Genomic DNA, 57,671 nt, shown 5'->3' with positions numbered 1-57,671 from the left:
TGCGTCCGGAAGCGGATAGGTTGGCAGCTTCGGTGCATCCGGATCGATCACGCGGTCCGAGATTTCACCCGCGATCAGTAGCGCGACCTGAGCAATGGTGCCCGTACTGGGGAATCGGTAGTCGGACAGCCGCCCCGAGCTGTCGATGAGCGCCACCCCCTCGGAGCGACGCTCGGCGGTCAGGCCGGTGAGAAGTTCGACTTCGCCGACCGTGCGAGAGGCGGCAAGTGCGGCTTTTCCGTCCGAATCCAGGTCGTCCAGATAGACCACCGGCTGTTCCACCAGTGCTCGTCGTACCGCGCGCAGCGTTTCCTTCGGGTCGACGGGTCGCTCGGGATCGGGACGCTCCGGATCGGCTTCGTCGGAGTCGATCGGGGCATCCGGGCCTGCCAGCAACCCTCGAACGGACCGTAGATGTTGTACGGCGCGGGGCGGCCGGAACATCGCCACGATGACGGGGCGGTCGATGTCGTAGAGCGCTTCGCCAGCGGACGGATTGTGGGCCCAGCCGGTCGCATCACCGTCTGCCAACGCGATCGCGCCGCGGGTCGCCAGCCAGCCGATCGCATCGACGAAGGCGTCTCGGTCGCTCGCACGATCGGTGGTGAGCTCGACTCCGTCGACCTGGCTTGCTTCTACCGCAACGTGATCGGCGAGTTCGGAGAGGGTGATCTGGTTGCCGGCTCGACCGAGGGCCGCCAAAGCCAGCGACAGGTACGCGTATCTACGACGGTCGAAGATTCGATCGGTTGACGTCCGTGCGGGTTGGCTGTCGTCGAGTCGGTCGATCACCGGGAACAGTCGTGCAGTGGTCTCGGTGACCTCGAGTCGATACCCGAACAACTCGAGCAGATCCTCGCGCAGCTCGGTGGCCCATCTGCGCAGCAGTGGCAGAGCGATTCGATCGGGGTATGTCGCGGTGACCAGGTGATTCGACAGGGCCACCCGCGCAGCGCGCTGGTAGGAATCCAAGGCGAGCGACGAGATTTCGCGAGCTCTCATCGGCGAGCTACCTCGCTGACGTCGAGCGAGAGGCGATCGAGATGCAGTCGCCCTCGGGTGGTCTGCACGATGGTCGAGCGGTCGCTGTCGCTGAGGGTCAGTCGCACGCCACTGTCCGATCCGGACGAGTCGGAGGTGCGTCCGCTCACCCGGACCCGCGCGGTCAGTGCGGCGTTCAACAGGCTCAAGAGCACCTCGGTTTCCTGCTCGTCGAGCACTCGGTCGTGGATTCCGGCCGAGGCCAGCGACTGCGCCGCGGCACTGCGTGAACGCTGCGCCTCCAGCTGCTGTTCTCGCAGTCGTCTGATGCCACCGTCGTTGCGCTGTACTCGGCCCGGTACACCGGGAGTCGGAGTGCGGCCGGTCTCGGCCAAGGTCCGCGATATCTCGACCGGAGCTGCCTCCCACCACGATCGCGATGTCGAGATGATGTCCGCGTCGGGGTGGACCATGGACAGATGTCGTGGTTTACCGAGGCCGAACACGGCGTGGAACAGGGCGTGGGCACTGTCTTCGGTGGGTGCAGCAGCGAACCATCCGGCGAGATGGCGCAGTTGGCTTTCGCGACTGACACCGCCCTTGCGGGTTTCGGTGACCCGACGCAGCAGCGACAGCACGGCGGCGATTGCGCTCATCGTGCCTTCGCGGAGGCGGTCGGACTCACTGAGTTCGGACTCGGCCGAGACGAACCAGTGCGAGAGCCCCGCCCAGCGGTCGGTCCAGTCGGCGCGACGTTCGGCCACGGTGAGAAACACTCGTTCGTCGCTGACGGCGGCGCGCTCGATCAGATCCTCGATGCCGGTGGCCTCGACGAGTGCGATCGCGTCGGCGAGTTTCGGTGCATAGCGTGTGAGGTCGGAGCTGAACTCGCGCATGTGTGAGAGCAGTGCATCCTTGTGGACCAGGAAGGACTCGGGTGTGATCTCGGTGGTGCGCACCAGATCGCCGAGCACCAGGTAGAAGTGTGCCGCGCGGCTCGCCATCTCGGACAACGTCGAGTCGAGCCGACTGAGCTTTCGATAGATGCGATCGCCGTCGCCCTGACGGTTGGCCTCGGCGAGCTCGTGCATGTCGGCGAGCAGCTCGGGCAGCACCAGCCGCGACAGCGAGGCGTCGTCCAGGCGTGCGCCGAGCACATCCTCGACGGCGCGATACGCCTTGTATCCGGCTTGCCCGAATTGGTACACGAAGTGGCGATTGCGGTACTCGGCGAGAGTCGCGGCTCGGGTGCCGTCGTAGCTGCGTTCGAGCAGGCCCCAGGCGTGTAGCTGGTCGAGCAGAGGGGCGATGTCGAGTGCCGTCATACCCTCGTGCCGAACGGGGCCGCGGGCGAGGAGTTCGGCCACGTCGCCCGAATGCAGCAGGACCACGTAGTTGGCGCGAGCAGTGTCGAAAGCACGCAGAACCGAAAGGTATTCGGAGCGCTTCTCGGCGACGGCGAAGGAGAAGAGACCGAGCCGATCTTCCTCCACGAAGGCGTTCGCGACTCCCAGCCGCGTGTCCTCACCTGAATCGCTCACTGGAACAGGGTAGGGGGTCAGGAGAGGAGCTTGCGGAACGACCCGGGGGAACAGGAGAGGAGCCTGCGGAACGACCCGGGGGAACAGTAGAGGAGCTTGCGGAACGACCCGGCCTCGGCTGCGTCGGTCGTTCATCCCCGTCTACAACTGCACGGTCACTTTCCCGTCCTCCAGGCTCGCGGGGTATGTGCGCACCGGGGCGATGCCGCTGGGGCAGCTGCCGTCGTCGAGCGAGAAGGTGTACTGGTGCAGCGGGCAGACCACGATGGCCCCGTCGATCTGACCGTCGGCAAGGGGCCCGCCCTTGTGTGGACAGACGGCGTCCATCGCGCGTACCGAACCATCGCTGAGCAGAAATACGGCGATCTGTTTGCCGTCCACCACGTATGCCCGTCCTTCGCCGGGTGTGAGGTCCTCGACCGCCCCGACCTGCACGCTCATCGGACCGGAACCTGAGGGAGCGGAACCAGCGGTAGCGACGGGCTGAACTGGGCGGGTGACTTCGGTGCCGCGCGGTCCTGCCACGGATCCACATATCCCTCCACTGCGGTCTGCATCCGCTCGTCGAGTCCTGCCACGATGCCGTCGCGGTCCTCGACAAGGACGCTCTGCAGTTCTTCCAGACCGATGCGCGGGACCCAGGCGTACGTGCGCTCCAACCATTGGGCGTTCTCTCGGTAGTGCTGAATGAACCTGCCCGCCAAGGTCAGGACCTCCTCGGCCCCTGTCACGGTGGCCAGTAGATCGCCCTTGCGGATATGTGCTCCTGCCGCACCTCCGACGTAGATCTCCCATGCGCCGTCGCCCACCGAGACGACGCCGAGGTCTTTGCACAGTGCCTCCGAGCAGTTGCGTGGGCAGCCGGCGACCGCAAGTTTCAACTTCGCCGGACTTTCCAAGCCTTGAAAACGCTCTTCGAGGGCGATGCCAAGGGCCGTCGAGTCGCCGAGGCCGAAGCGACAGAAGTCGCTACCCACGCAGGTCTTCACCGTGCGCATGCTCTTGCCGTAGGCGAAGCCCGACGGCATGTCCAGATCTCCCCATACCTTCGGCAGGTCCTCCTTCTGGATGCCGAGAAGGTCGATGCGTTGGCCGCCGGTGACCTTGACCAGCGGTACGTGGTATCTGTCCGCGACGTCGGCGATCTTGCGTAGCTGATCGGGGGTGGTCACGCCGCCCTTCATCTGCGGCACCACCGAGAACGTGCCGTCGCGTTGAATGTTGGCGTGGACTCGGTCGTTGATGAACAGTGCGCCGCGCTCGTCCACCCATTTCGGGCCCCATACCGTCCGCAACAACGAGGCCAACGGCATCTTGGCGGCGGCATCCTCCGCTCCGCCGGGTGCCAGCGCCGCGAAGATGGCGGACACCGCCCGAAGATTCTGCGCTCGAATCGCGCCGATCAGTTCCTGTTTGGTCATCGGGATACACGGCACGTACCAGTCCGCTGTGGGATCGGCCTCGACGGCACCGCCTGCTGTGCAGGCGATGATGTCCTCGACCAGGCCCTTGCACGATCCGCATCCTTTGCCCGCCCGAGTTCTCGCGGTCACGTCGCCGAGGTTCTTCGCGCCCGCGTGGACGCAGGCCACGATCGCAGCTTTGGTGATGCCGTTGCAGTTGCAGACCTGTGCATCGTCTGCCAGTTCGGCGGCTCCTGTTGCTGCAGAGGGTGTTCCCATGTCGAAGAGCATGCTGATGCGTTCGTCGGGCAGGGGTACTTTCTCGTCGAACGCCTGGCTCAGGAAGTTGGCTTTGGAGATGTCGCCGAGCAGTGTGGCCCCGACGAGCTTGTTGCCTCGGACGATCACCGACTTGTATGTGCCACTGCGCGGTTCGTAGAACTGGACGAACTCGTCGTCGTCACGCTCGGGTGCGGTGATTCCCATCGAGGCGACGTCGACACCGGCCACCTTGAGCTTGGTGGTCAGGCGTGAACCGTGATACGCCGCAGCCGGATTCGTTCCGGTGAGAACATCTGCCAGCACCGTGGCCTGCTCCCACAACGGTGCAACGAGCCCGTAGACCTCACCGCGATGCTGGCAGCATTCACCGACGGCATAGATCGAACCCTCTTCCTCGCAACGTAATTGATCGTCGACGACGATTCCTCGCTCTATCACCAGTCCGCCGCCGCGAGCGAAGTCGACATTGGGACGAATGCCCGCGGTGACCACGATCATGTCTGCGGCGAGGGAGGTGCCGTCGTTGAACCCCACACCGGTGACGGCACCGTCTGCGGAGCGCAGCACCGAGGTGGTCCTCTTGGAGGTGTGCACTCCCACTCCGAGTGACTCGATCTTGTTTCGCAGTACGCGTCCACCACGCTCGTCGAGTTGCTGATTCATCAGGTGGCCGGGGGAGTGCACCACGCTGACCTCGAGACCTTGGGTGCGCAGGCCGTAGGCGGCTTCGAGTCCGAGCAGGCCGCCGCCGATGACGACAGCGGTGACGTCGTCACGTGACTGCGCCATCTGGAGCATTCCGTTGGTATCTGCGATGGTGCGGAACCCGAACACGCCGCGGGCGAGCTTGCCGTCGGGCTCGCGGAGGCCGTCCATGTTGGGAAAGAACGTGTTGCTACCGGTTGCGATGATCAGGACGTCGTAATCGACGGACCTGCCGCTCTCGCACGCGACGGTCTTGGCGAACCGGTCGAGCGAGATCGCGCGGTCACCCACGTGCAGGGTGATGCCGTTCTCGGTGTACCAACTCATAGGATTGAGGATCAGATCCTCGTCGTCGACGGCGGCCTCACCGGACAGCACGTGCGAGAGCATGATCCGGTTGTAGTTGCCGTACGGCTCGTCACCGATCATCGTGATGTCGAACAGGGTGCTGCCGCCGCGGTCGAGGATCTGCTCGACAGTGCGGGCACCTGCCATCCCGTTGCCGATGACCAGCAGTCGCTGCTTACCTGCGGTCATCAGATCAGCACCAGACCGAAATCGATGACGACGTCTCCGCTTGTGCCGCACGGGGCAGCGACGACGAGTTCGAGAACGGTATCCGGATCCACGTCCTCGACCACCCGCAACGGAATGTTGACTCCGCTCTTGGCTCCGATGGGGAAGATGCGCATCGGGCTACCGTCGCGCAGCAGGGTCACCACCACCAGCTCACCGCTCGAATTTCCGCCGCGAAAGTACAACGGCTGCGCCGTGGCACCCTCGGGGACGACGAAGATCGCGCTGGGGTCGATCGATTCGGGCTTGTCCAGGCCGTTGCCGGTGAAGGAGAAGACGCCCTGCAGAAAATGCGGTGTGCTGGCCATACCGACGAGGTTCCGGTGTCGGGGTGACGTCACCGCTGCCGTGACGTTACGTCGGCATCAGGAAGATCTCACCGGGCTCTGCCCGCCCCGGTGCGTTCGCGTCACAGTCCGAAGTTCCCTGGTCCGCGTCGCCTGAGGTACTTCTCGAACTCGGCCGCAATGGCGTCACCGTCGATCTTGGCGATCGCATCGGACATGTCTACCTCGGCATCGCCACGCTCTTCGAGACTGCGGACGTATTCGCTGATCTCCTCGTCTTCTTTCGTCATCTCGGTCACCGCCTCTTCCCATTCCTCGGCCTGGGTGGGCAGCTCGCCGAGCGGTACTTCGATGTCGAGCACGTCCTCGACTCGCTGGAGGAGGGCGACTGTGGCCTTGGGGTTCGGCGGCTGCGAGACGTAGTGGGGAACGGCCGCCCAGAAGGACACCGCGGGCACCCCTGCCTTGACGCACTCGTCCTGGAGAACGCCGGTGATTCCGGTCGGACCCTCGTAGCGTGTCTGCTCGAGGTTGAACTGCTCCGCCGATTCGGTGCTGTAGGCGGTGCCGGTGACCGGGACCGGCCTGGTGTGCGGGGTGTCGGCCAGTAGTGCCCCCAGAATCACGACGGTCTCGACGCCGAGCTGTTCGACGAATTCGAGCAGATCGTCGCAGAAACTGCGCCACCGCATGTTCGGCTCGATGCCGCGCAACAGCACCACGTCGCGTTCGCTTCCGGGTGGTGAACACACCGAGAGCCGGGTGGACGGCCACTCGATCTCGCGGGTGACACCGTCGACCTGGCGGACGGTCGGACGATTGACCTGGTAGTCGTAGTAGTCCTCGGAATCGAGTTCGGCCAGCGGACTGGCGTCCCAGATCAACTCGAGGTGCTCGATAGCACCGCTCGCTGCATCACCTGCGTCGTTCCAGCCCTCGAAGGCAGCGACCAGGATCGGTGAGCGCAATTCCGGAACGACGCCTTCGGCATCGTCGACGTCCGATTCGGGAAAATCTGTGGCGTTGGCCACAGCGTCCTGCACGGCCTCGATCAATGCAGCGTCGAGAGGCGCATCCGGGCCGGCGTCGCCTGAAATGTCGGTATTTTCGGTACCGTCGTCGTCACGGGACTGGCCATCGAGGTTTCGGGGACTCACCACGACAGCCTACGACCCGAGCTCGCTCCGGTGCCCACTACTCTGTAGTGATGCCCGATCAACACAAGCCCAGTCTGCTCGATGCGATTTCACGTCGCGTTGTCATCGGCGACGGAGCGATGGGCACGATGCTCCAGGACGCGAACCTCACCCTCGACGACTTCATCGGTCTCGAAGGGTGCAACGAGATCCTCAACGACACCCGCCCCGACGTGCTGCGCGAGATCCACCGCGAGTACTTCGCGGCCGGAGCGGATGCCGTGGAAACCAACACGTTCGGTTGCAATCTGCCCAACCTGGCCGACTACGACATCGAGGACCGAATCCGCGAACTCGCGGAGAAGGGCACTCGGCTCGCTCGTGAGACCGCGGACGAGATGGGCCCGGGCCGCGACGGGATGGATCGCTACGTCCTCGGCTCGATGGGGCCGGGAACGAAACTGCCCACTCTCGGGCATGCGCCGTTCGCCCGGCTGCGGGATGCGTACACCGAAGCCGCCCTCGGCATGATCGACGGCGGTGCCGATGCGATTCTGGTAGAGACCTGCCAGGACCTGCTTCAGGTCAAAGCCGCGATCATCGGCAGCCAGCACGCGATGGACAAGCTCGGCGTCCGCATCCCGATCATCACCCATGTGACGGTCGAGACGACCGGCGCGATGCTCGTCGGCAGCGAGATCGGTGCGGCACTGACCGCACTCGAACCGCTCGGCATCGACATGATCGGCCTCAACTGCGCCACCGGACCGGCCGAGATGAGCGAGCACCTGCGCCACCTGTCCAAGCATTCGCGTCTTCCGGTATCGGTGATGCCCAATGCCGGTCTACCGACCTTGGGTGCCAACGGGGCCGAGTACCCGTTGACCGCACCAGAACTCGCCGCTGCCCTGAGCGGTTTCGTCGGCGAGTACGGTCTGTCTTTGGTCGGCGGCTGCTGCGGCACCACGCCCGAGCACATTCGCCAGGTTGCCGACATGGTCCACGGGGCAACCAAACTCGAACGGACGCCTGCACCGGAGCCGGGTGTCTCCTCGCTCTACACCGCCGTTCCGTTCGAGCAGGATGCCAGCATCCTCATGATCGGCGAACGCACCAACTCCAACGGATCCAAGGCGTTTCGCGATGCGATGCTTGCCGAGGACTACGAGAAGTGCCTCGACATCGCGAAGGATCAGACGCGCGACGGCGCACACATGCTCGATCTCAACGTCGACTACGTCGGCCGCGACGGGGCCGCAGACATGTCGGCGTTGGCCAGCCGGTTGGCGACGGCGTCGACCCTGCCGATCATGCTCGATTCCACCGAACCGGCCGTTCTCCAAGCCGGTCTCGAGCACCTCGGTGGACGCAGTGCGGTCAACTCGGTCAACTACGAGGACGGCGATGGGCCCGATTCGCGGTTCCAGAAGATCATGCGATTGGTCAAGGAGCACGGTGCCGCTGTGGTCGCGCTGACCATCGACGAGGAGGGACAGGCCCGAACAGCCGAGTGGAAGGTGCGTGTCGCCGATCGCTTGATCACCGACATCACCGAGAACTGGGGCCTGCGCCACGAGGACATCATCGTCGACACCCTCACCTTCCCGATCTCGACCGGTCAGGAGGAGGTTCGTCGCGACGGCATCGAGACCATCGAAGCGATCCGTCAACTCAAGCAGATGTACCCGAAAGTGCACACCACTCTCGGCTTGTCGAACATCTCGTTCGGTCTCAATCCTGCTGCGCGTCAGGTGCTGAACTCGGTCTTCCTCCACGAGTGCACCCAAGCGGGCCTCGATACCGCCATCGTGCATGCCTCGAAGATTCTGCCGATGAACAAGATTCCAGACGAGCAGCGGGAAGCGGCACTCGATCTGGTGTACGACCGTCGTGCCGAGGGCTACGACCCCCTTCAGAAGCTCATGCAGCTGTTCGAGGGTGTTTCTGCGGCATCGGCGCGGGAGTCGCGAGCCGAGGAATTGGCCCGGCTGCCGCTGTTCGAGCGGCTCGAGCGGCGCATCGTCGACGGTGAACGTAACGGCCTCGACGCCGATCTGGACTCCGCCATGGCCGAGAAGCCACCGCTGGAAATCATCAACGAGACGTTGCTCTCGGGCATGAAGACCGTCGGTGAGCTGTTCGGATCCGGCCAGATGCAGCTTCCGTTCGTCCTCGCGTCCGCGGAGGTCATGAAGGCTGCTGTGGCGTATCTCGAGCCGCACATGGAAGCCACCGACGACGACGGCAAGGGCCGCATAGTGCTCGGCACCGTCAAGGGCGATGTGCACGACATCGGTAAGAATCTCGTCGACATCATTCTCAGCAACAACGGATACGAGGTCGTCAATCTCGGTATCAAACAACCGATTTCGACCATTCTCGAAGCCGCGTTGGACAAGCGTGCCGATGTCATCGGCATGTCCGGTCTGCTGGTGAAGTCGACCGTGGTGATGAAGGACAACCTGATCGAACTCAACTCCAAGGGAGTCGCGGAGCAGTTCCCGGTTCTGTTGGGCGGTGCGGCGCTGACGCGGTCGTATGTCGAGAACGATCTGCAGGACGTCTACGAAGGTGACGTGCACTATGCGAGGGACGCGTTCGAGGGTCTGAGACTGATGGACACCATCATGACCACCAAGCGTGGCGGTGGACCGGCGCCCGACAGTCCCGAGGCGCTGGAAGCGAAGGCCAAGGCCGCCGAGCGCAAGGAACGACACGAACGCTCCAAGCGGATCGCCGAGAAGCGCAAGGCCGCCGAAGCGCCTGTCGTCGTTCCCGAGCGATCCGATGTCGCTGCCGACATCGACATTCCGGTACCGCCGTTCTGGGGTACTCGGATCGTCAAGGGGGTGTCGCTGTCCGAGTACTCCGGGTTGCTGGACGAGCGTGCACTGTTCCTGGGGCAGTGGGGCCTGCGCGGTGTCCGTAAGGGCGAGGGCGCAACGTACGAAGAGCTGGTGGAGTCGGAAGGCAAACCACGCCTGCGGTATTGGCTGGATCGATTGAGCACCGACGGCATCCTCGCGCATGCGGCGTTGGTGTACGGGTACTTCCCGGCGGTGTCCGAGGGTGACGAGGTGATCGTGCTCACCGAACCCGAACCCGATGCCCCCGAACGGTTCCGCTTCACCTTCCCCCGGCAGCACCGCGACCGGTTCCTGTGTATCGCAGACTTCGTTCGGTCGCGTTCGGCCGCGCGCGAATCTGGCAAGGTCGATGTCCTGCCGATGAATCTGGTGACGATGGGCCAGCCCATTGCGGACTTCGCCAACGAGCTCTTCGCTGCCGACGCCTACCGCGACTACCTCGAGGTCCACGGAATCGGAGTTCAGCTCACCGAGGCATTGGCCGAGTACTGGCATCGCCGGGTACGCGAGGAACTGAAACTGTCCGATGGAAATTCGGTCGCTTCCGAGGATCCCACCGAGGCCGAGGGCTTCTTCAAGCTCGAATATCGCGGTGCGCGTTACTCGTTCGGCTACGGAGCGTGCCCCGATCTCGAGGATCGGATCAAGCTGGCAGCGCTTCTCGAACCCGAGAGAATCGGGGTCAAGCTGTCCGAGGAGCTTCAGCTGCATCCCGAGCAGTCGACCGATGCATTCGTACTTCATCACCCGGAGGCCAAGTACTTCAATGTCTAGTGCACTTCACCTGCAAGCCGTCCTGTGGGACATGGACGGAACACTGCTCGATTCCGAGAAGATCTGGGACGTGGCGATCGGTGAATACTCCCGGAGCCTGGGAACGGAACTCAGCTCGCAGGTGCGTGAGAGCACTCTCGGAAACTCGATGTACGACGCTCTGCGCAAGGTATTGGCCAACGCATCGGTCGACATCACCGACGACAGCTTGAGCCAGGGGCGCGAATGGTTGACAGCGCGCGTCGGTGACTTGTTCGCCGAGGGCATTCCCTGGCGCCCGGGGGCCAAGGATGCTCTCGCGCTGGTCCGCGAGATGGGACTGTCGACGGGCCTGGTCACCAACACCGAGCGCGAACTCGTCGAGCGTGCGCTGGACACATTGGGCCGTGAGTACTTCGACATCACGGTCACCGGTGACGAGGTGGAGGCAGGCAAGCCGAATCCTGCGCCGTATCTGCGCGGAGCCGCCCTGCTCTCGGTGGACGTCGCCTCGTGCCTCGCAGTCGAGGATTCGCCGACCGGCTCGCTGTCGGCGCACTCTGCCGGATGTCCGGTGCTGGTCGTCCCCTCCGAGGTCGAGGTACCGGCCGCCCCCGGGTACACGATTCGTGACGGTCTCGTCGGACTGACTGCGGACGACGTTCGGCAGGCGTGGGCGGGCTGAATCGGATCCCCAGCCCGACCGAATGCGTGCTCCCGAGTGATGACGTGAAAGAATGTCCAGCCGTGAAGACTTTCGATTCCCTGTTCGCCGAACTCACCGATCGGGCGAAGACTCGCCCGGAGGGTTCGGGCACTGTCGCGGCGTTGGACGCCGGCGTTCATTTTCAGGGCAAGAAGGTTCTCGAAGAAGCCGGCGAGGTCTGGATCGCGGCTGAGCACGAGAGCGACGAGGCACTTTCCGAGGAGATCTCACAGCTGCTGTATTGGGTCCAGGTGATGATGGTGGGCCGGGGCATCGAGCTCGAGGACGTCTACCGACATCTGTGAGTTCTGCCCGTACCTCTCCCATGAACTCACCGAAGAAGGAAACCTCCGTGCTACGTGTAGCCGTACCCAACAAGGGCGCTCTGTCCGAGTCCGCCGCCGAAATTCTCAGCGAGGCCGGCTACCGGCGTCGGAGTGACTCGAAAGATCTCACTGTTCTCGATCCGGCGAACGGTGTCGAGTTCTTCTTCCTCCGTCCCAAGGACATCGCGATCTACGTCGGGTCCGGCCAGTTGGATCTCGGTATCACCGGCCGCGATCTTGCACTCGATTCGGGCGCCGCGGTCGAGGAGCGCCTGGCGCTGGGATTCGGCCGCTCGACATTCCGTTATGCGGCCCCGGCAGGCAAGCAGTGGTCGACCGAGGATCTGGCCGGCCTGCGCATCGCAACGTCCTATCCCAACCTGGTACGCAAGGACCTGGCCGAGCGCGGTCTGGAAGCCACTGTCATTCGTCTCGACGGTGCCGTCGAGATCTCCATTCAGCTCGGCGTCGCCGACGCGATTGCCGACGTCGTCGAGTCGGGCCGCTCCCTTCGCCAGAACAATCTCGTGGCGTTCGGTGAGTCTCTGTGCGACTCGGAGGGCGTTCTGATCGAGCGTGCGGGCACGCCCGGCGCGGACTCTGCCCGCAAGCAACTCATCGCCCGCGTCCAGGGCGTCGTCTTCGCCCAGCAGTATCTGATGCTCGATTACGACTGCCCCAAGTCGATCCTCGACGAGGCCGTCAAGATCACCCCGGGAATCGAGTCACCGACCCTGGCACCGATGGTCGACGACAATTGGGTTGCCGTGCGCGCCATGGTTTCTCGCAAGGTCCACAACAATGTCATGGATCAGCTCGCCGAGCTGGGGGCAAAGGCCATTCTGGCTTCGGACATCAGGTCCTGCCGCGCCTTCTAGCGCGCGTTGTCGAACACTCTTCGGCGGTGTGGGGGTGAGGGCGGCAGACCTGCAGAGCACCCCGCGGGTGGGGCGAGCGGTCAGTAGCGCCAATGTGAGGTGGTCAAGGCTCACCCGCCCACGCAGCCCGGAGCTGGACTCAGCGTCGCCGAACCAGCACGGTCTGCGCGATGCGGCCGACTGGGCCCAGTTCGTCGCTGAGGGTTCCGGCGCACATGGCGATACCGTCGGGTCCGGTGGAGGTTTCCGCCGCGACCCCAACCCATTCTCCCTGTGGCACACGGAACACGTGCACCGTGATATCGGTGTTCAGGAATGTCCACTCGTCGATCGGAAGCTTTGCGCCGATTCCGTTGGCGATATCGGCAATCGAGAACAATCGTTCCAACGGAGACATCGATTCGCCTTGCACCAGAACAGGCTTGGGGCGTGCCCAGATCTCACCCGGGCCCTCGGCTCCGATATGGGTGAGGATCTTGAACTCGACCGCATCGAGGTAGCCAGAGGACCAGGTGCCACCGAAGGCGTAGTCTGCTCCGGCCTCGACCGGCCGCATCACCGAGTCGCCGACGTGTTCGACATCGCCTGTCGGTGTGGTGCGCATCCGCCACGCGCTGCCACGAGCCACCGCCCTGGCAGTGCCCGAGGAACTTTCTGCCCACAACTCCGCCACGACGAGTTCGACGTTGCCTCCCGGCCGTTCCGTCCATGCCCGAACCTCGATGTCCGCGACCGGAACCGGGCCGAGAATGTCGACAGCGACTCGGCTGATGCGGGTGTCCCGTCGAGCATCGACGCGCTCGAGTGCGCGGACGAGCAGAGCAGACGGCGGAGCGCCGTGCTGCATCGTCGGTGCCCACAGGCTGACGGTGTGCTCGGTGGCCGTGACTTTCTCGAAGCCGTCCTTGCTGACACCGGCGGGAACGAAGAAGGCATCCGGGATCGTCACAGCTCGGGCTCCAGCTCTTGCGGTGCTGACTCGGGCCATCCGGGGTAGGGCGGGGGAGTACCACCGAACTCGGGACACAGAGATTGGTGGTCACACCACTTGCACAGTGCACCCCGCTTTGCTCGGAAGTCGCCGGTCTCGCCTGCCGCCAGAATCGCTTTCCAGATGGCGGACAGCATGCGCTCGTACCTGCGTAGTTCACCCTCGTCGGGGGCGTAGGTCAGTTCTTGCTTGTCGGCCAGATACATCAGCTTCAGTTGCGCCGGAACGACTCCGCGCATGCGCATGATCATCAGCGCGTAGAACTTCATCTGGAACAGGGCCTTGGATTCGGTGAATTCGCGCGGCGCCCGACCGGTCTTGTAATCCACGACGCGAATCATCCCGTTGGGAGCGACATCGATCCGATCGATGAACCCGCGCAGCGGCGTCCCGTCCTCCAGATCGACCTCGACCCGCTGTTCACAGGACTCCGGGTCGAAATGGGTCGGGTCCTCCAGTTCGTAGTACCCCTCGACCAATGCACGAGCCCGATCCAGGAAGGCCGCTCGCGAGTCCTCCGGTATCAGTGACGCGATCTGCGGCGACTGGGCCGACACGCGCTCCCACGCCGGATCCACCAACTCGCGCGCGGTGGTCGGTACTCGATCCTGCGCCGGCAATGCGTAGAGCGCCTCCAGGGCTGCGTGCACCACGGTGCCCTTGACCTGAGCTTCGGTGGAGACCTCGGGAATGCGGTCGACCGCACGGAAGCGATAGAGAAGCGGGCACTGTTTGAAATCGCCTGCGCGGGAGGGGGACAAGGCAGGCGAGCTGCGAGAGCTCGACTGCCCCGCAGTGTCGCCGAGATCGAGTAGTGGCAAGTCGATGGGCGTCGACACGGAAATACTCACGACAGCGAGACTATGCCGCCGGTCCGACATCTTGGGGTAGGGCCGTAGTCTGGCACGTCGAGTCGTCCTCGACGCCGGCCCACTCGGGCCAGTTCGTCGAACCGAGCAACGAAAGCAGGTTCCGCTGTGTCCACCGGTGATTCCGAGTCCGCGTCGACCGAGGCCTCAGAGGTCGACGCACTCGTCGATGCCCCGGTTCCGAGTGCGGACGACGTCGTCACCGCCACGGTCGACGAGATCGAACTCGATCAGAGCCGGACGCCGGACCCGAGCTCGGTTGCTCCGGTGCCTGCCGGGCCTGCCCGCAGTGGACCCTTCCGTGTCGGCGATCGGGTGCAGCTCACCGACGGAAAGGGGCGCCACTACACGGTGGTGCTCGAGGCGGGCAAGGAATTCCACACCCATCGCGGCGGCATCACCCACGACAAACTGCTCGGTGCCGACGAGGGCAGTGTGGTCACGTCCGTAAACGGAACTCCGTATCTCGCGCTTCGGCCGTTGCTGACCGATTACGTCCTGTCGATGCCGCGCGGCGCCCAAGTGATCTATCCCAAGGACGCGGCGCAGATAGTGCACGAGGGCGACATATTTCCCGGAGCGCGGGTGCTCGAGGCCGGTGCCGGGTCGGGTGCATTGACCTGCTCGCTGCTCCGCGCAGTGGGGACCACCGGAACGGTCATCTCGTACGAGATTCGACAGGACCATGCCGATTACGCGGTCAAGAACGTCGAGACGTTCTTCGGCGAGCGACCGGCCAACTGGCACCTGACGGTGGCGGACGTCGATCGGTTCGCCGACGATCGGCCGGGGGAGCAGGTGGATCGGGTCGTCCTGGACATGCTGGCTCCGTGGGACGCACTGCCTGCGGTGGCGAAAGCCCTGGTACCCGGCGGAGTATTGCTGGTCTACGTCGCGACGGTGACACAGCTGTCCAAAGTCGTCGAAGCCCTGCGCGCGCAGGAATGTTGGACCGAACCGCGCTCGTGGGAGTCGATGGTGCGGGGTTGGCACGTCGTCGGACTGGCGGTTCGGCCCGAGCATCGCATGCAGGGACACACCGCGTTCCTCGTCAGCGTTCGTCGACTTGCCGAGGGCACCGTCACACCCAAGCCCCAGCGGCGTTCCGGAAAAGGCTGATCGATCTCGAATTGTGACTTCGTGATCGGTGTCATCTCTCGATCACCACGTCTGTGTGCGCCTCGCACCATCGCGCGGCTCATCTCAGCCTCGAACTCGCATCGTCACTGGTGAGGCGGCCGATCGGGCAGTATCGGTGACGCGGTCGAGGGCCGGTGGCCGGATCGGCCACCCGTGCCACGCCGCGCCCGCACCACAGCCTGAACGTTCCCGATCGTGGTGTCGGTCCGCACATTCGGGCCGGTGCCGGTAGCGTTGATAGATCGTCACTGGGAGGAGTCGCTCATGAGCTCAACAGACAATCCGGATGTGGCCGCGGCCCGAGCCGAACTGGACGCCGTGCGAGCCGAGGCCGCTGCACTACGCCGGCAGCTGGGGGAGTCCCCAGAACAAGTACGCGAGCTCGAAGGCCGTGTCGATTCGCTCTCGCTGCGCAACAGCAAGTTGATGGACACTCTCAAAGAGGCACGGCAGCAACTCATCGCACTTCGCGAGGAAGTCGATCGACTCGGCCAACCACCGAGCGGTTACGGCGTTCTGCTCAGTGTGTTCGATGACGGAACCGTCGACGTGTTCACCTCCGGTCGAAAGATGCGGCTCACGTGCTCGCCGAACATCGAGGCCGACTCGCTGGCACCGGGGCAGACCGTGCGCTTGAACGAGGCGCTGACCATCGTCGAAGCCTGCACTTTCGATCAGGTGGGTGAGATCAGCACTTTGCGTGAGCTGCTCGGTGACGGGTCGCGAGCTCTCGTCGTCGGACATGCCGACGAAGAGCGCGTCGTGTGGCTGGCCAAGCCGCTGATCGACATGGTCAACGACGACGGACCGGTCGACCCGGACGAGCCCTCTCGCAAACTTCGTCCCGGCGACTCCCTGCTGGTCGACACCAAAGCCGGCTACGCCTTCGAGCGCGTGCCGAAGGCCGAGGTGGAAGATCTCGTTCTCGAAGAGGTCCCGGACGTCGGCTACGAGGACATCGGTGGTCTCGGTCGCCAGATCGAGCAGATTCGCGACGCCGTCGAGCTTCCGTTCCTGCACAAGGACCTGTTCCGCGAATACTCGCTGCGTCCGCCCAAGGGAGTTCTGCTCTACGGGCCTCCCGGCTGCGGTAAGACCTTGATCGCGAAGGCCGTGGCCAACTCGTTGGCCAAGAAGATCGCAGAGGCTCGTGGTCAGGATGCCAAGGAGGCGAAGTCCTTCTTCCTCAACATCAAGGGTCCCGAACTGCTGAACAAGTTCGTCGGAGAGACCGAACGTCACATCCGCATGATCTTCCAGCGCGCCAGGGAGAAGGCGTCCGAGGGCACCCCGGTGATCGTGTTCTTCGACGAGATGGACTCGATCTTCCGTACTCGCGGGTCGGGTGTCTCCTCCGACGTCGAGACGACTGTCGTTCCGCAGTTGCTGGCCGAGATCGATGGTGTCGAAGGGCTGGAGAACGTCATCGTCATCGGTGCGTCCAATCGTGAAGACATGATCGATCCCGCGATCCTGCGACCCGGACGCTTGGACGTCAAGATCAAGATCGAACGTCCCGACGCCGAGTCGGCGCAGGACATCTTCTCGAAGTACCTCACCGATTCGCTTCCGGTCAACGCAGACGATGTCGCCGAGTTCGGTGGCGACCGCGCAGCATGCATCCACGCGATGATCGACCGCGTGGTCGAGCGGATGTATGCCGAAAGCGACGACAACCGCTTCCTCGAGGTCACCTACGCCAACGGTGACAAAGAAGTTCTGTACTTCAAGGACTTCAATTCCGGTGCCATGATCCAGAATATCGTGGACCGCGCGAAGAAGTACGCCATCAAGTCGGTGCTCGAGACCGGCAACTCAGGTCTGCGAATCCAGCACCTGTTCGACTCCATCGTCGACGAGTTCGCCGAGAACGAAGATCTACCGAACACGACCAATCCGGACGACTGGGCTCGAATCTCCGGCAAGAAGGGCGAGCGGATCGTGTACATCCGCACGCTGGTCACCGGCAAGAACGCGAGCGCGAGCCGGGCCATCGACACCGAGGCCAACACCGGTCAGTACCTGTAGGTCCAGCACAGACCAGTCTCGGGGCGCGTCCGTACAGGGCGCGCCCTGATCTGTCTGTGCCCTCCGTCTAGGCTCGAACGCATGCAGCGCATCATCGGTATCGAGGTCGAGTACGGCATCTCTTCGCCTACCGAACCAACCGCCAACCCGATCCTGACGTCGACCCAGGCCGTGCTGGCCTACGCAGCCGCAGCAGGAGTACCTCGCGCCAAGCGCACGCGCTGGGACTACGAGGTCGAGTCGCCCCTGCGCGACGCCCGTGGCTTCGACCTCGGACGATTCAGCGGCCCGGCACCGGTCATCGATGCCGACGAGATCGGCGCGGCCAACATGATTCTGACCAACGGAGCCCGCCTGTACGTCGATCATGCACACCCCGAATACTCCGCTCCCGAGGTTCGCGATCCCCTGGACGCGGTGATCTGGGACAAGGCAGGCGAACGCGTGATGGAGGCCGCCGCCCGCCACGCGTCGAGCGTGCCCGGTGCTCCGCGTTTGCAGCTGTACAAGAACAATGTCGATGGAAAAGGCGCGTCGTACGGTACGCACGAGAACTACCTGATGTCGCGCGAGACTCCGTTCTCGTCGGTCGTCGCGGGTCTGTCCCCGTTCTTCGTGTCGAGGCAGGTCATCACCGGGTCGGGTCGCGTCGGAATCGGCCAGTCCGGCGACGATGCCGGATTCCAGCTGTCTCAGCGCGCGGACTACATCGAGGTGGAGGTCGGGCTCGAGACCACACTCAAGCGCGGCATCATCAACACCAGAGACGAGCCGCATGCGGATGCGGACAAGTACCGACGATTGCACTGCATCATCGGTGATGCGAACCTCGCCGAGATGTCGACCTACCTCAAGGTCGGTACCACCGCGCTCGTCCTGGACCTCATCGAAGCGGGCGTCGATCTGTCCGATCTGCAATTGGCCAGGCCGGTGACGGCGGTGCACCAGATCAGCCACGATCCCACCCTGCGCAAAGCCGTGGCGCTCGCGGACGGACGCGAGCTGACCGGTCTTGCGCTGCAGCGCATCTACCACCAACGTGCAGCCAAATTCGTCGCGGCCGAGGGGAGCGACGATGCTCGTGCCCTCGACATTCTCGACAAGTGGGCCATGGTGCTCGACCTCCTCGAGCGTGACCCGATGGAATGTGCCCACCTGCTCGACTGGCCGGCCAAACTACGTCTGCTCGAGGGATTCCGCCAACGCGAAGGGCTGGGCTGGTCGGCTCCGCGTCTACATCTGGTGGATCTGCAGTACTCGGATGTTCGGCTGGACAAGGGCCTCTACAACAGACTCGTCGCACGCGGGTCGATGGATCGGTTGGTCACCGAACAGCAGGTACTCGATGCCGTCGGCACTCCACCGCCGGATACCAGGGCGTATTTTCGAGGTGAGTGCCTGCGCAAATTCGGTGCTGACATCGCTGCGGCCAGCTGGGATTCGGTCATCTTCGACCTCGGCGGCGATTCACTGGTCCGCATCCCGACGCTCGAGCCGCTGCGCGGCACCAAGGCGCACGTCGGTGCACTGCTCGAATCTGTCGACAGTGCCGCCGAGCTCGTCGATCAGCTCACCAACTGACCAGTCCGGGCGATCGCCCGAGTATTCGGTGGTGTCTCGACGTCCGGGCGACCCGGTCTGTCGGTAGGGTAAAGGTCCGTGCACTTTCGGCGGAACGTTCGGTTGCACATCCACGATGGTGCATCTCGGATGGATCGATGAGCGTGCAGTAGAACTGTTTTCTCGAAACACGGAGGAGGTCGGCGACTATGGCACAGGAGCAGACACGGCGCTCTGGCGGCGGCGACGACGATGAGGTCCCAGGCGACACCGGATCCGGTGGTCAGGAACGCCGCGAGAAGCTGGCCGAGGAGACCGACGATCTTCTGGACGAGATCGACGACGTCCTCGAGGAGAATGCAGAGGACTTCGTTCGCGCCTACGTTCAGAAGGGCGGCCAGTGACGGTGGATCGTTCGGACCCCAGGTCGGCCGGCGACGCGGTGGCGATCCCACTCGGATCGAGCAGTTCGTCGTTCTCGGACTACCTTCGGCAGCACGCCCCCCATCTGTTACCCGAGAGCGGTCTGGCCGCCGACCTGGCGTCGCACACTGCGAGCGGCAACTCCGACAAGTCCGGTATCGCTCCGCACGGCACGACGATCGTCGCCCTGACCTACGCGGGCGGGGTCCTGATCGCGGGTGATCGCCGGGCCACACAGGGCAATCTGATCGCCAACCGCGACATGCAGAAGGTCTACGTCACCGACGAGTACTCGGCGGCGGGCATCGCCGGAACCGCAGGTATCGCAATCGAGCTGGTACGACTGTTCGCTGTCGAACTGGAGCACTACGAGAAGATCGAGGGTGTTCCCCTCACGTTCAACGGCAAGGCCAACAAGCTGTCGTCGATGGTGCGGAGCAATCTCGGTGCCGCAATGCAGGGTCTCGCCGCTGTCCCTCTGCTCGTCGGATTCGACATCGACATCTCGGACCCGGATCGTGCCGGTCGCATCGTGTCCTACGACGTGGTGGGCGGGCGATACGAGGAGCGGTCGGGTTACCACGCCGTGGGGTCGGGATCACTGTTCGCCAAGTCTGCTCTCAAGAAGCTCTACCGGCCCGCGATGACCGAGGAAGAGGCGATTCGCGCAGCAGTCGAATCGCTCTATGACGCCGCGGACGACGACTCGGCCACCGGCGGACCGGACGTCACCAGAGGCATTTACCCGACGGCGGTCACGATCACCAGCATCGGTGCGCACGACGTCGCGCACGACCGCGTGTCGTCAGCAGCACGGACCGTTCTCGCGGAGCGGGCGGAAAGTTCCGCAGACGCGGGAGGTGCCGAGCATCGGACCCGCTCCGGCCAGGACGTGAACGAAGGGGATAGCGCACCATGACGATGCCGTACTACGCATCTGCCGAACAGATCATGCGGGATCGTTCGGAGTTGGCGCGCAAGGGAATCGGTCGCGGCCGAAGCGTCATCGTATTGACGTACGCAGATGGTGTGCTGTTCGTGGCCGAGAACCGCTCCACGGCGTTGCACAAGGTCAGCGAACTCTACGACCGGATCGGTTTCGCGGCCGTGGGCAAGTACAACGAGTTCGAGAATCTGCGGAAGGCGGGCATTCAGCACGCAGACATCAAGGGGTACACCTACGACCGGCGTGACGTGACCGGTCGTTCGCTCGCGAAGACGTATGCGCAGGCTCTCGGCACTATCTTCACCGAGCAGCTCAAGCCGTACGAGGTCGAAATCTGTGTCGCGGAGGTCTCGCATCAGGACGAGCCGATCGCGACTCAGCTCTACCGCATCACCTACGACGGGTCGATCGTCGACGAGCAGGATTTCGTCGTCATGGGTGGAACGACCGAGCCGATCGTGGCCGCGTTGAAAGACACCTACCGGCCCGGGCTGGATCTGGCCGACGCTGTACGCGTGGCGGTCGATGCCCTCTCTGCAGGTCCGGCAACACCACCTGCCGCGGGCGGCGAGCCGGAGAAGAAGGTTCTCGAAGTATCGGCGCTCGAAGTGGCCGTGTTGGATCAGGGTCGGCCCCGCCGTGCGTTCCGACGTATTGCCGGATCGGCCTTGGAGGAGATGTTGCCTGCTCCGGCGGTGGAGCCAGGGCCCGGTCTTTCGGACGGCAACTCCGCAGACGGCGCGTCCGAGCCCCGAACGGCTCAGTAGGTTCCCCGACTTGTGAGATGGCCTCGCGCTCTACCGCTTCCGGTACAGCGCGAGGCCGTTTTTGTCGCTGGTGAACTCGAATCGATTTCCCTCGCCTACTACTTCGCCGTCTGCCGCCAGTGCAACCGGAGCGCCCTCGACGGCCACCGTCAGCTCCTGCGCCACTCGCCGGACATACGCCGGCGATGAGCCGAGCGTGCCGGTGACGGTTGCCCACAGCAGTCTGGTTCTCGACGCCTTCGGTTCCGAGGGGAGGAACCTGACGTCGAGGGTGCCGGTGTGAATACTGCTGCGCGACATCGGAACCTGATCGGCCGGCGCATACTTTCCATTGCCGACGAACAGCATCCAGACCGAGTGCCCGGCACCATCGAGCCTGATGTTCAGTGGTTCCGCGGCCGCCAACACCCTCGCCATCGCGATGGCTGCGGCGGGCCACTTTCCGATGCGGTGCTCGAGTTTCTGGCGCAACCTCACCGAATCGGGATATCCACCGAACGTTGCGGTGTTGACGAAAGACACCCTGGCGCCATCGACGGACACTGCGGCGATGTCGACCAGTTCGGCAGTGCCCTGTTCGACGGCTGCAGCAGTGTCTGCGACGGCGGTCAGTCCGGTGTCGCGGGCGAAGTGATTGAGGGTGCCACCGGGGAACGCGGCGAGCGGTAGGCCGTTGCGCACCGCCGACGCAGCGACGCCAACCACCGTTCCGTCGCCGCCGCACACGCCGAGGGCTCGCGGGGACGTGGTGAGGATTCTCCGATCGAGTTGCTCCTCGAAATCCTGTTCCGGGTCCGGGACGAACAGTTCGGCGTCCGGTAGCGCTTCCCGAATCGCCTCCGGCACCGCGTCGGAGTCGTCGCCCGATCCCGGGTTGACGAGCACGAGCAGACCTCGCCCTCGCTCGAGAGGCTCCACCTCGAGCGGCGATCCGAGATCTGCGGGCACCTCCGAGCGCACAGCCCACCATCGCCGAGACGACACGGCGATGGCCGAACCGAGAGCTGCGCCGGCGATGACGTCGGTGGGCCAGTGCACTCCGACATGGACGCGTGAGTAGCAGACCGCGGCCGCGACCGGGGCCAGCAGGGTCGCGGCAATCGGTGACTCGATTGCCACCGCGGTGACGAACGCCGCCGCCGATGCCGAATGTCCGGATGGAAAAGACGAGGACACCGGCGGTGCCAGCAGGCGGCGAAGTACCGGAACCAGCTCGGTGTCGGGGCGAGATCGTGGGAACAGTGGCTTGAGCAGACCGTTTGCTGTCGCGCTCGCCCCGGCCAGCGCAACCAGTCCTCGCACGCCGCCGCGGCGGGCAGAACCGCCCGCGGCGACCAACAGAGCTGCAGCACCGAGCCACAATCGACCGTGATCGGCCGCAGTGCTCAGCGCACGCAGCCCGGCGTCCGCCCGGCTGGACCGCAGCTCCGCACTCCTGGTCACCAGGGACAGGTCCCACGCTCGAACGGCAGCCGAAACGGTGGTGTGCGCGGGCGTCATGACAACCACCCTAGGCACGGACGACATCCGCGCGCTCCGACACATCGATTCCGAGGTTGCGTTGTAGTGTCGAAGTGTGCAGCGACGAATTATGGGCATCGAGACAGAGTTCGGTGTCACGTGTACTTTCCACGGACACCGACGGCTCAGTCCGGACGAAGTGGCGCGGTATCTGTTCCGCCGGGTGGTTTCGTGGGGACGCAGCTCGAATGTGTTCCTTCGCAACGGGGCTCGCTTGTACCTCGATGTGGGTTCGCATCCCGAGTACGCGACCGCCGAGTGTGACAGTCTGCTGCAGTTGGTCACCCATGACAGGGCAGGCGAACGAGTCCTGGAAGACCTGTTGATCGACGCCGAGCAACGGCTCGCCGAAGAGGGTATCGGCGGCGATATCTACCTGTTCAAGAACAACACGGACTCGGCAGGCAACTCCTACGGCTGCCACGAGAATTTCCTGGTACAGCGAGCCGGGGAGTTCTCCAGAATCTCGGACGTTCTGCTGCCGTTCCTGGTCACACGGCAGCTGATCTGCGGGGCGGGGAAGGTGCTTCAGACCCCGAAGGCAGCGACATTCTGCCTGTCTCAGCGCGCCGAGCACATCTGGGAGGGCGTCTCCTCGGCCACCACGCGGTCGCGACCCATCATCAACACTCGCGACGAACCGCATGCCGATGCCGAGAAGTACCGCAGATTGCACGTCATCGTGGGCGATTCGAACATGGCCGAGACGTCGACGATGCTCAAGGTCGGCACGGCCGCGCTCGTTCTGGAGATGATCGAGGCCGGCGTCTCGTTCCGAGATTTCGCGCTGGACAATCCGATTCGGGCTATCCGTGAGGTCAGTCACGATCTGACCGGTCGACGCCCGGTGCGACTGGCCGGGGGCCGTCAGGCCAGCGCCCTCGATATCCAACGCGAGTACCACGCCCGGGCCGTCGAGCACCTCAGAACGCGCGAGCCGAACACCCAGGTGGAACAGGTGGTCGACCTCTGGGGTCGTACGCTCGATGCGATCGAGGCGCAGGATTTCGCGAAGGTGGACACCGAGATCGATTGGGTCATCAAACGCAAGCTGTTCCAGCGATACCAGGATCGGTACTCGATGGAGCTCTCCGATCCCAAGATTGCCCAGCTGGACCTGGCGTATCACGACATCAAGCGTGGTCGCGGCGTGTTCGATCTGCTGCAACGCAAGGGATTGGCCAAGCGCGTCACCGAGGACGACCAGATCGACGAAGCAGTCGATCTACCGCCGCAGACCACCCGAGCGAAACTTCGAGGCGAGTTCATCACGGCTGCGCAAGAAGCCGGTCGCGACTTCACCGTGGACTGGGTGCACCTCAAGCTCAACGACCAAGCGCAGCGCACCGTGCTGTGCAAGGATCCCTTCCGCTCGGTCGACGAGCGAGTGGAAAGACTGATCGCGTCGATGTAGCTCGTATGTTCGGGTCGCTACCGCTCCGGCCGTCGATGAGCTACTAGGCTCGACGGTCGTGGCCACCACCAAAGTCGAACGCCTGATGAACCTGGTCATCTGTCTGCTCTCGACGCGTCAGTTCCTGACCGCGGAATGGATCAGGGAGAGCGTTGCCGGGTACGACGACTCCACCAGCCACGAAGCGTTCAGCAGGATGTTCGAGCGGGACAAGAACGAACTGCGCGATCTCGGTGTCCCGTTGGAAACCGGTGCGGCCACCAGATTCGGTGGCGTCGAGGGCTATCGCATCAATCGCGACGCGTACGAGCTTCCCGATATCGACCTCACCAGCGAAGAATCGGCAGCGGTTGCTGTGGCTGTGAAACTGTGGGAGTCGCCCGAGCTCACGTCAGCGGCGCAGAGTGCATTGCTCAAACTGCGGGCGGCCGGTATCCAGGTCGACCAGAACGAGTCCGCAGCGGCGGTCACCGCGGTTCCGGCCAGGACCCGGGGCTCCGAGCCCGCACTGGGCGCTCTGCTCGCTGCCATCGATGCAGGAAAGTCGGTGCGGTTCGAGCATCGACCGTCGTTGACGGAGCCGTACACCACCAGAACCGTCCAGCCGTGGGGCGTCGTGACATTTCGCGGACGCTGGTACCTGGTGGGACACGATGTCGATCGCGACGACACCCGAACCTTTCGCCTCTCCCGCATCGGCGACGACGTCAAGTCCTTCGGTGCACCCCAGAGCGTCCGCAAACCCGACGGTGTCGATCTGCAAGACATCGTTCGCCGGGTAGCGGGGACGTCCTCGGTCTCCGGTACGGCACGAGTGTGGCTGCACGACGGCAGAGCGCTCGAGTTGCGGAGGATGGGAACGGTCGTGGGCACGAAGAACGTGGGCGATCGCACCGGAACAGTCGTGGAGGTGCCCGTGCGCTCCTGGGATTGGATCTCACGTCTGATCGCTGGTCACGGCGCGGATGCGGTGGTGCTCGAACCCGCAGAATTGCGGGCCGACGTGATCTCGACGTTGCGGACTGCCGCGGACTCGGGGAGGCAGCGATGAGCGCGCGATTGTCGACTCGGCTGGCACGGCTGCTGAACATGGTGCCGTTCTTCATGGCCAATCCGGGGCTGAGTGCCGAAGAGGCCGCACACGAACTGGGTGTGTCGACCGAGACTCTGATGGCCGATCTGAACCAACTGTGGATGTGTGGGTTGCCCGGCTACGGACCCGGTGACCTCATCGATCTCTCCTTCTCGGAGGAAAGTATCGATGTGACGTTCTCGGCCGGTATCGACCGTCCACTGCGCCTGACCTCGACCGAGGCCACGGCCTTGCTGGTTGCGCTGCGATCACTGACATCGATGCCCGGAATGGTCGATCCGTCCGCCACCCAGCGCGCGATTGCGAAGATCGAGACCGCGGCAGGATCGGCAGCGGCCAATGTCCCGCTCTCGTCCGATCACGAGAGCTCGGGCACCGAGGAGGGGCCGGTCTCGAGCACTGTGCGCTCTGCTCTGCGCAACCGGCATGCACTGGAGCTGACGTATTATTCGGCCTCGCGGGACGTCGTCACCGAGAGGACCGTCGATCCGATCAGGACCGTGGTCGTCGACGACCACAGTTATCTGCAGGCATGGTGCCGTGGAGCCGAGGGCGTTCGACTGTTTCGGTTCGACCGCATCGACTCGGCGGCAGAACTCGACGAGCCCGCTGCGGCGCCGGAATCGGTCCAGGACGAGGATGCCTTCGAGATCTTCAACGACGATCCTTCGTTGTCGCAGGCACGCCTGAAGGTGTCGCCCTCGTTCACCTGGATTCTCGACTACTACCCGATGACGCAGGTCGCCGCCGACGCCGACGGGTCGATAGAAGTGACGATGAGGTTCGCGACCCTGCAGTGGATGACCCGTCTGACGCTGGGTTTCGGGGGCGGCGTAGCGGTACTGTCACCTGAATCCTTGGTGAACTCCGTGCGCGAGCGTGCCCGTTCGGCGCTCGCTGCGTACGCCGAGCTCGACGCCACCAGCACAGACCGCACCGTGTCGAGATGAACTACAGGCAAACCGGTGTGCGCCTCGTCCCTGGCCGTCACTCGTTGTCGGGTACGCTCGATTCATCTGATCTCAGGAGGTTCACATGGGATTCACCAGTCCCTGGCACTGGGCGATCGTTGCAGTGGTCGTCATCATTTTGTTCGGTTCCAAGAAGCTGCCCGACGCTGCTCGTGGGCTCGGCCGCTCGCTTCGTATCTTCAAGAGTGAGGTGAAAGAGATGCAGAACGACGGCAAATCCGACACCGACACCACGGCGGCACAGCACCCCGCAGCCCCCGCTCAGCTGCCGTCGCCTGCTCCCGTTGCGCCGACCAACGTCGACGCGCAGCAGCACGACGCGAAGTCTGCCTGAGCGCAGTCCGCTCAGCACACCTTCGGTGCCAGTTGGGCACCGAAGGTTCACTGCTGTCGGTGACGGCAACGCGCAGTTGTCCGACCTGAGAAGGCTGACCGTAGAACACCATGCGAATTCCGTTCGATCCGCGGCGTAGTAGGCGCCGAGTCAATCCCGACGGCACGATGTCGTTGGTCGACCATTTGTACGAGCTACGAACTCGGCTCCTGTGGTCCCTCGTGGCTGTCGCTGTCACCACCGCGTTCGGGTTCTTCTGGTACTCGCACACGATCTTCGGTGTCGAAAGTCTCGGCGACCTTCTTCGAGGCCCTTACTGCACGCTCGATCCCAGCCTCCGCGCCGACTTGAGCAACGACGATCAGTGTCGGCTGCTGGCGACCGGTCCGTTCGATCAATTCCTGCTCCGATTCAAGGTTGCGTTCACCGCCGGCGTCGTGTTGGCCTGCCCCATCTGGCTGTATCAGATCTGGGCGTTCATCACCCCGGGTCTGTACGCCAACGAACGTCGCTACGCCGTCTCGTTCGTCACCGCTGCCGCAGCGCTGTTCGTCACCGGTGCGGTCCTGGCCTACTTCGTGGTGGCCAAGGGACTGCATTTCCTGCTGTCGATCGGCGACAACGTTCAGATCACCGCCCTGAGCGGCGATCAGTATTTCGGATTCTTGATCAACCTCCTCATCATCTTCGGTGTCAGCTTCGAGATTCCGCTTCTCGTGGTGGCTCTGAACGTCGTCGGCGTGCTCACGTACGAACGACTGAGGGCGTGGCGCCGCGGGCTCATCTTCGGTCTGTTCGTCTTCGCTGCCATCGCGACTCCGGGACAGGACCCGTTCTCGATGTTGGCGTTGGCGTTGGCGTTGACGGTCCTCTTCGAAATGGCAGTGCAGATTGCGCGGATTCACGACAAGCGTAAGTTGCGCAAGAGAAGAGATGAATGGGGTGATGTGTCAGATGACGAAGCAACGCCACTCGAAGGCGCAGGTTCGATCGAGTCCCCACACGCTGTCGATCCGACACCGCCGCGCACCGGGTTCGGTTCGGCTACCCGCACCCACGCAGAGTACGACGACACGATCTGACCTCTGCCGAAGCGCTGGAGCCGGCGTATGACAGAGACGACCGTGGACGTGCAACCGAGCACGAGCCCCTCCGAGTTGCAGAAATTTTCTGCCGAGCTCGGATTCCCCCTCGACAGATTTCAGGTCGATGCGTGTACGGCACTCGAGAACGGCCACGGCGTTCTGGTCTGTGCCCCCACCGGCGCGGGCAAGACGGTGATCGGCGAGTTTGCCGTGCACTTGGCCCTCGCTGCGGGACGCAAGTGTTTCTACACCACTCCGATCAAAGCGCTGAGCAACCAGAAGTTCGCGGAGCTGACCGCCCGGTACGGCCGAGACACCGTCGGTTTGCTCACCGGAGATTCGTCCGTCAACCCCGACGCCCCCATCGTCATCATGACGACGGAAGTGCTGCGCAACATGCTGTACGCATCCTCCGACGCCTTGCGTGGGCTGTCCCACGTCGTCATGGACGAGGTGCACTATCTGGCCGACCGCTTCCGCGGCGCGGTGTGGGAAGAGGTCATCCTGCATCTGTCCGACGATGTTCGTCTGGTCAGTCTCTCGGCCACCGTGAGCAACGCCGAGGAATTCGGGGCCTGGATGAGCACCGTGCGCGGTGACACCTCTGTCGTGGTGGACGAGAACCGTCCGGTGCCCCTGTCTCAGCACATCATGGTGGGCCGACGGTTGTTCGATCTGTTCGATACGAGAGCGCAGTCACGCGACGGTGACCAGAAGGTCGTGGTCGATCGCGAGCTCGTCCGCCATGTCAAACAACGCCAGTCTCTCGACTCGATGGACCGTTGGCACGCGCCACACAGCCGAGGTCGAGGTGGTCGAGCAGGCGGCGGAGGTCGTGGTGGTGGTCACGGCAGCGGGGCCAACAACCGCCCGCTGGCCCGGCCCGACGTGATCGCAAAGCTCGACGAGGAAGGTCTGCTTCCCGCGATCACCTTCATCTTCAGCCGGGCCGGGTGCGACGGGGCCCTGAGCCAATGCATGCGGTCGCGCCTGGTGTTGACCACGCCGGAGCAGGCCGAAGAGATTCGGTACATCGTGGAAAAGCACACCTCCGAGCTCCCGCGGGAGGACCTGGAGGTGCTCGGCTTCTGGGAGTGGCGTGATGCACTCGAACGGGGGTTCGCAGCCCATCACGCCGGTATGTTGCCGGTCTTCCGGCATACCGTGGAGGAGTTGTTCGTCAAGGGTCTGGTCAGAGCGGTGTTCGCCACCGAGACCCTGGCCTTGGGCATCAACATGCCCGCCCGAACCGTGGTGCTCGAAAAGCTCGTCAAGTTCAACGGCGAAACGCACGCCGAGTTGACGCCGGGGGAGTACACCCAGCTGACCGGCCGAGCCGGACGACGCGGCATCGATGTCGAAGGGCACGCCGTCGTGCTGTGGCAGCCGGGCACCGAGCCGACCGAGGTCGCCGGGCTCGCGTCGACCAGAACCTTCCCGCTGCGCAGTTCGTTCGCACCGGCGTACAACATGTCGATCAATCTGATCGAACAGTTCGGCGCGGCCGACTCTCGACTGCTGCTCGAACGGTCCTTTGCTCAGTTCCAGGCCGATCGCTCGGTGGTCGGCATGGTCCGGGGAATCGAAAAGAACGTTCAGACTCTGGACACACTCGGTGCGCGACTCGGAGGCCCCGAGGGCGAGTACTTCGAATACGCGCGGCTGCGGGAGCGGCTGAAAGAACGCGAGAAGACCCTCGCGCGTCAGAACAGATCGGATCGACGAGACAAGGCCGTCGATTCACTCCGGGCCTTGCGTCGCGGCGACGTCATCTCCGTGCCGAGTGGGCGGCGGAGCGGTCTTGCCGTGGTGCTCGAGCCCGACGACGACCAGGCCGATCCGCGCCCGCTCGTCTTGACCGAGGACAAATGGGCGGGCCGGCTGTCGGCAGCGGACTTCCCGTCGCCTGCAACCTCTCTCGGCACGATGCGACTGCCGCGATTCGTCGACCATCGCACCGCGAAGACTCGACGTGATATCGCAGCGGCCCTCGTGACGCGTGGAATTTCGCAGCCGTCGGACCGGATTCGGCGGAAGTCGACAGCAGCGGACGACAAAGAGCTGGCAACTCTGCGCCGCGCCATTCGATCGCACCCGGTCCACAACCGGCCCGACCGTGACGAGCTCGGACGTATCGGCGAGCGCTACAACCGCCTGGCCCGCGAGACGGAAACGATGCGTCAGAAGGTCTCGGCCACGACGAACTCCCTGGCCAGAACCTTCGACCGCATCCTTGCGTTGCTTGCGGACCGCGGCTACGTGACCGAGGGCAAAGATCCGAAGGTGACCGACGACGGTGCCCGATTGAGCCGGATCTACTCCGAATCCGATCTCCTCGTCGCGGAATGTTTGCGGACCGGCCTGTGGCAGGGGCTCTCGCCCGCAGAATTGGCAGCGGTGGTCTCGGCAGTGGTCTACGAGTCACGATCGGAAGGAGACATCACCCCGCACGGTCCGACGGGGCCGATTCGGCACGCGTTGACCGAGACGGTACGGGTGTGGCACGAACTACGTTCCGACGAAGTTCGCCACAAGCTCCCGCCCACGAGGGAACCCGACATGGGCTTCGTGAAGGCGATCTACAAGTGGGCATCCGATCACTCGTTGGTCGACGCTCTGGTCACGGCGGGCGACAACGGTAGAGCGCTCTCGGGTGGAGACTTCGTCCGATGGTGTCGGCAGGTCATCGATCTGCTCGATCAGGTACGGCTCGCTGCCCCGGAGCCGGAACTCTCGCGCACTGCAGCCCGCGCCATCGCAGCCCTACGCCGGGGCGTGGTCGCGGTCGATGCCGCCTGACGAGCGCGTCGTCATCGAGACCGGAGCACAACGTCCGGCTCACGCTCCCGCCGTGAAGCGCACTGCCGGGTCGGTCCAGCGGGAGGTGGCAGGATCGGGATACGGTACCCCCGACGAAACCGAATTTTCAGTGGAGGCGAGATGAGCGGCCCAAACGGTCCGACCGATTCCGACAACAGTTGGTCGCGCAATCCCGACCAGCAGGACGGTACCGCGAAAGACACTCCGGAATCACCCGCGGCTCCGCCTTCGCATACCGGCTCCACTCCTGAGCAGGGTTCGCAGACCCCGGCACCGTCCGCGTGGGGGCCGTACGCACAGCCGCCCGCAGCGCCGAACACGCCCTACGGTGAATCCGCGCCGGGTGGTTACGGGCAGAGTCCGCAACCCCCCGGCAACCCGTACCCGCAGGGGCAGTATCCCTCTGCAGGCTATCCACAGGGGCAATACCCGCAGGGCGGTTACCCACAGGGGCAGTACCCGCAAGGCCAGTACCCGCAAGGCGGCTACCCCCAGGGCCAGTACCCGACCACGCAGAATCCCGCACAGCAGAATCCCGCACAGCAATACCCGGCCGGCCAGCAGTACGGCACGCCGTATCCCGGGACGGGTGCCCAGGGACCCGGTGATCCGGCCTATCAGAATCCCTACGCCCCACAGCAATACGGCGGTGGTCAGTACGGTCCCGGTCAGTACGGGCAGCAGCCTCAGCAGCCGTGGAACCCCAACCAGCAGTATCCGAATCAGCAGTACCCGAATCAGCAGGGGCCGGGTCCCGCCGGGTCGCAGTCGAAGAAACCTCTGATCATCGTCGGTGCCGTCGTCGCTGTGGTCGCGGTGATCGCTCTGGTCTCGTTCTTTGCCTTCGGTCGGTCGACCGTTCTGGATACTGCGGCCGCACAGGAGGGTGTCCGCAAGGTCGTCACCGAGTCCTACGGTGCTTCCGAGGTGTCCGGGGTGTCCTGCCCGCAGAACATCAGGGTCGAGAAGGGTGCGAGCGTCGACTGCACGCTGACGGTCGACGGAGCGTTCAAGAAGGTGACGTTGACCTTCCTGGACGACGACGCCAACTACGAGGTCTCGCTACCGAAATAGCGCACTCGGTTGTTCGGTCATGTCCGCTCTGCCGTGGCCGCCATCGCCGCGACGAGGCGTGCCACGGCATTTTCCACCCCGAGGTTCTCGGCCAGAGCGTCGAGCGCGTTTCTGTCGGCAGGCTCGGCCGGAATCTCATCGGACTTCGACAGCACGACATCCGCATCGGTGACCACCCGCACGACGGGAAGGGCAGCGTCGAGGTAGTCGCTGGCGTTGGCCAGCTTCGCGCGGATGCCCTTGGCCATGTCCGAGGACGGATCGAGCGCCGCGTCGCGCAGTGCTGCGACCGACTCGTACTGGAGCATCAGGGTCGATGCCGTCTTCTCACCGATGCCCTTCACTCCGGGCAGGCCGTCTGAGGCGTCGCCTCTGAGAAGTGCGAGTTCGGCGTATGCCGCGCCCGCGCGGTGCAGAGGAACGCCGTATCGTTCGGAAACCAATGCCGGACCGAACAATTCGGCCTTGGCCAATCCACGCCCCACGTACAGAACCCGAACCTCGTTCGGCTCGTCGGCGGCGACCTGCAACAGGTCTCTGTCCCCGCTGACCACGACCACTGGGTTCCGGCGCTCGCGCGCAGCCAACGTGCCGAGCACGTCGTCGGCCTCCAGTCCGTCCGCGCCTGCGGTGGCGATCCCCAGTGCGGCGAGAACATCCATGATCATGTCCACCTGCGGAGTAAGGGTCTCCGGAACCTCTTCGCTCTCGGCAACCTCCGGTGGTGCCTCGGCCACGCGGTGCGCCTTGTAGGTCGGCACCAGGTCCACTCGGAACTGCGGCCGCCAGTCCAGATCCAGGCAGACTGCCAATCGTGTGGGTTCGGTGCGCCCGATCAACGCCGAGATCATGTCGAGGAACCCACGCACGGCATTGACCGGCCGGCCATCCGGTGCCGTAATCGACTCGGGCAGTGCGTAGTAGGCCCTGAACCACAAGCTCGCACCATCGAGGAGCAGCAACGGCGACTTTCCGGGTGCGGTCATGGGGCCCATCTTGCCAAACGGCACTAGCCTGGAGGGATGAGTATCGATTCTTCGGCCAGTTCCTCACGTTTCTCGAGCGACGTATACGCATCCCGGCTCGCGCGGGCCGCGCGCCTGACATCGGATGCGGGGCTGGATGCACTGCTGATCACCCCAGGGCCGGATCTGCAGTACTTGATCGGTTCGAAGGCCAGTTCGTTCGAGCGTCTCATCGCTCTGGTCGTACCTGCCGACGGAAGTACACCCAGCATCGTGGTTCCGCGGCTCGAGCTTGCTGCACTGGGTGATTCCGCGGCCCAGGATCTGTCTCTGACGCTGGTGGACTGGGTCGACGGCGTCGATCCGTACGCGCTGGTCGCTTCCGCGGTACCGGCCGGGTCCAAGACTGCGGTTGCCGATGCGATGCCCGCGCTGCACTTCGTACCGCTTGCCGAGGTCTTCGGTACGGTGCCGGTACTGGCTACGGACGTGCTCCGCGAACTTCGCATGGTCAAGGACCAAGCCGAGATCGCTGCGCTGCGTCGGGCCGGGTCCGCCATCGACCGAGTCCACGCCCGGATGGGCGAGTGGCTTCGAGTGGGCCGCACCGAAGCTCAGGTCGCCGCGGACATCGCGGTCGCGATCGTCGAAGAGGGCCACACCGCACCGGAATTCATCATCGTCGGGTCCGGGCCGCATGGCGCAGATCCACACCACGAGGTATCCGATCGTGTCATCGAGGCAGGCGACATCGTCGTCATCGACATCGGAGGTCCCGTCGCACCGGGATACAACTCCGACTCGACTCGCACCTACAGTCTCGGTGAACCGGCAGCGGAGATCGCAGCACGATACGCAGTGCTCGAGCGGGCGCAGCAAGCGGCCGTCGATGCGGTGGTGCCGGGAGCGACCGCACAGTCCATAGATGCGGCCGCCCGCGACATCTTGGTCGACGCCGGGCTGGGCGAGGCATTTCTGCACCGCACCGGACACGGTATCGGCCTGTCGGTGCACGAAGAGCCCTACATCGTTGCCGGAAACGACATCCCGCTGACCGAAGGCATGGCTTTCAGCATCGAACCGGGGATCTACTTCCGGGAGCAGTGGGGTGCGCGCATCGAGGATATCGTCGTCGTCACCGCGGACGGCTGCGAATCGGTCAACCTGCGGCCCCACGGTCTGGCCGTCCTGCCTGTATGAGCACAGAACGCGAGGCCGAGTTCGTCTCGATCGTCCGCGCCAATTCCGTTGTCGACGAGATACTTCGACGTGCACCGAAGCTCGGGCTCCCCGGTTGGTATCTCACTGCCGGGGGCCTGTTCCAGACGGTGTGGAACCACCTGGCCGATCGGGAACCGCAGGTGGGCATCCGGGATTACGACTTCTTCTACTTCGACGATTTCGACCTGTCCTACGACGCGGAGAACGACGCGATCGAGGCCGCAGCCTCGATGTTCGCCGACCTCGGCGTCGACGTCGAAGTACGCAACGAAGCGCGTGTGCACCTGTGGTACGAGCAGCATTTCGGCAGTCGGATCGCTCCGTTCCGCAGCACCGAGGATGCAATCGATCACTTCGTCTCGACCACGTGTTGCTTCGGGATCACCGGAGGCAGAGACGGCGAGGACATCGTCTACGCACCGCACGGGTTCGAGGACCTGTTCGCCGGAATCGTGAGACCGAATCCGAGGGTGCCGATGCGGCACGTCTACGAGGCGAAAGCCGCACGGTGGACCACGGAGTGGCCGAACCTGACCGTTCTGCCGTGGCCGTCGGAACAGACCCTCACTGGCGGCTCAGCAGCGAACGGCTACCCAGAACCCGCTGGACCCGGACCTCGATGACAACCCTGGTGGGGTTCTCCCTCGGCACGCGGTAACGCTGGGCGTAGCGATTCTCGGCGTCGACGACGGATTCACGGTCTTCTCGCACCGACGCGGGCCCCTCCAACGTCAGCCAGCGGGCACCGTCGACCTGAGTTACGGCTGCATAGCCACCGCGGCGTGCGTTGATCGCCTTCTGTGACACGTCGTTGGTGATGACCCGGACGACCAGCGCCTCGGCGTCGTAGGTGAACCCGACGGCCACGACGTGCGGTGTTCCATCCGGTCGGAGCGTCGTCAGCGTGGCGAGGTGCCGTTCGGTGAGGAACCCGAGTGCGTCGTCGGTCAGGGCAGTCGCGTCAGCGGGGGTGGCAGCCATAACCCGACTGTAATGAACGGTGCCCGATCGGCCAGACTGGTCGGCGTGAGCAGACGAGCAGAACCCGCAGTCGGAACGCTGTTGCTGCTGGGCGGCCGCAGCGAGATCGGGCTGGAAGTCGCCACCCGACTCGCCCCAGGGCGAACCGTCGTATTGGCGGCTCGGCGCAGTGCAGATCTGGCGGCGCAGGTACGACGGGTGCAGCAGGCCGGTGCAGAAGCCGTGCGCACCATCGAGTTCGACGCAGACGCGATGGATACCCATGCCGAACTTCTGCGTGAGGTCTCCGAGCAGCACGGCCCCATCGGGATCGTGGTTCTCGCCTTCGGCATCCTCGGAGACCAAGCCCGCGCCGAGAACGATGCTCAGCACGCTCTCGACGTCATCACCACGGATTTCCTGGCGCAGGTCTCGGTACTCACTCACGCCTCGAAGCTCCTCAGGGAACAGGGGAGTGGGGACCTGGTGGTGTTCTCCTCGGTTGCGGGGGTGCGGGTGCGACGCGCCAATTACGTCTACGGATCCGCCAAGGCCGGTCTCGACGGGTTCGCCAGTGGACTCGGTGATGCGCTGCACGGCAGTGGAGTACATCTGCTGCTCGCCCGTCCTGGCTTCGTCATCGGCTCCATGACCGAGGGCATGACGCCCGCACCGATGTCGAGTACCCCCGATCAGGTCGCCGACGTCGTGGTCGCCGCGTTGCGCAGACGCCGGACCAAAGTGTGGATTCCGGGCACTCTCCGACCGGTGTTCTTCGCCATGCGACTACTGCCGCAATGGCTCTGGCGCAGGATGCCGCGCTGATGCCGCAGGTGATTCCGAGCCCGATCGTCGTCGTGGGAATCGGCGCGGACGGCTGGGACGGCCTGTCAAGAGCCTCCCGCACGGCCGTCGAGCAGGCGGATGTGGTGTTCGGTTCCGTCCGTCAGATCGACAGCGTCCGTGCGCATTGCACCGAGAGCAGGACGTGGCCGAGCCCGTTGCTGCCGAATTTGAGGCCCATGATCGACGCGTACGAGGGCCGTAGAGTGTGCGTCCTGGCCAGCGGGGATCCGATGTTCCACGGAATCGGGGTGAGCCTGGCGCGAGAGTTCGGTGCCGAGCGGCTGCGCGTCCATCCAGCACCGTCATCGGTCTCGCTTGCATGTGCGCGATTGGGCTGGGCACTTCAGCACACCACGACGGTGTCCCTGGTCAACAGCCCGGTCGAGATGCTGTTGCCGGAACTGACCGACGGTCGCCGGATTCTCGTGTTGAGCCGCGACGGCAGCACTCCCGACGAGATCGCGGCAGTGCTGTGCGCCAACGGCTTCGGTGCAAGCGAGGTGACGATCCTCGAACAACTCGGCGGATCGGCCGAGCGAGTGACCGGCGCGATCGCCAGAGACTCGATGTTCGACGGTATCGACGCACTCAATGTCGTTGCGCTCGAATGTGTTCGAGATCCCGGTTCGATCAGATACACCAGAATTCCTGGCTTGGCCGACTCCGCGTTCGGCGGGGATGGTCAGATGACCAAGCAGGAAGTGCGGGCGTTGACACTGAGCGCATTGGCGCCTGCGCCGGGGGAGCTGCTCTGGGATATCGGGGGTGGATCGGGAACCATAGCCATCGAGTGGATGCGGACCGACATTTCCTGTCGTGCAGTGACGTTCGAGTCCTCTCCGGCTCGACGCGATCAGATCGAGAACAATGCACTGCGTCTGGGAGTGCCCGGATTGCGCGTACTCGGTGCTGCCCCCGGGAGTTTCACCGCCGCGGCAGCCGAGGCTGCCGGACCCGACGCGGTGTTCGTCGGTGGTGGGTTGACCTCGCCCGACATGCTCGGGCACTGCTGGCGCGCTCTGCGTGATGGCGGCCGACTGGTCGCCAACTCGGTGACCGCCCAATCCGATTCGCTGTTGCTTTCGGCAGCGGAACGATACGGAGGTCGGTTGCGCAAATTTCAGATCTACCGCGGCGAACCACTCGGCGCTTTCACGACGTGGAGACCGCAGCTGCCGGTCACCCAGTGGTGTGCGAGGAAAGAGTGAAGGTCCTGATTCTGGGCGGTACCTCGGAATCGCGGAACCTTGCCGCCGCAGTGAACGAGGAACCGGGGATCGAGGCGGTCACGTCGCTGGCCGGACGCGTGGCAGACCCGGTGCTGCCCGTCGGGCAGACGAGAATCGGCGGCTTCGGAGGGCCGAGCAAACTCGCGCAGTGGCTGCTGCAGAACTCCATCGACGTCGTGGTCGATGCGACCCACCCGTTCGCGGCGACCATCGGCACTCACGCCGAACTCGCCACCCGCCTGACAGGAACCGCACTGCTGGTACTGACCCGACCGCCGTGGAAGGCGGGGGAGGGTGATCGATGGACCTCGGTGGCCTCCATGCCCGAGGCCGCGGCGTCGGTCACGCCGGGCAGCAGAGCCTTCCTCACGATCGGCCGACAGGGAGTTCACCATTTTTCCCACGTCGAGCACTCGTGGTTTCTGGTCAGAGCGATCGACCGTCCCGCCGGACCGGTGCCGCCGCGCATGACGCTCGTGCTCGATCGGGGACCGTTCGACGAACGCCACGAGGCGACGCTGCTCGCCGAGCACCGAATCGACCTGGTGATCACCAAGAACAGCGGCGGCGACATGACCAGAGCGAAGCTCGATGCAGCGCGGGCGACATCGATACCGGTGCTGATGGTCGACCGTCCCGCACGAAGCACGGCGGCATCGACCGTGGACACCGTCGATGCCGCCGTGGACTGGTTGAGAAATCGGCTACTCGCTGCATTCTGACCGATAGCGCCGGGAAGTGAACACCTTCGGTCCACTTCCGGTGTCCACCACGGTGGTCATCGAAGAACCGATGATGAGCAGGCACCGCATATCGATCGACTCGGGATCGAGTTCGGCGAGGGTCACGGTGCGAACCGATTCCTCCGCGCTGCCCACTGCCCGGCCGACGACGACCGGCGTGTGCGGTGAACGGTGCTCGAGGAGAATCTCTTTCATCGCTGCTACCTGCCAGGTGCGCGATGCCGACGCCGGGTTGTAGATTGCCAGTGCCATGTCGGCTCCGGCCACCGCGTCGAGTCGGTTCGCCACCACATCCCACGGCTTGAGTCGATCGGAGAGCGACACGACGGCGTAATCGTGGCCGAGCGGAGCCCCGACCCGACTGGCCACGGCATTGGCCGCCGTCATGCCCGGGACCACCCGAACCGGCACCGAACTCCATTGCTGTTCGGCCGCAACCTCGATGACCGCCGTCGCCATGGCGAACACACCTGGATCACCAGAGGACACCACGGCGACGCGGCGCCCCTGTTTGGCGAGATCCAGCGCGAAGGCTGCCCGTTCGGACTCGACCTTGTTCTCGCTCGAATGCCTCCCCTGACCCGGACGCTGCGGTACGCGGTCGATGTAGGTCACGTAGCCGACCAGATCGGTGGCGGCGGCCAGTTCGGCCCGGACCTCGTCGGTGGTCCATGCGTCGTCCCCCGGTCCGAGGCCCACCACCACCACTTCACCGGCAGCAGTGTTGGTTTCGGTTCGATTGGCGGGGCTAGGTACCACGATCATCGAAAAGTACGGCACGTTGTCGGCGTCGGCGGCGCCCAGCACACGCTGCTCTGACGTGCTGGCGCGCTCGACGTAGAGCGCCTCGTCCAACCTGCCCGATCGCTCCAAAGCGTCGAGCACCGTGGGGTAGGTCCGGCCGAGCTTCATGATGACCGCGGCGTCGGTTCCCCGAAGTCGTCGGGTCAGCTCGTCCGCGGACAAGGTGCCGGGAAGTACTGTCAATACCTCGTCCCGTTCCACCAGCGGAGCAGCCACTGCGGCAGATGCGGCGCTGACCGAGGTCACGCCCGGCACGATCTCGACCTCGAACCGGTCCGCCAGCCTCTTGTGCATGTGCATGTACGAGCTGTAGAACAGTGGGTCGCCTTCGGCCAGAAGCACTACCGAACGTCCGGCGTCGAGGTGCGCTGCGAGGCGAGCGGCAGCGGATTCGTAGAACTCGTCGATCGCGCCCTGGTATCCGCCCGGATGCGCCGTGGCCTCTGTGGTGACCGGATAGACGAGGTGCTCTTCGATCTGCCCAGCACGCATATAGCCGGCCGCCAGCCCTCGGGAAATGCTCCGACCGTGCTGTGCGCTGTGAAACGCGACCACATCCGCCGCGCCGATCACGCGGGCGGCCTTCACGGTCAACAACTCCGGATCGCCGGGACCGACACCGACGCCCCACAATTTGCCCTGTGTACTCATTCCTGCTCGCTCGCAATGGCATTGACAGCAGCAGCGGCGATGGCACTACCGCCGCGCCTGCCGCGCACGACCAGATACTCGACACCGGTGTCGGCGGCAATGAGGTCCTCCTTCGACTCGGCCGCGCCGATGAAGCCGACCGGGCCACCGACGATGGCGGCAGGCTTCGGTGCTCCCGCTGCGAGCAATTCCATCAAATGGAACAGTGCAGTGGGTGCGTTGCCGATCGCGACGACGGCACCGTCGAGCTTGTCACCCCACAACTCCAGTGCCGCTGCGGTTCTCGTCGTCCCCATGCGCTGAGCCAACGCAGGTACCCTCGGGTCCGAAAGGGTGCACAGCACTTCGTTGTCGGCGGGTAGTCGACGACGCGTCACCCCCGCGGCCACCATGTTGGCGTCACACAGCACCGGAGCTCCCGCCCGTAGCGCAGCGCGCGCGGACACCACGACGTTCGGGGTGAATCCGATCGTCTCGGTCAGATCGATTTCTCCCACCGCATGGATCATGCGCACCACGACCTGGGCGACATCCGGTGCGAACCGCGACAGATCTGCCTCGGCTCGGATGGTCGCGAACGATTGTCGGTAGATCTCGCCGCCGTCGCGGACGTAGTCGTGCATGCGTGTCACGATAGGGGAGAGGGACCCCTCAGCAGGAAATCGGTCTCGGTCGGTTCAGGACACGCGATAGCCGATTCCTGTCGCAACCACGTCGGTGACCTCACCTTTGGGGCGCCCACATCGACGCTCGCAGCCGGACCAGTGCTGCCGCTCGTCTCGCGGAGTCATCCGGGCATCCACCGCGGCTGCGAGGTCGGCCCGAACATCGGCCTGTGACTTCGCGCAGCCCGGCGATCCAGTACATGAACTCACCCGAATCCAGGGCGATGCCTCGTCGAAGATCAGCCCCATCGGAGCGAGCACGCGCACCACCTGCTCGGCCGGTTCCTCGTCCAGATCACACACGATCAGAGACCGCCACGGGGTCACGATCAGCGGCCGATCGATGGCGGCGAGGAACTCGGCGAGCCGCGCATCGAGAATGCCGTTCGCCAATCCCGCGGCCAACGCCACTCGGCCGTCGACCTGGTCGAGCCACCCGATCGGCGGCACCTCCACAGGCGCAGGCAAGGTCAGGACCGGGCCGGCGTCGAGCCCCAGACGTTCGATGACACGATCTGCCCCACCATCGAGTTCGGCCAGTCGCCACTCGGATCGGCGCAGTTCGACGAAGGCCGCGGCGCAGTCCAGCAGAGTCGACACCACGGCACCGCGACCGATTCGAACACCGCTGTCCAGTCCCGCCAACAACAGGGCGTAGGACCCGTCGGCCTGGGCGTAGACGCCGAAGTCCGGTTCCAGGCCGCACAGATCGCCCCGGCCGTCGTCGATGGCGAACAACACCCGCCCAGGCAGCTCGGCCAGCTCGTCGGCCGCGCAGATGCCCTCGTCCAGTTCTCCGACCAGTGCCCGCACGTCGGTGATGCCGTCGACTCGCCCCGAGAGCGGTGAGGCGAGGATGTTGCGCGCCCGCTCGTGAGACTCGGACGGCAGCAACCCGGATTCGGCCACTCTGCTCGCCAGCGCGTCCGGCTCCGAGACCGCGCGCACCTGAATGTTTCCCCGAGAGGTGAGCTCGAGGGTGCCGTCGCCCAGCTCTGCCGCGGCCTGCGCCAGCATCTGTATCTGGCGGGGCAGCAGGACGCCACCCGGCAGCCTGATGCGCGCGAGCGGACCGTCCGCGGCCGGATGTGTGGTGAGCGCTCCGGGGCAACCGTCGGGCAGCGGCCTCTCAGGCGATGTCATGTTTCAAGGCTACAAGTGCGCTGGGTGAACAGATCTCGTGCACGCACCGGTAGCATTCGGTGTCACGGCTACGGCCGAGAGGAAACCGGCGAAAATCCGGTACGGTCGCGCCACTGTGACCGCCCTGCGTTTCACCTGCGCAGCGCGGAAGTCAGACCCTCTCTCCGATCAGCTGCAGAGAAGATTCACCGATTTCAGGGGCGCGAAAACCCCCGAGGAGGGCGTTACCCGTGTTCTTGTTGCTGTCCACATCGGACACCGATCTGCTCAGCGCTCGCGCCAGTGGAGCCGACTACACCTGGGGCAACCCCTCCCGTCTGCTCGCCGAGGACATCCCGACGATGGCCGCATCGGCCGAATTGATCATCGTGCGAATCCTGGGGTCGCGGCGGTCGTGGGAGTCGGGCATCGCTGCGGTGCTCGCCACCGGACTGCCCGTTGTGGTTCTCGGCGGTGAACAGGCACCGGACGCGGACCTGATGGAGATCTCGACCGTGCCGGCGAACGTTGCCGCGCAGGCGCACAACTATCTCGCCGAGGGCGGGTCGGACAACCTGCGCCAGCTGTTCCACTTTCTTTCCGACACCGTTCTGCTGACCGGGCACGGTTTCGACGCGCCGCAGCACCTCCCGACGTGGGGGCATCTCGAGCGAAGCTCCGCACCGCACGCGGGGGTGCCGACGGTCGCGATTTTGTACTATCGCGCCCAGCACCTCGCCGGAAACACCGCGTACATCGACGCGCTCGCCACCGCGGTGGAGAACGCAGGTGCCACTGCGCTGCCCATCTACTGCGCATCGCTGCGCACCGCCGAAGCCGATCTGCTCGAAACCCTGAAGTCGGCGGACGCGTTGATCGTGACCGTCCTCGCCGCAGGTGGTACCAAACCTGCCGGAGCGTCGGCAGGCGGTGACGACGAAGCCTGGGACGTGGCCGAACTCGCTGCACTCGATGTTCCGATCCTGCAGGGCCTGTGCCTGACGAGCTCGCGCGCGACATGGGCCGCGAACGATGACGGCCTCTCGCCGCTGGACGTGGCGACCCAGGTCGCCGTGCCCGAGTTCGACGGACGTCTCATCACGGTTCCGTTCTCGTTCAAGGAAATCGACGACGACGGCTTGACGACGTACGTTCCGGACCACGAGCGCGCGGCGCGCGTGGCAGGTATCGCGGTGCGGCACGCCCGGCTGCGGCACATCCCGTCGGCCGATCGCCGTATCGCCCTGATGTTCTCGGCCTACCCCACCAAGCACGCGAGGATCGGCAACGCCGTCGGCCTCGATACTCCGGCCAGCGCCATCGCGTTGATGTCGAGCATGCGCGCCGCCGGCTACGACCTCGGTCCGATCGACGGACCAGATTCGGTGCCCGGACTCGCCGCACGCGACGGTGACGCGCTCATCCATGCCCTGATCGCCCGTGGCGGCCAGGATCCGAACTGGCTCACCGACGCCCAGCTCGAGGGCAATCCCATTCGCATCTCCGCGGCGCAGTACGGGCAGTGGTTCGAGCAGTTACCCGCAGACCTGCGAGCGGCAGTGGTCGAGCATTGGGGCCCAGCACCAGGCGATCTCTACGTCGACCGATCTGCCGATCCGAACGGTGAGATCGTCATCGCCGCAATGTGCTTCGGCAACGTCGTCGTCATGGTGCAGCCGCCGCGCGGATTCGGCGAGAAGCCCGTTGCGATCTATCACGATCCCGATCTACCGCCGAGCCACCACTATCTTGCTGCGTACCGGTGGATTTCGGCCACTCGGGAAGACGGCGGTTTCGGCGCGGATGCGATGGTCCACCTGGGCAAGCACGGCAACCTGGAGTGGTTGCCGGGTAAGACGCTCGGCATGTCTGCGTCCTGTGGAACCGATGCGGCGCTCGGTGATCTGCCGCTGATCTATCCGTTCCTCGTCAACGATCCGGGGGAGGGCACGCAGGCCAAGCGTCGAGCGCACGCGACCCTCGTCGACCATCTCATTCCCCCCATGGCACGGGCGGAGAGTTACGGAGACATCTCTCGGCTCGAGCAACTGCTCGACGAGCACTCGAACATTTCGGCGCTCGATCCAGCCAAGCTGCCCGCGATTCGGCAGCAGATCTGGACGCTGATGACGGCGGCGCAGATGCACAAGGATCTGGGGCTGGAGGAGCGGCCCGAGGAGGATGTCTTCGACGACATGCTCCTGCACGTCGACGGGTGGCTGTGCGAGATCAAGGACGTCCAGATCCGAGACGGACTGCATGTTCTCGGCCAGGAGCCCGTCGGAGATGCCGAGGTCGACATCGTGCTGGCGATGCTGCGAGCTCGGCAGATGTGGGGCGGCGAACAGACGGTTCCCGGTCTGCGCGAAGCCCTCGGCCTCAGCGAGGACGGCGGGGAGGAACGCACCCGCGTCGACGGTATCGAGTCGATCGCCCACGGTTTGGTCGCGAACATGCAGGCCACCCAGTGGGATCCGAGCCAGGCCGCTCGCGTCGCCGGTGAGCACGGCGAGACAGTGGCGCAGATTCTCGAGTTCGCAGCCGCCGAGGTGGTGCCGAGACTGCGGGGCACCTCGCGCGAGATCGAGCAGGTGCTGCACGCCCTCGACGGCGGGTTCATCGCGGCGGGACCGAGCGGCTCACCGTTGCGCGGATTGATCAACGTCTTGCCCACCGGACGCAATTTCTACTCGGTGGATCCCAAGGCCGTGCCGTCGAGACTGGCATGGGAGACGGGCCAGGCGATGGCCGAGTCTCTGCTTGCTCGCTATCGCGAGGATCACGGTGAGTGGCCGAAGTCCGTTGGGTTGTCGGTGTGGGGGACCTCGGCGATGCGAACCTCCGGTGACGACATCGCGGAGGTGTTCGCCCTGTTGGGGGTCTCGCCGGTGTGGGACGAGGCATCGCGCCGGGTCACCCGGCTCGAGGTCGTCGATCTCGTCGAGCTCGGCCGCCCTCGTATCGACGTGACAGTCCGAATCAGTGGGTTCTTCCGCGACGCGTTCCCCCATGTCCTGGCGCTGCTCGACGACGCGGTGCGCATGGTGGCCGCGCTGGACGAGGAACCCGATCAGAACTACGTCCGAGCGCATGCCCAGGCAGATCTCGCCGAACACGGTGACGAGAGGCGTTCCACAACACGCATTTTCGGTTCGAAGCCGGGTACCTACGGTGCCGGACTGCTGCAGCTGATCGACAGCAAGACCTGGCGCAGCGACGAGGACCTGGCGCAGGTCTACACCACCTGGGGCGGCTTCGCGTACGGACGCGGCCTCGACGGTGTGCCTGCCTCGGACGACATGCGCACCGCCTACAAGCGCATTGCCGTCGCCGCCAAGAACACCGACACCCGTGAGCACGACATCGCAGATTCCGACGACTACTTCCAGTACCACGGCGGCATGGTCGCAACCGTGCGGGCGTTGACCGGGAAGTCGCCGGAGGCGTACATCGGCGACAGCACGCGACCGGAATCGGTTCGCACGCGCACTCTCTCGGAAGAAACCGCGCGTGTGTTCCGGGCCAGGGTGGTCAATCCCCGGTGGCTGGAGGCCATGCGCAGACACGGATACAAGGGCGCGTTCGAGATGGCCGCCACGGTCGACTATCTGTTCGGCTACGACGCCACCACGGGTGTCGTGCACGACTGGATGTACGAGAAGCTCGCCGAGACCTACGTCCTGGACGAGCAGAACCAGAAGTTCATGCAGCAGTCCAATCCGTGGGCGCTGCACGGCATCGCCGAACGGCTGCTCGAAGCTACCGAACGACAGATGTGGGCCGAGCCGAACGAGCAGGTTCTCGCGGGGCTGCGTCAGGTCTACCTGGAGACCGAGGGCGCGCTCGAGGGGGAGTAGCGACGTATTCTGACGGGTATGGTCGCCACCTTCGAAGACATTGCACAGGGCAAGTACATACTGCTGACCACTTTCAAGAAAGATGGCACCGCGGTGCCCACTCCGTTGTGGGGCGCTGTCGACGGCAACCGACTGCTCATGTGGACCGTTGCCGATTCGTGGAAGGTCAAACGAATACGCCGCAACCCGAAGGTCACCATCGCACCGTGCGACGTGCGCGGCAATCCGCAGGGTGATGCGGTCGACGCCGTCGCCGAGATCCTCGGTGCGGCCGAAACCGAGAAGGCCCGCTCGGCTGTCGTATCGAAGTACGGCATCCTGGGGTGGCTCGTCGTCACGGGCAGCGTGCTGCGACGCGGCAAGAGCGGCTCGGTCGGGCTGGCCATCACCGCGGCCCGAGGCGAGTAGATCGGCACCATCGATCGTCGGCCTGGTTCCGAATGACTCCTGAGGTAGCTTCCCTGCTGCCGGAATGGAGCATCACGTGCCTATCGAAGTCACCGACTACAACCATGTTCGCCTCACCGTCAGCGATATCGACCGATCCCGATCGTTCTACGACGCGGTATTCGGGTTCGAAGTCGCCTACGCCTGGGACCCCGATGCCGACGAGGAGACCAAGAAGGCACTGTGGTTTCTGTTCGGTGGCGTCATCTACAAGTTCGGTGGAGGACTGCTCGGCCTGCGTCCGGTAGCACCGAGCGACGACACCTTCGGTGAAGATCGGTGCGGGCTCGATCACCTCAGCTTCACCGTGGCCACTCGGTCCGCGCTCGAAGATGCAGTGAAGACACTGGACGAGTTGGGCATTGCGCACGAGGGCATCAAGGACGCCGGTCCTGGTCTGTCCATCGTCGAGTTCCGTGATCCGGACAACATAGCCCTCGAACTCTCCGGGCCCGACAAGTAAATGCGGGGCCGACGCTAGCGAGCAGCGCTGACCGAGGACATGTGGAAATCGGGTATGCGTAGCGGCGGCATCGCTGTGCGAGTGAACCAGTCCTTCCACTCGCGCGGCAGTGTCGCCTCGGTTGCCCCTGCCTCGGTCACGCGGCGCAGTAGATCCAGCGGACTTTCGTTGAAGCGAAAATTGTTCACTGCACCGCTGATCTTGCCGTTCTCGATGGCGTAGACGCCGTCTCGGGTCAATCCGGTGAGCAACAGTGAGGTCGGATCGACCTCACGGATGTACCAGAGCGTCGTCAGTAGCAGGCCGCGTTCGGTGTCGGCCACCATCTTGTCCAGACGAGTGTCCGAGCCGCCCGTCATGACGAGATTCTCGCCCGGCACCGCGACGGAGGCTCCGAACCTCTCCGCTGCTGCGCGTGGATAGGACAGCGCTGCAATCGATCCCTCGCGCACCCAGTCGACCCGGTCGATGTCCATGCCGTTGTCGAACACCGAGAGCGCATCACTCGACGAACCCGCAACCACGAACGGGGCATACTCGAGACCGGCTGCGTGTGGATCGGAGTACAACGTGAGCGGTAGCTCGGTCAGCTGCTCGCCCACTCGGGTTCCGCCTGCACGCGAGAGAGCGGTGCGACCTTCCTGCGCTCCGCGACCTTCCATGGTCCACATCAGGTAGATCATCAGATCGGCCACGGCCGACGGAGGCAGCACGGTCTCGTAGTGGCCGGCCGGCAACTCGACGGTGTGCTGTGCCCAGCCGAGCCGAGTCGACAGCTCGGCCAGCAGACTCGGAGTCGAGACGTCCTCGAAGTCGGTGGTTCCAGCGCCTACCCATGCGCTCGCGCCCGCTCGCTTGCCGTTGATCTCGACCGATCCGGTCGGCTGTGTGAATGTTCTGCGCAGACCGGTCGAGGTACCGAGCCAGACGTTGTCGACCCGATGCTGAGCGAACCCGTACAAGGCGTCGCGGCCATCGAACCCGACGTTCAAATCCGCTGCCAGCGAACCGAACACGTCGATCGAGGTATGTTGCGCGGCGCGATCCCAGTTCTCCGAACCGACCGAGTCCGACGGCGGCAGCAAGGGCATCGCGTCATCGGCGGGCTCGGCCGACCGCGCCGCCGATTCGCTGGCGCGCACGACGGCCTCGATATCCGCCGGGTCGACGCTCGTCGAGGACACGGTGCCCACTCTTGCCGTATCCGCACCACGCACGATCGAGACCACCTCCCAGCGTCGGGAGATGGCAATTCCATTGGTGGTCATCGAATTACCGGCCCAACGCAGAGTTGCATCGCTGGAGTCGGTGACGATCACGATCGCGTCGTCGACGTTCGAGCAGGCAAGAGCGCGTTCGACCAACAGCTGTGCGGCGATCATCGACCGGCCTCCGATCGGGTGTTGAGGACGTTGACGCCGCGGAACAGCGCTACCGGGCAGCCGTGGCTGACGGCCGCGACCTGCCCGGGCTGCGCTTTGCCGCAGTTGAAGGCACCGCCGAGTCGCCACGTGGACGGTCCGCCGAGTAGTTCCATCGAGCCCCAGAATTCGGTGGTCGTCGCCTGGTATGCGACGTCGCGCACCTGGCCGTCGAGCACGCCGTTGCGAATACGGTAGAAGCGTTGACCGGTGAACTGAAAGTTGTAGCGCTGCATGTCGATCGACCAGGACTTGTCGCCGACGACGTAGATGCCGTTCTCGACCGCCCCGATGACGTCGGCCGTGCTTCGGTCGGTGTCGGGATCGGGGTGCAGGGATACATTGGCCATCCGCTGGATCGGCACGTGATGGGGCGAATCTGCGTACGAGCATCCGTTGGATCGCTCCAACCCGAGCCGGGGGGCGAAGACCCGATCGAGTTGGTAACCGACCAGCACTCCGTCGCGGATCAGGTCCCACTTCTGTGCAGCCACGCCCTCGTCGTCGTAGCCGATGCTGGCCAACCCGTTGATTTCGGTCCGGTCGGCGCTGACGTGCATGATGGGCGACCCGTATCGCAACGTTCCCAGCTGATCGGGGGTCGCGAACGAGGTGCCTGCGTACGCGGCCTCGTAGCCGATTGCGCGATCGTATTCCGTTGCATGACCGATGGATTCGTGGATGGTGAGCCACAGATTCGTCGGGTCGATGACGAGGTCGGTCGGTCCTGCGACCACGGAAGGGGCCTTCACCTTCTCTGCCAACCATTCGGGAATTCGGGCCAGTTCCTCGGCCCAGTCCCAGCTGCTGTTCTCGCCGAGATATTCCCAGCCTCGTCCGACCGGCGGTGCGAGAGTTCGCATCGTTTCGAACGCACCGGCGGATCGGTCGACGGTGGTCGCCTCGAACTGGGGATGTAGTCGCACCCGTTGCTGCGTGATGCTGCTGCCTGCCAGATCGGCGTAGAACGATTGCTCCTTGACCTGCATCACGGTGGCCGTGACGTGATCGACCCCGTCCGAGGCGGCCAGCCGAGACGAATATTCCGCCAGCAGCCCCACCTTGTCTGCGGTAGATACGTCGAATGGATCGACGTCGTAGTCCGACACCCACGTCGCGTCGGAGTACACCGGTTCAGGGGCGAGTTCGACGCGTTCGCGGTTGAGGGCCCGCAGGAATGTCGCCACCTCGACGGCTTTCCTGGCCGTCGACGCAGCCGCGTCCGTGCCGAGTTCCGCGTGCGACGCGAACCCCCAGGTGCCGTCGACCACCACACGCACGGCGAGCCCGATCTCGCCGGCATCGACGGCGGATTGCACCGAACCGTCGCGCAGCGAGATCGACTGGGTCGTCAAGCGCTGTACGCGCACATCGGCATGGGATGCTCCCGCCGTTCGTGCGGCAGTCAGTGCCGCGTCCGCGAGGGCACGCAAGGGGAGGTTCAGGAAGTCGGCGTCCACCGACCTGTCCGATTGTCTCGTCACATCGCAGACGCTAGCCGAATTGCTGCCAGCCCAGGCGGACGACCATCCCCAGCACGACGACGAGCAGCACTATTCTGACGAACCCGGCACCTCTGGCGACAGCTGTTCTCGAGCCCAAGACGGCACCGATGACGTTGCACACCGCCATGGCAGCTCCGAGTTGCCAGTAGACGCTGCCGGTGACGGCGAAGAACGTGAGGGCTCCTACGTTGGATCCGACGTTGATCACCTTGGCCATCGCGGCGCTGCGTACGAACTCCGTACCGAGCATCGTTGCAAACACGATGATGAGAAACGTGCCGGTGCCGGGCCCGAGGATGCCGTCGTAGAAACCGATTGCTGCGGCGGCGAGTCCCGTCACGATCAGCACCTTCAGATGCGTCGGCGGCGACGGTGCCGCGCTCAGACCGATGGTCGGCCGTAGGGTCACCAACAGTGCCACTCCGGCGAGCACGACCATGATGACCGGGATGAACAGGTCGCGGTCGATCAACGACACTGCAGCGGCTCCAGCAGCTGAGGTCACGGCGGCAAGGACTCCGGCAGGAACCAACACGGTCCAGTTCAGCGACACCTTTCGTGCGAACGTCACGACGGCGGCGACGGTACCGAAGATCGCAGTGGCCTTGTTCGTCGCCAACGCAGCTTGTGGGGTCAGTTGGGGTGCCACGAGCAGGATCACCGGGAGCAGGATGAGGCCGCCGCCACCGACGACGGCGTCCACCCAACCGGCCGCTGTCGCGGCCACCATCAGCAGTCCCCAGTCGGCAGCGGTCATACGGCAAACTCAATCACATGCGCCGTTTCAGCCTGTGGCTCCGAGGGCAGCCCTTCGTCGCCGATGCACTTCTGGCAGCGGGACTGTTCGTCGTCGAGATGCTGGTGTTCGTCAGCTCGGTCGACGATGTGAACGGACCGCTGTTTCTGGCGTTCGCTCTGGTGCTGTCGGTTCCCATTGCGTGGCGGCGCCGATTTCCTCGGTCGATAGCGGCGATCAGTCTGGTGGCCACGAGTGTGTGTGACGTAGCCGGCTCGATGGCAGGTGAGACGTCCAACGGTCACCCGGCAACGCTCGCTCTTCCGATCATGTTGTACACACTGGTCGCGTACGTGGGCCGAGTTCAGGGTGCCGTGTTCGCAGCGGCACTCACCGCGTACACCGTTGCGTCGACGCTGTTGCTGGACCAGCCGATCTTCACCACGCTGACCTTCAGCGCCCTCTTCTACGCGCTGTCATGGCTGGCGGCGGAATTCCTCGGGGCCAGACGGGCCTATGACGAAGCGACCGAGGCGAGGCTGATCGTTGCCGAGTACGACCGGGACCGCCGCGCCGAAGAAGCCGTGATCGCCGAACGCACCCGTATCGCGCGTGAACTGCACGACGTCATAGCGCACGGTGTCAGCGTCATGGTGGTCCAGGCCGACGGGGCCTCATACAACATCAGACGCAATCCCGAACGCGCGGAACAAGCTGTCGCCAACATCTCCGCGACAGGTCGGCTGGCTCTCGCCGAATTGCGCCGGACTGTGGCGTTGCTGCGCACGTCTCCCGACTCGGACGACATGCCCCTGTACGGCACGGCAGGACTCGCGCGCGTCGTCGAAATAATGGGCCGCGCCGGATTGAACGTCGAACTCGAGCAAACCGGGAACCTCGACGACATCAGCCCAGCGATCAGCCTCGGTGTGCACCGGTTGGTCCAGGAATCGCTGACCAACGTCCTACGGCATGCCGGTCACGCTCCACGAGCCGTCGTCAAAGTGGTCCGCGAAGAACAGGCCGTCACCGTGGAGATCAGCGACAACGGGACCGGCGCGCGAGCAGGGACGTCCGCAGACGGCGGGGGACACGGCCTGCTCGGGATGCGGGAGCGAGTGGCCGTACTGCAGGGAACGCTGTACGCCGGTCGAACGTCACACGGCAATTGGCTCGTCCGGGCAACTCTGCCGATCGAGTGAGGGCTAAGTTGGGTCGGTGCCGATCACCGTTGTCGTCGTGGACGACCAGGAACTGATGCGCATGGGGCTGAACATGGTGCTCGAAGCCCAGGACGACATCGAGGTGGTGGGGGAGGCATCCGATGGTGCCGGTGCCATCGAGGCTGTGGCCGGTCTGGCACCGGAGGTGGTGCTGATGGACGTCCGCATGCCCGGGATGGACGGCGTTTCGGCGACCCGTGCGATCACCGAATCCGGCTCCACCGCGCGGGTTCTGGTGATGACCACCTTCGACCTCGACGAGCACGTGCTCGGAGCACTGCGCGCGGGTGCCAGTGGCTTTCTGCTCAAAGACACGCCACCGGATGATTTGGTCTCGGCCATCCGAAGCGTGGCTGCGGGCGATGCCGTCGTGTCGCCGAAGGTCACCAAGCGGTTGCTCTCGCGGTTCGTCGCCCAGTCCGTACCGACCACCGATGTTTCGGTTTTCGACGCACTCACCGGACGTGAGCGGGAGGTGCTGGTGCATTTGGCGACCGGCATGTCCAACGTCGAGATCGCGTCGGCGCTACACCTGTCCGAGGCGACGGTGAAGACACACGTCGGACGGATTCTGACGAAACTGAACGTACGCGACCGAGTACAGGCCGTCGTGTTGGCGTACGAGACCGGCCTCGTACGCCCGGGTTCCTGAGAATTTCCCGGCAAACGGGGCATTGCGGGAGCGATTTCGACGGCCCGAGCGTTGTACGGGTCAAGCGAAGAAAGGACCGCCATGCTCGCACTGTTCGTTGTCTATGTCGTCATCGAGGTCGCCGCACTCGTCGCCGTCGGTAGCGCTGTGGGGGTGTTGTGGACGGTACTGCTGCTGATCGGCGGGTCGCTGATCGGATCCTTGCTGGTGCGCTCGCAAGGCAGGCGCGTACTGGACGGTCTGCGTAGTGCATCACGGGGGGAGCGGCCGACCGGCGGCGCGGTGGCGGACGGAGCACTGTTCGCGGCGGGCTCGGTCGCCATGTTCGTGCCGGGGCTGGTGACCACCGCGATCGGCTTGCTGCTGTTGATCCCGCCGACCAGGTGGCTGTTGCGACCCGCGGTCATGTGGGCTGCGGCACGCTGGTTGCCTCAGGTTTCGACCGCGACACGCCGCATGCGCCCCACCGTCATCGACGGTGAGGTCCTCGACGACCACCAGGATGTGGGCAATCGCGCGTCGAGTACTGCCGATTCGGCACTGGTTCTCGAAGGACAAGTGATCGAAGCCGACCGGTTCGATCGCACGGAAGGGGATTTCCGGAAGCCGCACCGGTAGGGGCACACTGGTTCTTCGTGACCACCGAATTGTTCTGCGGCGGACGGATCTACAGCCCGACGGCCTCCGATGCCACCGCCATGGCCGTGACCGACGGAGTCGTCAGTTGGATCGGCGAGGATCGCACGGGCCGCGCACTTCATCCGGGGGTGACGGTGACGGACCTGGGCGGTTCCTTCGTCGCACCGGCCTTCGTCGACACACACGTGCACCTCACCGATCTGGGGCTGTCGCTGATCGGATTGGATCTGTCGCATTGCCGATCTCTCGGCGAGTGCATGCGCGAGCTCACCCAGCACGCGCTGTCCTCTTCGGACGCGCTCGTGTGGGGGCACGGCTGGGATGATGCGGCTTGGCCCGAACACCGCGCACCGTCGACGGCCGATCTGGACGCAGCCGCGCCGGGACGGCCGGTGTACCTGGCTCGGGTCGATTCGCATTCGGCAGCCGTGTCGACTCCACTTCGGGCGGTCGCGCCGGCTATCGAAACCAGCACTGGATTCTCGGCCCAATCGCCTCTCACCGCTGCAGCTCACCACGTTGCACGGCTGACCGCCCGGTCGATGATCACCGCCGACACCCGGCGACGCGCCCGATCTGCAGCGCTGGACCATGCGGCGGCGCATGGAATCGTTGCCGTGCACGAGTGCGCGGGCCCGATCGTGTCGGGACTCGACGACTTCCGCGCGGTGATGGAGTCCGATCACGGAGTCGAAGTACGCGGTTACTGGGGCGAAGTGGTCGACACGGCCGAGCGGGCGCGGCAGCTGCTCGCCGATACCGGTGCCCACGGTTTGGCCGGCGACATCTTCGTGGACGGATCGTTCGGATCACGGACTGCATGGTTGTCCTCGCCATACGCGGACAGCCCCGGATCTGGAGTGTCCTACGAGGACGTCGATGCACTGACAGCGCACATCTCGGCTTGTACCGCAGTCGGCGTTCAAGCCGGATTCCACGTCATCGGCGACGCCGCCGTCACGGCCGCCGTCACGGCTTTCTCGCGTGTGGTCGCCGAATGGGGAACGCCCGCCGTTGCTGCCTGCGGGCACCGGCTCGAACATCTGTCGATGGTCACACCGGAGCAGGCCGACCTGTTGTCCTCGTGGGGCGTGATCGCCAGTGTGCAGCCGATGTTCGATGCGGTCTGGGGCGGTTCGGACGGACTGTACGCAGAGCGTCTGGGCGGCGAACGCGCAGCCGCCCTGCATCCGCTCGCCCGATTGGCGTCCGCGGGGGTTTCACTCGCCTTCGGTTCGGACGCGCCGGTCACTCGTCTCGACCCGTGGGCGACGACGAGAGCGGCCGTGAACCACAAGACGCCCGGCAGCGCGGTCTCGCCTCGGGCCGCCTTCGCGGCCGCGACTCGTGGAGCGTGGCGCGCAGGCGGAGTCCGAGACGGACTGGCCGGCACTCTGGTGCCGGGCGCTCCGGCCTCGTTCGCGGTGTGGGATGTCGACGAACTCGTCGTACGAGCTCCGAAGGACAGCGTTCAACGATGGTCGACGGATCCGCGGGCGCGAGTATCACCGCTGCCCAGCCTCGACGAATCGTCCGAGAGCCCGCGGTGCTCGTTGACCGTGCATCGCGGGCAGGTCATTCATGAGCAGTGATGTCGTTTCGGCACCGGAGAAGTCCCGCACGCGGGGCGGGCGGCTGCGCGGGGCAGCAGTGTCGACTCTTGCGTCCGTGCTGGCCGGTGCGCTGATTTTTGCCAGTTTCCCTCCTCGAACGCTGTGGTTTTTGGCACCGCTCGGTATTGCTGTGCTCGCGGCGGTGTTGACCGGCTTCGGCGGCAGGAGATCGGTGTCGCTGAAGGCAGGGTTCGGCTACGGATATGCCGCCGGGCTCGGCTTCTTCGTTCCACTGCTCCCGTGGATCGGTGTGTACGTGGGGCCGATGCCCTGGTTGGCCCTGGCCGCCGCCGAGTCCGTGTTCGTCGGGCTGTTCGGGGTCCTCGGGGTGCTCACGGCGCGTAGTTCATGGTGGCCGCTGTCGATGGCGCTGGTGTGGAGCCTGACCGAGTGGTTGAGGTCGAGTGTCCCTTTCGGGGGCTTTCCCTGGGGGCGATTGGCCTTCGGCCAACCCGAAGGGTGGCTGCTCCCGCTGGCGAGCATCGGCGGTGCACCCCTGCTCAGCTTCGGGGTGGCGCTGACCGGAACAGGGCTCGCCGCGCTGGCTCTGGCGAGTATGCGGCGGGGCGGCCTACGAGCATTCCTCGGTCCTGTCGCCGCGGCGGCCGCGGCGTCGATCGTGGCGTTGGCTGTACTGCCGACTCTGCCCACCAACGACGCGGCGGACGGCGAACGAATGGTGACGGTTGCTGCGGTGCAGGGAAGCGTTCCTCGGCTCGGCCTGGATTTCAATGCACAGCGCAGAGCAGTTCTGGACAATCACGTGCGGGAGACACTGGCGCTGGCCGCCGACGTCGATGCCGGCAGGCAACCTGCTCCGGATCTCGTCGTGTGGCCTGAGAACGCGTCGGATATCGACCCTTTGAGGAACGCTGACGCTGCGACTTTGATCACACAGGCCTCGGTCGCTGTCGGCGCGCCGATCCTGGTCGGAACGGTTTTGGTCAATAAGGACGGCACCAACTCGAATTCCGTGATTGCGTGGAACGGCACGGACGGCCCCGGCGAGCGGCACGACAAGAAAATTATTCAACCGTTCGGCGAATACTTGCCGTACCGAAGTTTCTTTCGGTTGTTCTCCGAGTACGCCGACCGGGCCGGACATTTCGTGCCCGGCAGTGGAAACGGTGTGGTGCATGCCGCCGGAATAGCCACGGGTATAGCGACGTGTTACGAGGTGGCTTTCGATCGGGCCCTCGAAGAATCGGTGACCTCGGGAGCAGAGTTGATTGCCATCCCCACCAATAACGCGACTTTCGGCGACACCGACATGACCTACCAGCAACTTGCGATGTCCAGGGTACGGGCTGTGGAACACGGGAGGACTGTCGTGGTGGCCGCAACGAGTGGCGTGAGCGCCATCGTCGGTCCCGACGGTACGGTCCTGCAGCAGACGCCTCTGTTCACCCCTGATGTCCTGGTATCGAGTGTAGAGCTGCGTCGAACGGAGACGGTGGCCACTCGGCTCGGATTCGGATCCGAGCTCGCACTGTGCCTCGCAGCGATCGTCGGGCTCGGCTCGTCGCTGCTCGCGAGGAGGCACCGGGAGGCCGGCTGAACAATCGCGACGTCGGAATCGAGGCACTATTTCGATCTTCCAGTCGGTAATTGTCGATGGCGGGACGATCATTCGAAATTCGGTTGTCGTTCATTCGATCGAATAGAGCATGCTCGACTGGCGCACACGGTCACTGCTGTAACAGGCTGGAGCTGGAGTCCGATGCTTCTTATGACTACTGCACAAAAGACTCGACCCAATGTTGTATCTTTGTAAGCCGCTGGACGTGTCGGATCTCGGAATTCGGGTGTGGTTTCAGTGGGTGGCGGGCGCAGAGCAGCGCCTGCACGTGGTTGTGGGATCGACGTATCGGCCCGACATTCGTGTTCGGGCCGCTTACCTGGCCGGGGAGGAAAGCTCGTGTCGCAGACGACGGTAAAATCGCACACCGACACCTTGTTGTTCCACGAACCGAAAGTTCGATACAGGCGGTAAAACCAGGGCGCGTACCGGTTTCAATCCGGTCGACAGCGCGCGACGAATGAATACGAGCCCTGTCAAGCCATCGAGCGTGTGAATCGACACGAACGTAGATCAGAACGGAAGCCAGAATTGCTCAATCGCGCGCACAAGCAGCCGCGGCTCGACACCCCGAACGGGACCGTGAGTTCCGAGTCGATCGACGCGACGTCGACCTTCGTAGGCATGACCGTGCCGTCGAAGGGTAAGTGAATGCGCGCAGCAATCACCGGCGGTTCTCAGACGCCCCCGTCCGGCACTGGCTTCGAAGACGGCTTCCCTCTCTCATCCGCGCAACGCGGTATGTGGTTCGCGCAGCAACTCGCCCCTGATGTCGCGGTCTGCATCGCCCAGTACGTGGATCTGCGCGGCAGCCTCGACATAGCGCTCCTGCAGCAAGCGTCGGCACAGGCCGGCCACGAGTTCCAATCCGCTTACCTGCGACTGGCCGAAATCGACGGCGAAGCGATTCAGCTGGTCGATCACTCCATCGACCAGTCCGTGCACTACCTGGACCTGCGCGGCGAAGACGATCCGATGACCGCGGCACTGCAGTGGATCGACCACAACTACGTGCAGCCGGTCGACATGGAAAACGACACGCTGACCGAGAGCTGGATCATTCAGGTCGAGGACGAGCGGAACCTCTGGTACAGCAAGATCCACCACGTCGCACTCGATGGCTACGGTGCGATGACACTCGTCAACCGGACGGCGGAGCTCTACACGGCCGCCGTCGAGCACACCGAACCCGCGCCCAACAAGGCAGCCGAACTGCGCCGACTGTACGAGCTCGATCAGGAATATCGTGCGTCGACGCGGTTCGAGGCGGACAAGAAGTACTGGGTCGACCGCGCCTCGGACATCGAAGACGGGGCATCTCTGTCGAACACGGACGGTCGCACGATCGCCGCCAGCAAGTTGCGCAGTATTGCTCTCCCCACGGACGTGGTCACCGCACTCGAAAGTTCGGACGCGACCAAGGGTGGCACTGCCGCCGCCGTTTTCATCGCCGCATTCGGCTGCTATCTGTCCCGCATGACCGGGCGAGAAGACGTACTGGTCAACATTCCGGTATCTGCTCGCACCACTGCGCTGCTCAGGCGGTCCGGCGGGATGCTCGTCAACGTCGCACCGATTCCGATTCATGTGTCCGAGGACGCCACCGTAGGCCAGCTGGTGCAGCAGGTACAGCTCGAGCTGATGGGTGCACTTCGGCACCAGCGTTTCAGTATCGAGGACATCAGGCGCGAGCTGTCGGCCTCGGGGAGCGACAAGCAACTCGCCGGCCCGATGGTCAACATGATGCTGTTCCACCAGCAGATCACACTGGGCTCGATCGTCGGTGAATTCAACATCGTGACCTCGGGACCGGTCGAGGACTTGCTGGTCAACGTCTACCAGAGTGGTTCTCCGGCAAGGACTTTCGTAGACTTCCGAGCAAACCCGAATCGCTACGACGACGACGATCTCACGGCCCATCACGCCAATTTCGTCGACATGGCCGAAGCCTTCATCGCAGCCGGGACGGACGTCGTCGTCGGCGACGTGCACCCGGACAGCGCGCGCGAAGGTGAGCGACGTCGCCGCGCTGCCGCTCAGCTCGCCTACTGGACCGATCGCCTGGCCGACTCTCCGGACCTACTCGATCTTCCCACCGACCGGCCGCGGCCCGCACGTATCGGTCACGTTCGTGCATCGCACGAGATCACCGTCGGATCCGCCTCCTGGGCTGCCCTGGAGCGGCTGGCGACCGACAGGGCCACCACTCGGTTCGTGGTGTTCGAATCCGTTCTGGCCGTACTACTTTCGCGACTGGCCACCACCGATGATGTGTCCATCGCTGTGTCTACCGGCACCGGAGGCACCGTCGTCCTGCGGACCAACCCCAACCCGCAGCAGTCGTTCTCCGACTTCATCGATGTGTCGACCGCGGAGTTCGACGCATCCCTGGCACACAGTGACGTGACGTTCGAAGAAGTTGTCACAGCGCTCGGCCTGGCCCGGTCCGAGTCCCACAGTCCGCTGGCTCAGGTTGCGCTCCGATTCGGTGCTGCCGAATTGCCACGCGACGGAGTCGAAATGGACCTCGTCGTCACCGTCGACGAATCCGACACGATCTCTGTCGCTTTCGATTACGCCACGGAACTGTTCGACGCCTCCGGCATCGCTCAGTTCGGCCGCCGCATCGTGCGAGTTCTCGATGCATTCCTCGACGAGCCGGGTCTGCTGATCGGCGACGTGGACCTGCTGTCCACCGCAGAACGTGCGCGACTTGCTCCGGTTCGTGGTCCGCGGTCTGTTGCGGGTGTGGTGTTGCCGGAGTTGTTCGCTGGTGCGGTGGGTGTTGCCGGTGCTGGTGGTGTTGCGGTGGTTTCTGGTTCTCGGGTGCTTTCGTATGGTGAGTTGGATGCG

Annotated in this window: 48 protein-coding genes (1 of these 48 running past the window's edge); 31 read left to right on the top strand and 17 right to left on the bottom strand. The window is 64.6% G+C overall.

Annotated features, from left to right (window positions below; genetic code table 11):
* The 6 genes from ACOQFP_RS22025 to ACOQFP_RS22000 form a co-directional block, all read right to left on the bottom strand.
* A protein-coding gene (locus ACOQFP_RS22025; RefSeq protein ID WP_421585524.1) for a DUF2398 family protein crosses the window boundary here: on the bottom strand, positions 1-1,002 show its 5' portion. Its footprint begins 435 nt before the window's first position; the window shows 1,002 of its 1,437 coding nt (coding positions 1-1,002); its start codon is at positions 1,000-1,002; the stop codon falls past the left edge of the window.
* Complete coding sequence (locus ACOQFP_RS22020) at positions 999-2,495, bottom strand: TIGR02677 family protein (RefSeq protein WP_241256486.1); 1,497 nt, start codon at positions 2,493-2,495, stop codon at positions 999-1,001. Before ACOQFP_RS22020 ends, ACOQFP_RS22025 begins: the two co-directional genes overlap by 4 nt.
* A 168-nt stretch (positions 2,496-2,663) precedes the next feature.
* A complete protein-coding gene (locus tag ACOQFP_RS22015; RefSeq protein WP_421585523.1) occupies positions 2,664-2,963 on the bottom strand; it encodes a Rieske (2Fe-2S) protein in 300 nt (99 codons plus the stop codon).
* The gene (nirB, locus tag ACOQFP_RS22010) at positions 2,960-5,449 is read right to left on the bottom strand and encodes a nitrite reductase large subunit NirB (protein WP_421585522.1); all 2,490 of its coding nucleotides are present in this window, start codon (positions 5,447-5,449) and stop codon (positions 2,960-2,962) included. Before nirB ends, ACOQFP_RS22015 begins: the two co-directional genes overlap by 4 nt.
* Entirely contained in the window at positions 5,449-5,796 is a 348-nt protein-coding gene (locus ACOQFP_RS22005; RefSeq protein WP_206488583.1) for a molybdopterin oxidoreductase, read from the bottom strand. Before ACOQFP_RS22005 ends, nirB begins: the two co-directional genes overlap by 1 nt.
* A 101-nt stretch (positions 5,797-5,897) precedes the next feature.
* On the bottom strand, positions 5,898-6,806 hold the full coding sequence (locus ACOQFP_RS22000) for a PAC2 family protein (protein WP_421585531.1): 909 nt from the start codon (positions 6,804-6,806) through the stop codon (positions 5,898-5,900).
* A 176-nt stretch (positions 6,807-6,982) separates the two neighbouring features.
* Between ACOQFP_RS22000 and metH the strand changes: the two genes are divergently transcribed.
* The 4 genes from metH to hisG all read left to right on the top strand — a co-directional run bounded on the left by metH (position 6,983) and on the right by hisG (position 12,441).
* A complete protein-coding gene (metH, locus tag ACOQFP_RS21995) occupies positions 6,983-10,552 on the top strand; it encodes a methionine synthase (RefSeq protein WP_421585521.1) in 3,570 nt (1,189 codons plus the stop codon).
* Positions 10,545-11,216, top strand: a complete 672-nt coding sequence (locus tag ACOQFP_RS21990; protein WP_206488585.1) for an HAD family hydrolase — start codon at positions 10,545-10,547, stop codon at positions 11,214-11,216. Before metH ends, ACOQFP_RS21990 begins: the two co-directional genes overlap by 8 nt.
* A gap of 62 nt (positions 11,217-11,278) precedes the next feature.
* Positions 11,279-11,542 (top strand): phosphoribosyl-ATP diphosphatase, encoded by a 264-nt coding sequence (locus ACOQFP_RS21985; RefSeq protein ID WP_206488586.1) that lies wholly within the window; start codon positions 11,279-11,281, stop codon positions 11,540-11,542.
* Positions 11,543-11,589: 47 nt separating this feature from the next.
* Positions 11,590-12,441, top strand: coding sequence for an ATP phosphoribosyltransferase (gene hisG / locus ACOQFP_RS21980; protein ID WP_206488587.1), 852 nt, complete (start codon positions 11,590-11,592; stop codon positions 12,439-12,441).
* 139 nt (positions 12,442-12,580) lie between these two features.
* Here the strand turns inward: hisG and ACOQFP_RS21975 are convergent, their stop codons facing one another.
* The gene (locus ACOQFP_RS21975; RefSeq protein WP_421585520.1) at positions 12,581-13,429 is read right to left on the bottom strand and encodes a thioesterase family protein; all 849 of its coding nucleotides are present in this window, start codon (positions 13,427-13,429) and stop codon (positions 12,581-12,583) included.
* A complete protein-coding gene (locus ACOQFP_RS21970) occupies positions 13,387-14,277 on the bottom strand; it encodes a RecB family exonuclease (protein WP_421585530.1) in 891 nt (296 codons plus the stop codon). The genes ACOQFP_RS21975 and ACOQFP_RS21970 overlap by 43 nt, the downstream gene beginning before the upstream one ends.
* A gap of 291 nt (positions 14,278-14,568) precedes the next feature.
* Here ACOQFP_RS21970 and ACOQFP_RS21965 point away from each other — a divergent pair, with 291 nt between their 5' ends.
* The 6 genes from ACOQFP_RS21965 to prcA all read left to right on the top strand — a co-directional run bounded on the left by ACOQFP_RS21965 (position 14,569) and on the right by prcA (position 21,165).
* A complete protein-coding gene (locus tag ACOQFP_RS21965; RefSeq protein ID WP_421585529.1) occupies positions 14,569-15,420 on the top strand; it encodes a tRNA (adenine-N1)-methyltransferase in 852 nt (283 codons plus the stop codon).
* Positions 15,421-15,705: 285 nt separating this feature from the next.
* Positions 15,706-17,469 (top strand): proteasome ATPase, encoded by a 1,764-nt coding sequence (arc, locus tag ACOQFP_RS21960; protein ID WP_421585519.1) that lies wholly within the window; start codon positions 15,706-15,708, stop codon positions 17,467-17,469.
* An 81-nt stretch (positions 17,470-17,550) separates the two neighbouring features.
* Complete coding sequence (gene dop, locus ACOQFP_RS21955; RefSeq protein ID WP_206488593.1) at positions 17,551-19,050, top strand: depupylase/deamidase Dop; 1,500 nt, start codon at positions 17,551-17,553, stop codon at positions 19,048-19,050.
* Positions 19,051-19,238: 188 nt separating this feature from the next.
* Complete coding sequence (locus tag ACOQFP_RS21950; RefSeq protein ID WP_206488594.1) at positions 19,239-19,433, top strand: ubiquitin-like protein Pup; 195 nt, start codon at positions 19,239-19,241, stop codon at positions 19,431-19,433.
* Complete coding sequence (gene prcB / locus ACOQFP_RS21945) at positions 19,430-20,371, top strand: proteasome subunit beta (protein ID WP_206488595.1); 942 nt, start codon at positions 19,430-19,432, stop codon at positions 20,369-20,371. The genes ACOQFP_RS21950 and prcB overlap by 4 nt, the downstream gene beginning before the upstream one ends.
* Positions 20,368-21,165 (top strand): proteasome subunit alpha, encoded by a 798-nt coding sequence (prcA, locus tag ACOQFP_RS21940; protein ID WP_421585518.1) that lies wholly within the window; start codon positions 20,368-20,370, stop codon positions 21,163-21,165. The genes prcB and prcA overlap by 4 nt, the downstream gene beginning before the upstream one ends.
* 30 nt (positions 21,166-21,195) lie before the next feature.
* Here the strand turns inward: prcA and ACOQFP_RS21935 are convergent, their stop codons facing one another.
* Positions 21,196-22,665, bottom strand: a complete 1,470-nt coding sequence (locus tag ACOQFP_RS21935; RefSeq protein ID WP_421585517.1) for a bifunctional phosphatase PAP2/diacylglycerol kinase family protein — start codon at positions 22,663-22,665, stop codon at positions 21,196-21,198.
* Between the two features lie 76 nt (positions 22,666-22,741).
* Between ACOQFP_RS21935 and pafA the strand changes: the two genes are divergently transcribed.
* From pafA to ACOQFP_RS21900, 7 genes are all read left to right on the top strand, one after another.
* Positions 22,742-24,100 (top strand): Pup--protein ligase, encoded by a 1,359-nt coding sequence (gene pafA, locus ACOQFP_RS21930; protein WP_206488597.1) that lies wholly within the window; start codon positions 22,742-22,744, stop codon positions 24,098-24,100.
* Positions 24,101-24,158: 58 nt separating this feature from the next.
* Complete coding sequence (locus ACOQFP_RS21925; RefSeq protein WP_206488598.1) at positions 24,159-25,151, top strand: helix-turn-helix transcriptional regulator; 993 nt, start codon at positions 24,159-24,161, stop codon at positions 25,149-25,151.
* Complete coding sequence (locus ACOQFP_RS21920) at positions 25,148-26,143, top strand: helix-turn-helix transcriptional regulator (protein WP_421585516.1); 996 nt, start codon at positions 25,148-25,150, stop codon at positions 26,141-26,143. Before ACOQFP_RS21925 ends, ACOQFP_RS21920 begins: the two co-directional genes overlap by 4 nt.
* Before the next feature lie 85 nt (positions 26,144-26,228).
* Positions 26,229-26,498, top strand: coding sequence for a Sec-independent protein translocase subunit TatA (tatA, locus tag ACOQFP_RS21915; RefSeq protein ID WP_206488600.1), 270 nt, complete (start codon positions 26,229-26,231; stop codon positions 26,496-26,498).
* A 110-nt stretch (positions 26,499-26,608) separates the two neighbouring features.
* Complete coding sequence (gene tatC, locus ACOQFP_RS21910) at positions 26,609-27,580, top strand: twin-arginine translocase subunit TatC (RefSeq protein ID WP_206488601.1); 972 nt, start codon at positions 26,609-26,611, stop codon at positions 27,578-27,580.
* Positions 27,581-27,607: 27 nt separating this feature from the next.
* Positions 27,608-30,382: a DEAD/DEAH box helicase gene (locus ACOQFP_RS21905; protein WP_421585515.1), complete on the top strand. Its 2,775-nt coding sequence runs from the start codon at positions 27,608-27,610 to the stop codon at positions 30,380-30,382.
* A 141-nt stretch (positions 30,383-30,523) separates the two neighbouring features.
* On the top strand, positions 30,524-31,477 hold the full coding sequence (locus ACOQFP_RS21900; protein ID WP_421585514.1) for a DUF4333 domain-containing protein: 954 nt from the start codon (positions 30,524-30,526) through the stop codon (positions 31,475-31,477).
* Between the two features lie 17 nt (positions 31,478-31,494).
* Here the strand turns inward: ACOQFP_RS21900 and ACOQFP_RS21895 are convergent, their stop codons facing one another.
* The gene (locus ACOQFP_RS21895; protein ID WP_341244735.1) at positions 31,495-32,472 is read right to left on the bottom strand and encodes a 5'-3' exonuclease; all 978 of its coding nucleotides are present in this window, start codon (positions 32,470-32,472) and stop codon (positions 31,495-31,497) included.
* A gap of 27 nt (positions 32,473-32,499) precedes the next feature.
* On the opposite strand from ACOQFP_RS21895, the gene ACOQFP_RS21890 reads away from it, so the two are divergent.
* Both ACOQFP_RS21890 and ACOQFP_RS21885 read left to right on the top strand, forming a co-directional pair.
* On the top strand, positions 32,500-33,642 hold the full coding sequence (locus ACOQFP_RS21890) for a M24 family metallopeptidase (protein ID WP_421585513.1): 1,143 nt from the start codon (positions 32,500-32,502) through the stop codon (positions 33,640-33,642).
* Positions 33,639-34,286, top strand: coding sequence for a nucleotidyltransferase family protein (locus ACOQFP_RS21885; protein WP_206488606.1), 648 nt, complete (start codon positions 33,639-33,641; stop codon positions 34,284-34,286). The genes ACOQFP_RS21890 and ACOQFP_RS21885 overlap by 4 nt, the downstream gene beginning before the upstream one ends.
* Here the strand turns inward: ACOQFP_RS21885 and ACOQFP_RS21880 are convergent.
* Positions 34,228-34,644, bottom strand: coding sequence for a PPOX class F420-dependent oxidoreductase (locus ACOQFP_RS21880; protein WP_206488607.1), 417 nt, complete (start codon positions 34,642-34,644; stop codon positions 34,228-34,230). The two genes, ACOQFP_RS21885 and ACOQFP_RS21880, sit on opposite strands and share 59 nt — an antisense overlap.
* A gap of 12 nt (positions 34,645-34,656) precedes the next feature.
* Here ACOQFP_RS21880 and ACOQFP_RS21875 point away from each other — a divergent pair, with 12 nt between their 5' ends.
* The 3 genes from ACOQFP_RS21875 to ACOQFP_RS21865 are packed head-to-tail and all read left to right on the top strand — an operon-like array spanning position 34,657 to position 37,420.
* Entirely contained in the window at positions 34,657-35,448 is a 792-nt protein-coding gene (locus ACOQFP_RS21875) for an SDR family NAD(P)-dependent oxidoreductase (RefSeq protein WP_421585512.1), read from the top strand.
* Positions 35,421-36,677: a precorrin-6y C5,15-methyltransferase (decarboxylating) subunit CbiE gene (gene cbiE, locus ACOQFP_RS21870; RefSeq protein WP_421585511.1), complete on the top strand. Its 1,257-nt coding sequence runs from the start codon at positions 35,421-35,423 to the stop codon at positions 36,675-36,677. Before ACOQFP_RS21875 ends, cbiE begins: the two co-directional genes overlap by 28 nt.
* Positions 36,674-37,420 carry a cobalt-precorrin-6A reductase gene (locus ACOQFP_RS21865; RefSeq protein ID WP_421585510.1) on the top strand — a complete coding sequence of 249 codons (747 nt, stop codon included), beginning with the start codon at positions 36,674-36,676 and terminating at the stop codon, positions 37,418-37,420. Before cbiE ends, ACOQFP_RS21865 begins: the two co-directional genes overlap by 4 nt.
* Here ACOQFP_RS21865 and ACOQFP_RS21860 read toward each other — a convergent pair.
* Genes ACOQFP_RS21860 through cobG form a run of 3 tightly spaced genes read right to left on the bottom strand, consistent with a single transcriptional unit; the run spans position 37,403 to position 40,704 of the window.
* A complete protein-coding gene (locus tag ACOQFP_RS21860; protein WP_421585509.1) occupies positions 37,403-38,896 on the bottom strand; it encodes a precorrin-2 C(20)-methyltransferase in 1,494 nt (497 codons plus the stop codon). The two genes, ACOQFP_RS21865 and ACOQFP_RS21860, sit on opposite strands and share 18 nt — an antisense overlap.
* Entirely contained in the window at positions 38,893-39,519 is a 627-nt protein-coding gene (locus ACOQFP_RS21855) for a precorrin-8X methylmutase (protein ID WP_421585508.1), read from the bottom strand. Before ACOQFP_RS21855 ends, ACOQFP_RS21860 begins: the two co-directional genes overlap by 4 nt.
* 54 nt (positions 39,520-39,573) lie before the next feature.
* Positions 39,574-40,704, bottom strand: a complete 1,131-nt coding sequence (gene cobG / locus ACOQFP_RS21850) for a precorrin-3B synthase (RefSeq protein WP_421585507.1) — start codon at positions 40,702-40,704, stop codon at positions 39,574-39,576.
* 230 nt (positions 40,705-40,934) lie between these two features.
* Between cobG and cobN the strand changes: the two genes are divergently transcribed.
* The 3 genes from cobN (at position 40,935) to ACOQFP_RS21835 (ending at position 45,450) form a co-directional block, all read left to right on the top strand.
* The gene (cobN, locus tag ACOQFP_RS21845; RefSeq protein ID WP_421585506.1) at positions 40,935-44,540 is read left to right on the top strand and encodes a cobaltochelatase subunit CobN; all 3,606 of its coding nucleotides are present in this window, start codon (positions 40,935-40,937) and stop codon (positions 44,538-44,540) included.
* Between the two features lie 18 nt (positions 44,541-44,558).
* The gene (locus ACOQFP_RS21840; protein WP_421585505.1) at positions 44,559-44,948 is read left to right on the top strand and encodes a PPOX class F420-dependent oxidoreductase; all 390 of its coding nucleotides are present in this window, start codon (positions 44,559-44,561) and stop codon (positions 44,946-44,948) included.
* Positions 44,949-45,024: 76 nt separating this feature from the next.
* Positions 45,025-45,450, top strand: a complete 426-nt coding sequence (locus tag ACOQFP_RS21835; protein ID WP_421585504.1) for a VOC family protein — start codon at positions 45,025-45,027, stop codon at positions 45,448-45,450.
* 14 nt (positions 45,451-45,464) lie between these two features.
* Here ACOQFP_RS21835 and ACOQFP_RS21830 read toward each other — a convergent pair whose 3' ends face one another.
* The 3 genes from ACOQFP_RS21830 to ACOQFP_RS21820 are packed head-to-tail and all read right to left on the bottom strand — an operon-like array spanning position 45,465 to position 49,133.
* Positions 45,465-46,832 carry a metallopeptidase TldD-related protein gene (locus tag ACOQFP_RS21830; RefSeq protein ID WP_206488616.1) on the bottom strand — a complete coding sequence of 456 codons (1,368 nt, stop codon included), beginning with the start codon at positions 46,830-46,832 and terminating at the stop codon, positions 45,465-45,467.
* Positions 46,829-48,355 (bottom strand): TldD/PmbA family protein, encoded by a 1,527-nt coding sequence (locus tag ACOQFP_RS21825; protein WP_341244641.1) that lies wholly within the window; start codon positions 48,353-48,355, stop codon positions 46,829-46,831. Before ACOQFP_RS21825 ends, ACOQFP_RS21830 begins: the two co-directional genes overlap by 4 nt.
* Positions 48,356-48,365: 10 nt before the next feature.
* Positions 48,366-49,133, bottom strand: a complete 768-nt coding sequence (locus ACOQFP_RS21820; protein WP_206488618.1) for a TSUP family transporter — start codon at positions 49,131-49,133, stop codon at positions 48,366-48,368.
* A 17-nt stretch (positions 49,134-49,150) separates the two neighbouring features.
* Between ACOQFP_RS21820 and ACOQFP_RS21815 the strand changes: the two genes are divergently transcribed.
* The 6 genes from ACOQFP_RS21815 to ACOQFP_RS21790 form a co-directional block, all read left to right on the top strand.
* The gene (locus tag ACOQFP_RS21815; protein ID WP_206488619.1) at positions 49,151-50,314 is read left to right on the top strand and encodes a sensor histidine kinase; all 1,164 of its coding nucleotides are present in this window, start codon (positions 49,151-49,153) and stop codon (positions 50,312-50,314) included.
* Between the two features lie 16 nt (positions 50,315-50,330).
* On the top strand, positions 50,331-50,987 hold the full coding sequence (locus ACOQFP_RS21810) for a response regulator (protein ID WP_206488620.1): 657 nt from the start codon (positions 50,331-50,333) through the stop codon (positions 50,985-50,987).
* Between the two features lie 81 nt (positions 50,988-51,068).
* Positions 51,069-51,605 (top strand): FxsA family protein, encoded by a 537-nt coding sequence (locus tag ACOQFP_RS21805; RefSeq protein WP_341244643.1) that lies wholly within the window; start codon positions 51,069-51,071, stop codon positions 51,603-51,605.
* A 17-nt stretch (positions 51,606-51,622) separates the two neighbouring features.
* Positions 51,623-53,218: an amidohydrolase gene (locus ACOQFP_RS21800; RefSeq protein WP_206488622.1), complete on the top strand. Its 1,596-nt coding sequence runs from the start codon at positions 51,623-51,625 to the stop codon at positions 53,216-53,218.
* Positions 53,208-54,797, top strand: a complete 1,590-nt coding sequence (lnt, locus tag ACOQFP_RS21795) for an apolipoprotein N-acyltransferase (protein WP_421585503.1) — start codon at positions 53,208-53,210, stop codon at positions 54,795-54,797. Before ACOQFP_RS21800 ends, lnt begins: the two co-directional genes overlap by 11 nt.
* A gap of 672 nt (positions 54,798-55,469) precedes the next feature.
* Positions 55,470-57,671: condensation domain-containing protein (locus ACOQFP_RS21790; protein WP_421585502.1), on the top strand; the 2,202-nt coding region annotated here is incomplete at its 3' end.

It is taken from the genome of Rhodococcus sp. MALMAid1271, assembly GCF_049195265.1.
GTDB lineage: Bacteria > Actinomycetota > Actinomycetes > Mycobacteriales > Mycobacteriaceae > Rhodococcoides.
The sequence above is the reverse complement of the archived record's forward strand: the minus strand, read 5'-3'. Positions and strand labels throughout refer to the sequence as shown.

Bases quoted from the DNA above. Each gene is read 5' to 3' on its own strand.
- ACOQFP_RS22015 (WP_421585523.1), bottom strand. From the start codon at position 2,963: ATGAGCGTGCAGGTCGGGGCGGTCGAGGACCTCACACCCGGCGAAGGA.
- nirB (WP_421585522.1), bottom strand. From the start codon at position 5,449: ATGACCGCAGGTAAGCAGCGACTGCTGGTCATCGGCAACGGGATGGCA.
- ACOQFP_RS22005 (WP_206488583.1), bottom strand. From the start codon at position 5,796: ATGGCCAGCACACCGCATTTTCTGCAGGGCGTCTTCTCCTTCACCGGC.
- metH (WP_421585521.1), top strand. From the start codon at position 6,983: ATGCCCGATCAACACAAGCCCAGTCTGCTCGATGCGATTTCACGTCGC.
- ACOQFP_RS21990 (WP_206488585.1), top strand. From the start codon at position 10,545: ATGTCTAGTGCACTTCACCTGCAAGCCGTCCTGTGGGACATGGACGGA.
- ACOQFP_RS21975 (WP_421585520.1), bottom strand. From the start codon at position 13,429: ATGGCCCGAGTCAGCACCGCAAGAGCTGGAGCCCGAGCTGTGACGATC.
- arc (WP_421585519.1), top strand. From the start codon at position 15,706: ATGAGCTCAACAGACAATCCGGATGTGGCCGCGGCCCGAGCCGAACTG.
- dop (WP_206488593.1), top strand. From the start codon at position 17,551: ATGCAGCGCATCATCGGTATCGAGGTCGAGTACGGCATCTCTTCGCCT.
- ACOQFP_RS21950 (WP_206488594.1), top strand. From the start codon at position 19,239: ATGGCACAGGAGCAGACACGGCGCTCTGGCGGCGGCGACGACGATGAG.
- prcA (WP_421585518.1), top strand. From the start codon at position 20,368: ATGACGATGCCGTACTACGCATCTGCCGAACAGATCATGCGGGATCGT.
- ACOQFP_RS21935 (WP_421585517.1), bottom strand. From the start codon at position 22,665: ATGACGCCCGCGCACACCACCGTTTCGGCTGCCGTTCGAGCGTGGGAC.
- ACOQFP_RS21920 (WP_421585516.1), top strand. From the start codon at position 25,148: ATGAGCGCGCGATTGTCGACTCGGCTGGCACGGCTGCTGAACATGGTG.
- tatA (WP_206488600.1), top strand. From the start codon at position 26,229: ATGGGATTCACCAGTCCCTGGCACTGGGCGATCGTTGCAGTGGTCGTC.
- tatC (WP_206488601.1), top strand. From the start codon at position 26,609: ATGCGAATTCCGTTCGATCCGCGGCGTAGTAGGCGCCGAGTCAATCCC.
- ACOQFP_RS21905 (WP_421585515.1), top strand. From the start codon at position 27,608: ATGACAGAGACGACCGTGGACGTGCAACCGAGCACGAGCCCCTCCGAG.
- ACOQFP_RS21900 (WP_421585514.1), top strand. From the start codon at position 30,524: ATGAGCGGCCCAAACGGTCCGACCGATTCCGACAACAGTTGGTCGCGC.
- ACOQFP_RS21895 (WP_341244735.1), bottom strand. From the start codon at position 32,472: ATGGGCCCCATGACCGCACCCGGAAAGTCGCCGTTGCTGCTCCTCGAT.
- ACOQFP_RS21890 (WP_421585513.1), top strand. From the start codon at position 32,500: ATGAGTATCGATTCTTCGGCCAGTTCCTCACGTTTCTCGAGCGACGTA.
- ACOQFP_RS21885 (WP_206488606.1), top strand. From the start codon at position 33,639: ATGAGCACAGAACGCGAGGCCGAGTTCGTCTCGATCGTCCGCGCCAAT.
- ACOQFP_RS21880 (WP_206488607.1), bottom strand. From the start codon at position 34,644: ATGGCTGCCACCCCCGCTGACGCGACTGCCCTGACCGACGACGCACTC.
- ACOQFP_RS21875 (WP_421585512.1), top strand. From the start codon at position 34,657: ATGAACGGTGCCCGATCGGCCAGACTGGTCGGCGTGAGCAGACGAGCA.
- cbiE (WP_421585511.1), top strand. From the start codon at position 35,421: ATGGCTCTGGCGCAGGATGCCGCGCTGATGCCGCAGGTGATTCCGAGC.
- ACOQFP_RS21860 (WP_421585509.1), bottom strand. From the start codon at position 38,896: ATGAGTACACAGGGCAAATTGTGGGGCGTCGGTGTCGGTCCCGGCGAT.
- ACOQFP_RS21855 (WP_421585508.1), bottom strand. From the start codon at position 39,519: ATGCACGACTACGTCCGCGACGGCGGCGAGATCTACCGACAATCGTTC.
- cobG (WP_421585507.1), bottom strand. From the start codon at position 40,704: ATGACATCGCCTGAGAGGCCGCTGCCCGACGGTTGCCCCGGAGCGCTC.
- ACOQFP_RS21840 (WP_421585505.1), top strand. From the start codon at position 44,559: ATGGTCGCCACCTTCGAAGACATTGCACAGGGCAAGTACATACTGCTG.
- ACOQFP_RS21830 (WP_206488616.1), bottom strand. From the start codon at position 46,832: ATGATCGCCGCACAGCTGTTGGTCGAACGCGCTCTTGCCTGCTCGAAC.
- ACOQFP_RS21820 (WP_206488618.1), bottom strand. From the start codon at position 49,133: ATGACCGCTGCCGACTGGGGACTGCTGATGGTGGCCGCGACAGCGGCC.
- ACOQFP_RS21815 (WP_206488619.1), top strand. From the start codon at position 49,151: ATGCGCCGTTTCAGCCTGTGGCTCCGAGGGCAGCCCTTCGTCGCCGAT.
- ACOQFP_RS21805 (WP_341244643.1), top strand. From the start codon at position 51,069: ATGCTCGCACTGTTCGTTGTCTATGTCGTCATCGAGGTCGCCGCACTC.
- lnt (WP_421585503.1), top strand. From the start codon at position 53,208: ATGAGCAGTGATGTCGTTTCGGCACCGGAGAAGTCCCGCACGCGGGGC.